The following is a 55,567-nucleotide window of genomic DNA, read 5'->3' as shown; positions in this document are numbered from 1 at the left end:
AGGACGGCGCGGTGACCATCCGGGTACTGCTGGCCGATGACCAGGCGCTGCTGGCCGGGACCTTCCGGCTGCTGATCGAGTCGAACGACGACATGGAGGTCGTCGGTGTCGCGGCGGACGGCCGGGAGGCGGTGGAGAAGGCCCGCGCCACCGCGCCGGACGTGGTCGTGATGGACATCCGCATGCCGGGCACGGACGGGCTGGCGGCCACCGAGGAGATCTGCCGCGACGAGGCGCTGCGGGCGACCCGCATCCTCATCCTCACCACGTTCGAGATCGACGAGTACGTGGCCCGAGCCCTGCGCGCGGGCGCGAGCGGCTTCCTCGGCAAGGACGTCGGCCCCGAGGAACTGCTGGACGCGATCCGGACAGTGGCCTCGGGTGACACGCTGCTGTCGCCCGCCGCCACCCGGGCCCTCATCACCCGCTACCTCGCCCGCCCGGAGGGCGGCGTCGCCGCGCCCGGGTGCCTGGACGTCCTGACCGCCCGCGAGCGCGAGGTCATGGCGCAGGCCGCCGAGGGCCTGTCGAACGACGAGATCGCCGGGCGGATGCACGTGAGCCCGCTGACCGTACGCACCCACGTCGGGCGGGCGATGACGAAGCTGGGCGCCCGGCACCGGGCGCAACTGGTTGCCATGGCCTACCAGTCGGGCCTGGTGCGGGTGGACCCGCCGCAGGACCGGGGCGCCTCCGGGCCCTCGTAGGCGTACCGAGCCGCGTAGTCCGGCGGCCACCCGGATGGCCCTCACCGGTGCCGCGCGCCCGTCCCGGCCCCGCCGTTTCCGACGCGCGGGGAGCCGGGCGGCTGGCTAGCGTGACAAACCGGACCACCCACCGAGTGCGAAGGAGTCAGGGTCATGGCTGTACAACCGGAGGGCACACCGTGCTGGGCCGACGCGATGTTCGCCGACCTGGAGGGCGCGAAGAGCTTCTACGGTGATGTGCTGGGCTGGACGTTCGGCGAGTCCGCGGCCGAGTTCGGCAACTACACGCAGGCGTACGCCGACGGCAAGGCGGTCGCCGCTGTGGTGCCCCCGATGCCCGGCATGGAGAGCCACTCGGCCTGGTGCCTCTACCTGGCCTCACCGGACGCCGAGGCCACCGCCGCGAAGATCCGCGACAACGGCGGCGAGACGCTGATGGACCCCATGCGGGTCGGCGAGTTCGGCACGATGCTGCTGGCCCGCGACCCCAGCGGCGTCGTCTTCGGCGTGTGGCAGGCCGGCACCCACGAGGGCTTCGAGGCACAGGCGGTGCCCGGTGCGTTCTGCTGGGCCGAGGTCTTCACCCGGGAGCCCGAGAAGTCCGACGCCTTCTTCCCCGCCGTCTTCCCGTACTCGATGGTGAAGATGGCGGACGAGCACGTCGACTTCAGGATGTTCAACCTCGGCGACAAGACCGTCATGGGGCGGATGAAGATGGGCGACGACTTCCCGCCCGAGGTTCCGCCGTTCCTGAACGTGTACTTCACCGTCGCCGACTGCGACGCGGCGGTGGCGAAGGCCACCGAGCGCGGCGGCGTCCTGCAGTTCGGCCCGATGACCATGCCGTTCGGCCGGTTCGCCGCGCTGACGGACCCGCAGGGTGCGGCGTTCTCCGTCATCGACGTGAACACGACCGAGGGCGAGATCCCCAAGACGACGCCCGTGTCCTGAGGCATCCTGAGGGCGTCGGCCGCTACAGCCGCTCCAGCAGTTCGGGAAGGTCGGCGAAGGAGTCGATCACCTGGTCCGGGGTGCCCGCGGCCGCCCGGTGCGTCTCGGGGAGGTACTTGCCGGTTCTGACGAGGACGCCGGTGAGCCCCGCGGACTGGGCCGCCAGCACATCGGACTCGATGTCGTCGCCCACCATCAGGGCCTCGGACGCGGTGACGCCGAGGTGGGCCAGGGCCGCGGCGAAGAACGATCCGGCCGGTTTGCCGGTGATCTCCGCCTCGACGCGGGCCGCCCGCTCCAGCCCCAGGAGGAAGGCCCCGGTGTCGAGATCGAGCCCGGTGGCCGTGCGCCAGTACAGGTTCCGGTGCATGGCGACGAGCCCGGCGCCGCGCTGCAGATGGTGGAAGGCGCGGTTCAGCTCCGCGTAGCCGAAGGCGTCCCCGGCCCCGCCGATGACGACGACGTCCGGCGCCTCGTCGTGGCCGGACTCCTCGTCCTCGTCGACCAGGGTCACGCCCGTCAGATCGTCCCGGATGTCCCCGGAGTTGATCAGCAGACAGCGGGCGCCGGGGTGGTGCTCGCGCAGGTGCGCCGCGGTGACGGCCGGGGCGGTGAGGATGTCCTCGGCCGTGACGGGAAAGCCCTGGCCCGCCAGTTCCGCGGCGATCGAGGCGCGGGTGCGGGAGGTGGTGTTGGTGACCAGGGCCAGCGGGACACCCGTCTCGCGCAGCCGCCGCATCGCCGCGACGGTGCCGGGCAGTGGTTTCCACGCCACCGTGAGCACTCCGTCGATATCGATCAGGACCGCTCCGATTCGTCCCATACAACAGACCTTGCCCGAGTTGCGGGGTCGCCGCACATGGGGTTGTTTCGAAGTAGGGAAGCCGGTGGGGCACGTACGCATGCGGCCCTGTCTCCTCTGGATGGGGGTGAACCACCGTGCTGTTCGCCGACCGTGTCGACGCGGGCCAACAGCTGGCCGAGGCGCTCCGCCACCTTGAGCGGGAGAACCCCGTCGTGCTGGGACTGCCCCGCGGCGGAGTCCCGGTGGCCTTCCAGGTGGCGCAGACACTCGGCGCCGAACTCGATGTGATCGTCGTTCGCAAGCTCGGTGTACCGCACCACGAGGAGGTGGCGTTCGGCGCCATCGGCGAGGGCGGGGTGCGGGTCCTCAACGACGACGTCGTCGGCCGGCTGTGGGCCGGCAAGCAGGATCTCGCGGCGGTCGAACGGGTCGAGGAGGCGGAGCTCGTACGACGGGCGCAGGCGTACCGCGCCGGCCGGGCGCGGACCCCGCTCGGCGGCCGGACGGTGATCGTCGTGGACGACGGCATCGCGACCGGCGCCACGGCCGAGGCGGCCTGCCTGGTGGTACGGGCACAGCAGCCGGCCCGGGTGGTGGCGGCCGTGCCGGTGGCTCCGCCGGAGGCGGTCGTGCGACTGCGCCGGAGCGCGGACGAGGTGGTGTGCCTGTCGGTGCCGCGCCTGTTCTACGCGGTCGGCGAGTGGTACCGGGACTTCGGGCAGACGTCCGACGAGGAGGTCGTCTCCCTGCTGGCACAGGCCAGGAACAGCGGACATGTGACGCCGGGCTGCGACTGAGCGGGGCGCTCGCTCAGCCGCAGCGATGTCGCGATCAGTCCGCGCAGTACGCGTCGCGCCCCGGCCGCGTCCCCGTCGTCAGGAAGTCGGAGACCGCGCGGTCGCCGCAGGCGTTCCCGTTGCCCAGGTAGACACCTGGGACAACGCTTCAGCCTGAACCCGGAGTTGATGAGCGTCAACCGCACGATGGCGCCGACGAGGAGCCCCACCGCGCGGTGCGCGATGGGCACTTCCGGATCGCATGCGCTGGACGGAGCGGTCAGACGGAGCCGAACTCTCTCCAGCCTTGACGCCCGCCACGAAGGAGGCGAACGAGACGGCGGGAACGTCCAGCACCGGGCCGCACCACGGAGTTGCTCTCCCGTTTCGAGCCGACCTCGCTGCGCAGACTCGGCGTAGGACACCAGGGAGCGGTTCTGCATGGTCAGGACGGACAGCGGCACCGGAGTTCCCCGAGTTCAACCCGCTGCGCCGGCCACCGTGCGAGCGCGCGCGATGCCGCTCCCGCGAGGGCGACGGCAACAGCGACGGCAACAGCGACAGCGACAGCGACAGCGACTCCACGCTGATACGGCAGCTCCGGGCCAGGGTCACGAGGAGAACGGGCTGTGCAGCGCCCTCCGGCGGACACGGTGAGGCACCTGGCCGCCGCCCTTGTCACATTTCCCCTCCGCCGTCCGTCAGTGCAGTGAGGTTGCGGCGAGAACGCAGCCGCGGCCGCGACGGACATCGAAGGAGAAACATCATGCAGGCACGAATCGAGAACCCGGCCGAGATCATTCCCGAGGCCCTGCCCCCCGTACTGGGCCTGGTCAAGGCCATCAGCAAGGGCGGACTGCCGGAGACCACACTCGAATTGGTCGGGCTGCGGGTCAGCCAGATCAACGGCTGCACCTTCTGCGTCGACGGGCACGTACGCAATGCCAGGAAGGCCGGTGAGACCGACGAGCGGCTCTTCGCCGTGTCGGCCTGGAACGACGCGCCGTACTTCACCGACGCCGAGCGTGCCGCGCTGGCGCTCGCGGAGCACGCGACCCGGCTCAGCGACCGCTCCGACCCGGTGCCGGACGCCATCTGGGACGAGGCCGCCCGCCACTTCAGCGAGAAGCAGCTCTCGGCCCTGGTCCTCGCGATCGGTCTGACGAACCTCTTCAACCGCGTCAACGTCACCACCAGGCAGCCCCCGGGCAAGACCTGGTAGGTCGCGCACCGGTGCGGAGGTCGGCGGGCCCGCCGATGGTGCGGTGGGCCCGGCGCGGGGGGCGGCGATAGCCTGGTGCGTGCAGCAGGCAGGAGACATGTGCCCATGGGAGCCCCCAATCCCCAAGGTTCCGTCGTCGCGGTGATCGCGCTCGGCGGTGCGATCGGAGCGTCCGCCCGCTACGGAGCCGCGCTGATCTGGCCCACCGCCCCGGGCGGCTTCCCCTGGACGACACTGATCGTGAATGTCGTCGGATGTGCGGTGATCGGCGTGTTCATGGTGGTGATCAGCGAGGCCCGGTCGGCGCACCGGCTGGTGCGGCCGTTCTTCGGTACGGGGGTACTCGGCGGGTTCACCACGTTCTCGACGTACGCGGTGGACATCCAGCGCCTGATCGACGGCGGCCGGGCCCGCGCCGGTCTGGCATATCTGGGACTGACGCTGTTCGCGGCCCTCGCGGCGGTGTGGAGTGCGGTGTGGGCGACCCGCCGCGTGCTGGCCTGGAGGCATTCATGACGACGCCGGACACGGAACGGGGCCTTCGCCTGACGGTTCTCGTCGGCGAGTCCGACGGGTGGCACCACCGGCCGGTCTTCACGGAGATCGTGCACCGGGCGCACCGGGCCGGGCTGTCGGGCGCCAGCGTGTTCCGCGGCATCGAGGGTTTCGGCGCCTCGTCGATGATCCATACCCAGCGGCTGCTCTCGCTGAGCGAGGACCTGCCGGTGGCGGTCGTGATCGTGGACACCGAGGCGCGGATCAGGGCGTTCCTGCCGCTCATCGAGGAGTTGGTCGCGGACGGCGGTCTGGCCGTCCTGGACGAGTGCGAGATCGTCCGCTTCGGCGACGAACGGGAGCGGGGCCGGTGAACTGGCTCCTGGTGGTCGTCGGGGCGGCGGTCGGGGCGCCGCTGCGCTATCTGACCGACCGGGCGGTGCAGTCCCGGCACGACAGCGTCTTCCCGTGGGGGACCTTCGCGGTCAACGTGACGGGTTCACTGGTCCTGGGCCTGCTGACCGGCGCGGTGACGGCCGGTGCCGCCTCCTCGCATCTGCAACTGCTGCTCGGTACGGGACTGTGCGGGGCGCTCACCACGTACTCGACGTTCGGTTACGAGACGCTGCGGCTGGCCGAGGACGGCGCCAGGTCCTACGCGGTGGCCAATGCGGTGGCGAGCGTGGCGGCGGGGCTGGGCGCGGCGTTCGCCGGGGTCGCGCTGGCGCGGGCGCTCTGGTCGTAGCGGGAGGAGCGGTCGGCGCCCCCTGCCACCGCAATGCGAGGCGGAGGCAGGGGAACGCCGTTGAGGAGGAGCCGTCACCGAGCGCCGGGCAGTTCAGCCCGTTCCGCGCCGACAGCGGTCCGTCAGGCGCCGACGCTAGGCAACCGTCCGCGCCCCGCGCGGGGCACCACGCCGGTTCCCGGCCCGGCACCACCCCAACAGCAGGCGCCGCGGCGCGCCCCCGCCCCGGTGCCGTCACCCGGCCGGCGGGCCTTGATCCGCCGGTGCCCGCGGTGATTCGCTACATGATCCGCAGGTCTGCACGATCCGCATGATCTGCGCGGTCCGCGTGGACCGCGTGAACCGTGCGAACCGCCTGATCCACGTGATCTTCATCGTCCGAGAGCGAAGCGAGAGGCCTCCCGTGCCCGACAGCAGCATCACTCCGTCGTCGCGCCCCGTCACCGTCGTCACCGGCGGCAGCCGGGGAATCGGCGCCGCGACCTGTATCCGTCTGGCCTCGGACGGGCATGACCTGGCCCTGGGCTTCGTGAGCAACGCCGAGGCCGCAGAGCGGACCGCGGCGGCGGTACGGGCCACGGGGGCGCGCTGTGTCACGGTGCGGGTGGACACCGCCGAGGAGGCCGATGTGGAACGCCTCTTCGACACGGCGGCCGAGCAGCTCGGCCCCGTCACCGGGCTGGTCAACAACGCGGGGGTGACCGGCCCGCTCGGGCGGCTCGCCGACGCGTCCGCCGAGACGCTGCGCCGCGTCGTCGACGTGAACCTCCTCGGCTACCTGCTGTGCTGCCGCCGGGCCGCGCGGGACATGGCGGCCCACGGGGCGGGCGCGATCGTCAATGTCTCCTCGGCCGCCGCCACGCTCGGCAGCCCCGGGGACTTCGTCCACTACGCCGCGACGAAGGCGGCGACGGACGCGCTGACGCTCGGGCTCTCCAAGGAACTGGGGCCCGACGGCATCCGGGTCAACGCGGTCGCCCCCGGCATGATCGACACCGATATGCACGCCACGGCGGGCGACCCCGACCGCGCGAACGCGGCCGCCCCCGGCATCCCGCTCGGCCGCGTCGGGTCCGCCCCGGAGATCGCGGCAGCGATCGCCTGGCTGCTGTCGGGCGAGGCGTCCTACGTGACCGGGACGGTCCTGCGGGTCGCGGGCGGCCGGTGACCTGCTGGGCCGTGCCCGCGGACACGGCCTACCCGCCGCGGTTGGTGCGGCGCTGCTTCGCGGCGGCGCGGGCCTCCGCGGTGGGCAGGTCGGAACGGCGTGACCGGCCCGCCGTCGTGGGGCGGCTGCCCAGGCCCCGGAAGGCCGAGCCGCCGCTCCCGGCCCGCTCCGGCACCGGTGCGGCGCCGTCGACCGGCACCCCCGAGGGCTTCCGGGCGCCGGTGATCCGGCTCAGTTCGGCCTCGCCGGAACGGACCTGGGCGATCTTCGGGGTGATCCCGGCGTCGGCCATCAGCCGGGTCATCTCCCGGCGCTGTCCCGGCAGCACCAGCGTGACGACGCTGCCGGACTCACCGGCACGGGCGGTACGGCCGCCGCGGTGCAGGTAGTCCTTGTGGTCGCTCGGCGGATCGACGTTGACGACCAGGTCCAGGTTGTCGATGTGGATCCCGCGCGCCGCGACGTTCGTGGCGACCAGCACCGTGACCTGCCCGGTCCGGAACCGGTCCAGGGTGCGGGTGCGCTGCGGCTGGGACTTGCCACCGTGCAGCGCGGCGGCCCGCACCCCGCTGCCGAGCAGATGGCCGGTGAGCTTGTCCACGGCGTGCTTGGTGTCCAGGAACATGAGCACCCGGCCGTCGCGGGCCGCGATCTCGGTCGTGGTGGCGTACTTGTCCGCGCCCTGCACATACAGCAGGTGATGCTCCATCGTCGTCACCGCACCGGCCGCGGGGTCGACCGAGTGGACCACCGGGTCGTGCAGATAGCGGCGGACCAGCAGGTCGACGTCACGGTCCAGGGTCGCCGAGAACAACAGCCGCTGGCCCTGCGGCCGCACCTGGTCGAGCAGTTCGGTGACCTGCGGCAGGAACCCCATGTCGGCCATCTGGTCGGCCTCGTCGAGGACGGTGACGGCGACCCGGTCCAGGTGGCAGTCGCGGCGCTCGACGAGGTCCGTCAGCCGGCCCGGGGTGGCGACGACGACCTCCGCGCCGCCCCGCAGCGCGGCGGCCTGCCTGCCGATCGACATGCCGCCGACGACGGTGGCCAGACGTACCTTGAGCGCGCGGGCGTACGGGGTGAGCGCGTCGGTGACCTGCTGGGCCAGTTCCCGGGTGGGAACGAGGATCAGGGCCAGCGGCCGGCGGGCGTCGGCCCGGCCGCCCGCGGTACGGGCCAGCACGGCCAGGCCGAAGGCGAGCGTCTTGCCGGAGCCGGTCCGGCCGCGGCCCAGCACGTCGCGCCCCGCGAGGGAGTTCGGCAGGGTGGCCGCCTGGATCGGGAAGGGCGTGCTGACGCCCTCGGCGGTGAGCGCCGACAGCAGCGGCTCGGGCAGGTCCAGCTCCGCGAAGGCCGATACGGCGGGCAGCGCCGGGGTGATGGTGTCCGGCAGCGCGAGTTCACCCTGCGCGGCGGTGGGCCTGCGGCCAAAAGCACCGGAACGCCGGGCGGGGGTGCCGGAGCGGGTGCGGGAATACCGGTCGTTCGAGCGTGCTGTGCGGTCGCGGTCCATACGGAACCCTTCCTCGATATGGCGCGTATCGAGGAATTCGCTGCGGCGGCGGGCGGCGCAGGAATCGCAGGAACGGGCCGTTGACAAGCCTGGACGGAGCCCGGCTGCGAAAAATGAGTCGTGCCGGGGTGGCTCGGGCGGACCCCCGGAACAACAGCGAACCGGGGCCCGCACCCGAAGGTGCGGGCCCCGGTCGCACAAGTCGTCTCAGCGCGTCGGCGCCGGAGCGGTGGGATCAGGCCGGGGTGATGTTCTCCGCCTGCGGGCCCTTCTGGCCCTGCGTGACATCGAAGTTCACCCGCTGGCCCTCCTGGAGCTCACGGAAGCCGGTGGCAGCGATGTTCGAGTAGTGGGCGAAGACGTCTGGACCGCCGCCGTCCTGCTCGATGAAACCGAAGCCCTTTTCCGCGTTGAACCACTTGACGGTGCCAGTAGCCATATCCATCTCCTTCATGGGGGCAGTTCCCGGGGATTCGCACCGCGCGGATCCCACGTCGCCGCAATGATTACCCCATCCGGAAAGCACCGGAAAACAGTCTTCGGGAACCACAACTGCAGCAGCTTCCAGAATAGCACGGCGGAAGCAACCGGGCCGGGAAGTAATTTCACTCCACGGGTACGCAATTAATTCCCGCCGAACATCCCGCCGGACACTGCGTGAAATTCGATTCCACTTGCACGTGAAATTCGGTTCCGCCACGTCGCATACCCGCTCGCGCACACCGAGCCTCCGGCGCAGACCCTCACCGACCCGCCCTCGCCGTGCCCCGCGGTCCAGCTCCCGTCACCCACCGGACCCGAGGCCAGTTGATGACGGCCTGACCAGCAGCCATAATGCACGAGTAGCCCTTCACGCATCCCCCGTCGTGAAGGGCTGCACCCATGCCCGCATGGCCTGTATGCGCGTCATGAACCTTTTGTCCGCAGTGAATTCGTGCGGACCGCGTCACTTTCACGGGCAGGGGACTCCCCTCGTGATCCCCTGCCCGTGTTTTTTCGAGTTAACAGTGACGTTACGTGTTTACGCAAGTCCGTTCCCGTACCGCCTACCGCACCGAGGGACGCCACGTCAGGGTTCGTTACAGTACGAGCCCGTTGACCGAATCGACGACCGTGAACGCCGACCAGGCGGAAGCGGATACGTGGGGGGCCGGATGGACCGCGTCGAGGAACGCACACCGGAGCTGCGGACGTTGCAGCAGAAGGTCGAGTACATGGTGGAGAAGACGTTCCCCGGCCAGAAGATCTCCGGGCGCGTCTTCGCCGATCTGGTCAAGGAACGCGGCGGATCGCTCTCGCACAGTTACTTCTCCAACATCCTTGCCGGAAAGGTCACTCAGCCGTCCGAGGACATCCTCAAGGCGCTCGGCCTGGGCTTCGGCGTGGACTGGCGGTTCTTCAAGGAAGAGTCAGTGGTCGTCGACGATGTCGTCGCCGGACTGCAGTTCCTCGCGAAGCGGCGTACGGGGGACATCGTCGGCGTAGCCGGGCGCGGCCTCGACGAGGACCGTCTCCCGCCGGAGCTGCTGCAGTTCGCGCTCTCCCTGCTGGAGGACGCCAGGGGCGGGCAGGGGCCGGTCGGCGAAAACGGCACCACAGTGCATGGCGAGCCGGAGAAATAGGCCCCGCCCCTGCGCGAACTACGCGAGGAGCGCGAGGCCGGGCCGGTCGGCCTACCCATCGCCGCCCACACACTCGACCGACATCACACATTCAAATTTAGCAGCAGCCATACAATTAGCATTCAATGAGCCAGGAAAAGCAATGGAACCAATCTGCATTATTCCAGCATATAGAGTTGCCGACACGGAAATAAAAAGCACGTTCGCGCAACTGGAAGATATATTTTCGGGTTTTGTTGTAGTTCTGAACGATGAAACGCTCGACCTCGACAGAGCAGAGGCCGTGAAAGAACTCACGGGGTCTGCGGTATGGGTTGCAAGCATCAAGGGCCCAGTCGGCAAAGGGGAAGCAGTCAGGGCCGGCCTTCGCATCGCACTCGGCGAATCCGACTCAAGGATCTTCGTTCAGATGGACGGGCATTTGAAGCAGCCTCCGGCGCAAGTCGCAAGACTCGTCGAGAGGGTATCGAGCAATCCGCAGGTCGGAATGGTCGTAGCCAATCGTTACGGAAACCGATTTGACTCTCTGGACTCCCACCGGGGGGCGGTTACAGATGGGCTCAGTTCACTCATCACACGGGTTACCGGATACCAAATAGCTGACACTGCATCTGGTATGCGGGCGTACACCAGGGAGCTTGCTTCAATATTCACAGAAAAGAGCTACTGCTTTGGGTACGGCCTTGAACTGGAGCAGCTGTTCATTGCCGCACAGTACGGCTTCAGCGTAGTCCAGGAGTCTGTTGACTCAAATATGCAGGCCCGAAGCACCGCAGCAGAGAAAATCGAAGACAACCTGGCAGCGCTGATCGGCTATGCAGCAAAGGACCTCGAACCCAGCGAGCGCGCCACCCTGCACCGCGTGATGGCCGGAATAAAGATGCGGGACTCGTTCGAGGTCGATGGAGGCGTCTTCGGGATACCGGGTATTTGCTGCTACAACTACATTGGACGGGCCGAAGACGACGAGGAATCGTACTCATTTTCGGTGAAGATGTGACACACAATTGCACGTACCAAGATGCGCCTATGGCTTGGACGCTTGAGGAATCCGGCCGAACGGAACGGGAATTTCGTGGCACAGACTCTTAACCGCACCGCCGAAGCCCCCCGGCATGTTGCCCTCATTGCCGACGGAAACCGGCGCTGGGCGAAAGGCCATCACGTACCCGTCGTCGAGGGATTCCGGGAAGGCGCTAGGCGAGTACATGACGCCCTCGCCTGGTGCGACGAACTGGGTGCGGAAATCGTAACGATTTTCCTTCTGTCGGAAAGAAATCTCCAGCGACCTTCGGATGAACTTCTCCCCTTGCTGGATGTAATCCGGGAGCTGGTCGTCTCACTCCAGGAGAATAGTGACTGGAACACCCGAGCCATCGGGGAAATCGATACACTGCCGACCGAACTCGCCAATGTCCTGATTCCCGCCTCCGGACCCCTCCCAGGAGAAGCCAGAAAAGTAGTGAACCTGGCCATCGCCTACAACGGTCACAAGGAGATAATCCGGGCGGTCGGGAATGCGTTGAGGGAATCCAGCAATCCAACGTACAGCGCAGCAGAGATAGGCGCAGAAGAGGTCTCCCGACATCTCTCCAGTACGGAAGCCCCTCCGCCGGATCTGATCATTCGGACTTCTGGGGAACGGCGACTCTCGGGATTTCTCCTGTGGCAGGCATCTGACACACATCTGCACTTTCGGGAAACCCTGTGGCCTGATTTTCAGCGGTCGGATCTACTGGCGGCTTTCGCTGAATACCAGTCGCAGAACCGGACGTTGGGGCTCTAGCAGCGAAAACCACCCACCGCCGTCGCGCTGCTCGTCAACCACCCGCTATGGACCGGGTGGTGACGGAGAACCACCGTTGAAACGGTCGCCTGCCGGGTACAGGTGCCCCGTGCCGAACTTCGAGATCACCACCGCAAGCGCCGACGACCTCACGATGCTGGCCGATTGGGCCCACGAGGAAAGCTGGAACCCCGGGCTGACCGACCGTCACGCCTTCTTCGCCACCGACCCGCGCGGCTTCCTGATCGGCCGGCTCGACGGCGAACCGGCCTCCTGCGTCTCCGTGGTCCGTTACGGCTCCGGCTTCGGGTTCCTCGGCTTCTACCTCACCCGCCCGCACCTGCGCGGCCAGGGGTACGGCAGCCGGCTCTGGCGGGCCGGGATGGCACGGCTGGACGGGCGCAACACCGGCCTCGACGGGGTGGTGGCCCAGCAGCCCAACTACCGTAAGTCCGGCTTCCGTTCGGTGTGGACGAACATGCGCTACGAGGGCCTGCCGCCCACCGGTCCGTCCGCCCCGGCCGGCACGGAGCTCGTCGACGGCCGCTCGGTGCCCTTCGACCGGCTCGCCGCCTACGACCGGCGCTTCTTCCCGGCCGACCGGGACAGCTTCCTCGCGCCGTGGATCGCCCACCCCACCCGCACCTCGCTCGCCGCCGTCCGCGACGGGGAACTGTGCGGCCTGGCCGTGCTGCGCCCCTGCCGCACCTCGTCCCGGATCGGCCCCGTGTACGCGGAATCACCCGAGGTGGCGGGCGCCCTGGTCGGCGCGCTGGCGGCGACCGATCCCGGCGTCCCGGTCGCGATCGACGTGCCCGACGTCAACCCGGCGGCCGTGCGGCTCGCCGAACAGCTGGGCCTCACCCCGTCGTTCGAGACCGCCCGGATGTACACGGGACCGGCACCGGACATCGACCGCACCGGCCTGTTCGGCATCACCAGCCTGGAACTGGGCTGACCCGCCGCCCGTACGCGGATCAGTGAGCGGCGGGAGGCCGGGTGCGGGAGGCCAGCACGGCTATGTCGTCCTCGGCGCCCGGACCGAACCGTTCGAGAACGTCGTTCAACAGGTCGTCGAGGCTGCCGCCGGCCGGCATGGCCAGTTCTTTGAGACGGCCGACCGAGACGTCGATGTCCTCGTCGCGCCGCTCGACCAGACCGTCGGTGTACAGGAACAGCACCGTGCCCGGATCGAACTCCAGCAGCGTCGTGCGGTAACCGCCGAACCCGGTGCCGAGCGGCGGTCCCACCGCCACCTCGTCGCACACCCTGGCGCCCGTCAGCGGATCGATCAGCACCGGCGGCAGATGCCCGGCGCTCGCCACCTCGCACGCCCCGCCGAACCGGTCGACGACGGCCAGCAGACAGGTCGCCGCCCGGTCCAGTCCGGACCGCTCGACCATCCGGTCCAGCTGTTCCAGGATGCGGTGCGGCGGCAGCTCGTCGTCGGCGAGCATCCGCAGCAGGGAGCGGTAGTGGCTCATGGCGACCGCGGCCTCCATCCCGTGCCCCATCACATCGCCCATCGCCTTGAGGTGCCGCCCGTCCCGCAGCGGGATGACGTCGAACCAGTCGCCGCCGACCATCACGCTCCGGTCGGCCGGCAGATAGCGGGTGGCGATCTCGATGTGCGGGTGCGGCGGGCGCGGCTCGGACAGCAGGGAGCGCTGGAGCTCCAGGGCGATGGTGTGCTCGTGGGCGTACCGGCGGGCGTGGTCGAGGTCGACGGCGGCCCGGCCGGCGAGTTCCCGGGCGATCACCACGTCCTCGTCCGTGAAGACCGGTGAGTCGCCCGCCCGGATCAGGCCGAGGATGCCGAGCGGGCCGCTGCGCACGGTGAGCGGCACGATGACCGCCGAGTGCATCCCGAGGGCCCGGTAGGCGGCGAGCCGTTCGGGGCCGGGGGCGGAGCGGGCGAGCTGTTCGTCGGTGGTGAGGTTCTCCACGACGGGCTGGTTGGCCGCCAGGCAGCGCGGTACGGCCGCGCCCTCCTGGTAGTCGATGTAGTCGCCGGTCAGCCCGAACCCCCGCAACTCGTCGCGCAGTCCGGGCACGGCCCGCAGCGCGGCCCGGCGCAGCCGCAGCACGCCGGGTGGTGCGGGCCGGACCGGTGGGGCGACGTCCGGCGGGAACACCTCGACCGTCGCGATGTCCGCCAGCCCCGGCACGACGAGGTCGACGAGTTCGGCACAGGTGGTGTCCATGTCCAGGGTGGTGCCGATCCGGGCGGCCGCGGTGTCGAGCAGGGTCAGATGCCGCCGGGCCTGCTCCAGCTCGCGCTGCCCCCGGTCCGAGGCCATGACCTCCAGCACGATCCCGGCCAGCCCCACGATTCGCCCGTCGATCTCCAGCCGGTGGTACGCCCCGTGCCAGTACCGCCGGACCGTGGCGGCCGCGGCGGTGAATCCGCTGGATGTGATCTCGCGGGGCTTCCCGTCGGCGAGCACCGCCCGCATCATGTCCTCGCGCGCGTCGACCCCGGGGAGGAGCTCGGAGACCGTGCGTCCGAGGTGTTCGGCGGCCGGGATGCCGTTGAGCCGTTCGAGAGCGGGGTTGACGTACAGATAGCGCAGCCCGGTGTCGAGCACGCCCACCCCTGCCATCGTTCCGTCGACCAGGGCCGCCAGGGCACGGGGGTCGAACGGCACGTGGCTGTCGGCGTACGCATCGGCCTGCACGTCAACCTCCTGGGGAGGGCGCGGACCACCCGCTGCCCGGCACTCAATCGTCGGCTGCCCGTCCCCGCCGCGCATCCGCAGCCCGGGGCCGGCGCTCGTCGTGCGGGCCGGCCCCGGGACATGTACCGTCCTCGGCCCCCGCGTCAGGTGAGCGGGTGCGAGGTCCGGCCGGACGCCTCGTCGATCTCGTCGTGCGCCTTCGTCAGCATCTTCATCGCCAGTTCGTTGAGTGCTCTGGCTCCCGCGATCTCCTCTCCCACCCTCGGCTGGTCCTTGTCGGAGGGGTGGCGGCTCGCATACCCATGGGCCCGCATCTCGGTCCCGTCCGGGAGCCGCACCAGGGCGGCCGCGCGGGTGCGATGGGTATCTTCTTCGAATTCCAGTTCGACATGCCATCCGACAGTAGTCATCGCCATGACGATCACCTCCCTACCAGGGTGCGCCCGTTCCCCCGCCCCTGCACCACGGCGCCGCCCTCTGACCCGTCAGGCTTCCAGCAGATCCAGGTCGAGGGTGCCGTCCACCGCCGGAGCGTCCGGCGGGAGCCCGAGGGCCGTCACGACCGGCGCGGGGAGCGGGCCCAGGTCCAGCAGGCCGGTGACGATCCGAGTGGTCAGCGCGTGCCACTCCCCGGCGCGACGCACCATCGCATGGTCGCTGCGCCGGATCGCGACCAGACAGGAGCGGGCACCGGCCAGCCGGGCCCGGGCGGTGAGGTGCTGGGACGCGCGGGGGCTCGTGATCCGGTCCCGGGTGCTGTGCAGCAGGACGACGTCGCGGCCCGCCAGCTGGTCGACCGGGTCGCCGGCCGGGCACCACGGGGCGAGGCCGACCACCCCGCGCACCAGCGGGTGACCGGCGGCACGGAGCGCGGCACGGGCGCCCATCGAGTGGCCGACCAGGACCACCGGGATCTCCCCGGCCTCACGGCGCAGGGCGTCCAGGGCGCGCACGGTGTCGTGGAGCGGATCCTCGCGGAGGCCGTTCCAGCCGCGGTGGGCATAGCGGGCGGTGCGTACGAGAACGTCCTCGGCACCGCCGCCCGTCGCCCCGGCGATGGACCGGGCGAACGGACGCATCCGCACGCCGGGCAGGTTCAGCGGGCCGGGCAGCGGCGCGGCCAGGCCCGTCTCCGCGCCACCGTGCAGCAGGAGCACGGCCGCGGACGGGCGGGCGGCGGACGGCGGTTGTGCCATACGTACCTCCTGGTGCAAGGAGCCGGACCCGTAGAGAGCATGCTGTACGGAACACGCACGGAAGAAACCCGGCAGCACCGGACCACGGAGGAAACGACATGGGATCGTCACCACAACTCGGCGAGAGCGCACCGGACTTCACACTCCCGGGCGGCCTGCTCGGCGGCGAGGACTTCGAACGCCGCGACTACACCCTCACTGCGGCGCGCGGCCGTTCCGTGGTCCTGGCGTTCTACCCGGGCGACAACACGGCCGTGTGCACCAAGCAGCTCTGCTCGTACTCCTCGGGCCTGGAGGCCTTCGACGAACTCGACGCGGAGGTCTGGGGAATCAGTCCACAGGATGTGGACAGCCATGAGTCGTTCGCCCGCGCCCACGGCCTGCGGATGCCGCTGCTCGCGGACACCGACCGGGAGACCGCGCGGGCGTACGGCGTCGCGGCGCCCGGGATCGGGGTGCGCCGCGCGATCTTCCTCATCGGCCCCGACGGGGTGCTGCGCTGGAAGCATGTCGCGCTGCTCGGTGCCACGTACCAGTCGCTGGACACGCTCACCGAACAGCTCTCCGGCATCAAGAACGCGTAAAGACTGCCGGAACCCGGCAGTACCCGCTGCCGCGCGCGTGTGGGATCATCCAGCCAGTTCGACGGAAATGTTCGGGGGATTTCGGAGATCGGGGAGGGGGATCACGTGACCTTGTTTCTCGGTCTCGGCATTGCGGGAATCGTTCTGCTCGCCCTTTCCTTGATCTTCGACGGAATCCTCGAAGGGCTCTTCGGGGGTGTGCTGAGCGGCTTCTTCGACGGTCTCCTGTCCCTCCCGGTCATCGCCGGATTCCTCTCGATGCTCGGTTTCGGAGGCGCGATCGTGCTCGGCACCACCGGACTCGGCACGGTCGCCGCGATCGCCGCCGGAGTACTGGCCGGGCTCGTCGCGGCCTGGCTGACCTGGAAGTTCAGCAAGGTGCTGATGCGAGACCAGACCGACGCCACACCGCGCGGCGACGACCTCGTCGGTACGTCCGGCTCGGTCGTCACGGCCATCCCGGCCGACGGCTACGGCGAGGTCCTGCTGCGACTCGGGGGCCAGCCGGTGAAGCTCGCCGCGAAGAGTCCGGTGCCGGTCGAACGCGGCACCGAGATCTGGGTGGAGGCCGCACTGTCGACCACCTCGGTCGTGGTCCGCCCCGTCGAGCGCTGACCACCGCCCAACCGACACACCCGCGGTGCGCCGCACCGAACCGCGCCGTACCGCCCGACTCGAACTGCCGTCCCCTCAGGGAGGCAGGGGGGACATCTTCATGAGCCCAGTCGTGATCTCAGTCATCGGAGCCGTCGTACTCCTGGTACTCCTCGCGCTCGCCGTCATCACCCGCTACAAGGTCGCCGGGCCCAGCGAGGCGTTCATCATCACCGGACGCCGCGGCAAGAAGTCGACCGATCCGGTGACCGGCCGCACCAGCATCGACAACAGCGGCCAGAAGGTCGTCGTCGGCGGCGGGGTCTTCGTGGTCCCGTTCGTCCAGCAGAAGTTCACCCTGGACCTGTCCAGCCGGCAGATCCCGGTGGCCGTGCGCGGCGCCGTGACCCTGCGCGGCGTGAAGTCCAACCTCGAAGGCGTCGCGATCGTCAAGGTGGGCGGCAGCGAGGAGACGATCCGGGCCGCGGCCCAGCGCTTCCTCCAGCAGCAGGACGGCATCGTCCGCTTCACCCAGGAAGTGCTTTCCGGGGCGCTGCGCGCCATCGTCGGCCGGATGTCGGTCGAGGACATCATCCGCGACCGGGCGGCATTCGCCAGCCAGGTCGCCGAGGAGGCCGAGGCCAGCCTCTCCGGCCAGGGCCTGATCCTGGACGCCTTCCAGATCCAGGACATCACCACCGAGGGTTCCTACCTGGAGGACCTCGGCCGCCCGGAGGCCGCCCGCGCCAAGCAGGAGGCGGACATCGCCGAGGCGGTCGCCCGGCGTGCCGCCGAGCAGGCCCGGCTCAAGGCGGAGGAGGAGATCGCGATCGCGCAGCGGACCCTCCACTTGAAGCAGGCCGAGATCAAGGCGCAGACGGACGAGGCCGCCGCCCAGGCCAACGCGGCGGGCCCGCTGGCCGACGCCGCCCGCCAGCAGGACATCCTCGCCGAGCAGGAGAAGGTCGCCCAGCGCCAGGCCGCACTGACCGACCGCGAGCTCGACACCAAGGTCCGCAAGCCCGCCGACGCCGCCCGCTACCGGGCCGAGCAGGAGGCCGAGGCCCGCCGGATCGCCCAGGTCAAGGAGGCCGAGGCGGACGCCGAGCGCTCCCGGCTGACCGGTCAGGGCGAGAAGCTGCACCGCTCGGCGCTCGCCGACGCCGTGCGCATCGAGGGCGAGGCGGAGGCCGCGGCCATCGCGGCGAAGGGTGCCGCCGAGGCCGAGGCCATGCAGAAGAAGGCGGACGCGTTCGCGCAGTACGGCGACGCGGCCGTGCTCCAGATGCTGGTCGAGGTGCTGCCGCAGGTCGTCGCCAAGGCGTCCGAGCCGCTGAGCGCCGTCGACAAGATGACCGTGATCTCGACGGACGGCGCGAGCCAGCTGTCGCGTACGGTCACGGACAACGTCGCCCAGGGCATGGAACTCCTCAGCTCCACCACGGGAGTCGACATCGCCGCCCTGCTGAAGAACCTCAAGGGCGGCAAGGCGGAGGTCCCGGCCCAGCCGGAGCCCACCGCCCCGAACGGCGACCAGAACGGCAAGATCGAGATCACCGACTGATCCGACGCATCACCACCCGTACGTGCCCGGCCGGTTGCCCACCGTCCGGGCACGCTCATGTCCGGGTTCAGTCCGCGAGATCCACCCGCACGGTGAGCAGATCCGTGCCCAACGCCCGTACCACCGCGCTGTTGTAGCGCGGCAGGGTCCTGAGCCGGGCGCGGGCGTCGTCCCCGGGGAGCGGGTGCGCGGTGCCGGTGTGCCAGCGGCCCGCGATGCGGACCCGGACCCGGGGGTCGGCCCGGATGTTGCGGATGTACTGGGACTTCTCCCCGAACTCCGAGACCAGCCAGAACTCCTGGCCCACCCGCCGACCGCCGACCGGGGTACGGCGCGGCAGCCCGGAGGTCCGGCCCTTCGTCTCCAGCAGGATCTGCGACCCCGACCGTCTCGCGAGCGGGTTCACGACGTGCCGCTGGAACGACGTGACCGCCCTGAACCTCAGTTCCCGAAAGTCCGCCATCGCGTGCCCCTTCCGCCTGCCGCCGCCCATGGGCATCCCGGCCGGTCCCTGGCGACCGTGACCGCGAGCCTACGACCCCGTCGCCGCATCACGGAGGTTGCCGGATGCGCGCGTGGCGGCGAGAGCGGCAGACGGACCCGCTGCCGCCCCTCGCTCCCGCCCCTGCTCGCTCTCGATGATCGCCGCGACCCGCTCCCGCCACGGCAGTGGATCGGGTTCGATCGCCATCTCGGACCGCCGGGCAGCCCAGTACGCCCGGTTCGCCTCACGGGCACACGGCCCGCACAGGGTCTCGTCCCCGACAGGACGGAAGACGTGATCCTCGCCTTCCCCCTCACAGACGGCGAACTCCCGTACGGGCGACGGCGCGACGGGTGGGGACTGGGCGGCCACCGGCGCCGGAAGCTTCTGGACGAGCCGGTGGCGCAGGAACCCGACAGCGGACCGTACGCCGTCCTTGGGCAGCTCACTGGTCAACGCCCGCCGCAGATCCGCAGCACTCACGCCGCGCCGAATCCACTCGGCAGCGGCCTCGGCCCCCGCGCCTCCCGGACCCCGAGGTGCAGTTGCGGATTGGTGTGCCGCAGCGAGAGCAACACCCGTTCGTCCTCCCCGACTTCGGAAGCTCCGGCCTCTTCGGAGGGTGGGTGGGAGTAGTTCTCCCCAAGTTCTTCATCTACCGGTTCATAGCCACCGGCCGCAGCTCTCGGTTGGTCTTGCCGTTGGGGTCGATGAACTTCCGCCGGTTCAGACCGAGGGCGGCCAGGTGGCGGGTGACCTTGCGGCGCGAGATCACAATCCCGTCGACGGCGAGCTCGTGGGCGATGCGAGTGGCCGACCACTTGAGGGCACGCCGCATCTCCTCAATGCGTGTGACCACGTCGACTGGTGTCGCACTCGGCTGATGGTGCGGCGTCGGGCTTCGATCGACCAACCCGAGTTCGCCGTGTCGCCGGTGCCGGTTCACCCACTTCGACGCCGTTGCCCGGGAATCCCCATCTCTGCGGCGACATGCGCGATCGGACGGGTCTTGCAACGTTCGATCAATCGGCGGCGACCCTCCACGGACAAGGGTGCGTTCGCGTGGGTCATGGTGTCGTCGAGGCCGTACGGGACGCGTGGTGCCGGGCGCCGGTGACGATGAGTGAGACGTTCTGTCCGCCGAAGCCGAAGGAATTGCTGAGCACGGCCTCCTGGGGGACGTCTCGTCGCTCTGCGACGACATCGAGATCGATGTCGGGCCCGACGCCGGCCGCGGTGAGGTTGCGGGTCGGCGGGATGACGCCGTGCTCCACACTGAGGACGGCGATGAGCGCCTCGATCGCACCAGCCGCGCCAAAGAGATGACCGAGTGCCGCCTTGGGGGCTGTCACGGTGGCGCGGCCGAAGACCTCCCCGATCGCGTGTGCCTCGGCGACGTCGCCGACCGGAGTTCCGGTGGCGTGGGCGTTGATGTGGCTGATCTGCTCGGGAGCCAAACCGGCTTGCGCAAGGGCCTTCCGCATGGCGGAGACCTGACCGGAGCCGTCGGGAGCGGGTGCCGTGATGTGGTGAGCGTCGGCGGCGATGCCGGCTCCCGCGAGCACCGCGTGGACGCGCGCGCGCCGGCCGCTGGCGTGCTCGGCGCTTTCGAGCACCACGACAGCGGCGCCTTCACTGAGGACGAATCCGCTGCGGTCCGCGGCGAACGGCCGGGACGCCGAGGCGGGTTCGGCGGTGTACCGCGACAGTGCTTGTGCCTGGACGAAGCCGGCGACGGTGATCGGGGTGATCGCGGCCTCGGTCCCGCCCGCGATGACCACGTCCGCCTCGCCGGCACGGATGAGCCTGGCCCCCAGGGCGATCGCCTCGGCACCGGAAGAGCACGCCGAGACAGGCGTGTAGACCCCGGCCCGTGCGCCGTATTCGATACTGATCAGCGCCGCCGCCGCATTGGGCATGAGCATCGGTACCGTGCGTGGCGAGACGCGCCGCGTCCCGGCCGCCTCCAGTACGTCGTCTTCCTTCAGCAGCGTCCGTACGCCCCCGATGCCCGTGCCGATCGCTGATGCAAGCCGGTCCGGGTCCACCCGCGGGGCACCGGCATCGGCCCAGGCTTCGGCCGCCGCGGTGAAGGCTGCCTGCTGCGAGCGGTCGAGCCGCCTGGCCTGCACCGGCAGCAGCGACTCGGCGGGGTCGATCGCCATCGTCCCCGCGACGGTGTCGGGAAGGCCGGCATCCTCGTGGCCGCGCAGGACTCCGCCGCGGATGCCCGACTCGCCGGCAAGCAGGGCCTTCCAGGTGGACTCCACGTCTCCACCGAGTGGTGTGATCGCGCCGAGTCCGGTCACGACGACTTCAGTCCGGTGCATGCTTTGAACCTTTCTTGTATGCGATACAAACGACAGCACTTTTTGTATCACATACAATTTGGCTGTGGAGAAGAAGCGAACCCAAGCTCGATCAACGTCGGCTCGGTCGCGTGACTGCGGTCGCGCGACGAGGCGCCGGCTGATTGAGGCAACTGCACGGCTCTGCAAGGAGCGGCACGGCGCCGAGGTGAGCGTCGCGGAGATCGCGAACGCGGCAGGCGTCTTCCCCAATCAGGTCACCTACTACTTCGGCTCCAAGGACTCGCTGCTCGTGCACGCCGCCTTTCTCGGCTTGCTGCACGACGCCCGACGGATTGAGCGCATCGGTCGCCAAGCCCTCGATGCGGCGACATTTCGGCGCAACATCGCCCGCGCCGCACTGGCCATGCCCTCGCTCCCATCGGTCGCACGCGCACTCGCCGCCGGGATCTCCAAGCCAGAACTCGCCCCCGTGGTCGACCGGCACCTCCAGTTGCTATTCCGGCAATCCGAGCGCTTCGTGAGCCAGCTCATCGACGGTCGCGGCTGGAGGGCCCGCCGACCGCTCGACGTGGAGGTCAGGACGTTCTGGAGCACCGCGCTCGGCGCAGTGCTGCTCGTCCGGGCGGGGGCACACGGCACTGTCGCCGACCTCGACCTCGCCGGAGCATTGACCATCCACGACGAACCCGAGCACGGCCAGTAGGGTCGGGGCTGGCGCGGTGGCAGATGCTCCGTTTCCAGTCCCCGCCCCTACTAGCTCAGTCGAACGAGCCTGCGACGACGACGTGCGCGGTTCCCGCGCGACGGTGGCCTCGTCGCGGTCAGCATGTTCGCCGTCGCCGACGAACTCCACTGTTGTGGCTGGAGCAAGGCGTCAAGAACCTGCTTGCCGGCAACAACTAGGCGGCCATCAGTGGGGGAGCATTTCGACCGACGAGGTACTCCACCCACCTCCGGAACCCGGCCCGGCGACGGCCGCCGGGAACTGCTGGACCCCCGCTCTGCGCGTGCCGCTAAAGTGCGATGCTTGTTCGATTCGCCGCGGGGCGGAGGGGGAGGGGTTGTGAGCGCACAACTGAGGGCCACTGCCGGGGAGTTGGCGAAGCTATTGTGGCGGGAACACACCGTGTACCGGGAGCGGTCCGGTGGTGTGGTCATCCGGGGTGAGCATGTACGGCGGTGGATCAGCCTCGCTCCGACGGGTGGCCGGGACGAGACCCTCGTACGCGTCGGGCGCATCCTGGACGGCGGCACCACCGCTCCGGCGCGCCTGGAGGCCGTGGTGCCCCTCTCCGCCGGTACGGACGTGCTCGCCGCGACCTGCCGTCGCCTGCTCGCCGAGGCGGCGGCCGATGTGGCGCCGGGCGCGCCGGGACGGGCGGCGCCGGGGCGGTCCAAGCGGTCCGGGAAGGCCGCGCGACCCAAAGGCAGTGGGAAACACACCGGTTTCGGTTCATGGGTGATCCTCGCCTGCGTCGCCGGTGTGATCGCCCTGTACGCCCACAGCATCGCGATGCACGGCTGAGTAACGCTACGGGGATACATCAGCCTGCCATGCAGGAAGGGGCCAGGTCGCAACCAGATGTGTCCCTGCAGCCCCTGTAGCACTGGACGACAAACAAGGCCCTGGTCTCCGACCAGGGCCTTCGCCGTGGAGCGGGTGACGAGAATCGAACTCGCGCTCCGAGCCTGCCGGACGCGAACCCGGCAGCCCCGCACCCCCGAGGCGGCGGGACCCTCCGGATAAGGTAATGCGCAGATAAAGAGATCACCAAGTGCGTCAAAGAGCCGCCGCACCTCTCGGGAGGAAGTCATGGGAACCCACCGCACCACGCTGCCCGGAGTCGGTGTGCAGTACGACTACACGACCGAGTCGGGCCAGCACATCTCCGTCGTCGTCCACCACGACGGACGGCGGTTCATCGGCTTCTACGACCAGGACGACCCTGATTCCTGCCGGCTCTCGGTACCCCTGACACCTCAAGAGGCCACCGGCCTCGCGCACCTGATCGACTCCGCGCCCATCGACGCCGTGCGCACCGAGGGCATCGACCTGGTCACCGAGCACATCCCGCTCGGCACCCGTTCCCCGTACGGCGGACGGCTGCTCGGGGACACCAGGGCCCGGACCCGGACGGGGGCCTCGATCGTGGCGGTGCTGCGGACGCACAGTGCGCATCCGTCGCCCGGTCCGGACTTCCGGCTGGCCATCGGGGACACGCTCGTCGCCGTCGGCACACGTGAGGGCGTCGACACGCTCTCCGAGATCATTGCGGAGGGCTGACCGTGCACGACACGACCGCACTGCTGGTGGAGCTCGGCTCCGTCATTCTGGGCCTCGGACTCATCGGACGGTTCGCCGGACGCATCGGGCTCTCGCCGATTCCGCTCTACCTGCTGGCCGGGCTCGCGTTCGGCGAGGGCGGGCTGCTGCCGCTCGGGGCCAGTGAGGAATTCACCGCCGTCGGCGCCGAGATCGGCGTCATCCTGCTGCTGCTCCTGCTCGGCCTGGAGTACAGCGCGTCGGAACTGGTGACCAGCCTCAAGACCCAGTACCCGTCCGGGGCCGTCGACTTCGTGCTCAACGCGACCCCTGGCGCGGTGGCGGCGCTGCTGCTCGGCTGGGGGCCGGTGGGCGCGGTCGCCCTGGCCGGGGTCACCTGGATCTCCTCGTCCGGGGTCATCGCGAAGGTGCTCACCGACCTCGGACGGCTGGGCAACCGGGAGACACCCGTCATCCTCGGCGTGCTCGTCATCGAGGACCTGTCGATGGCCGTCTACCTGCCGCTGCTCACCGCGATGCTCGCGGGAGTGGGCCTCGCCGGGGGCAGCATCGCCCTCCTCATCGCGCTCGGCACCGTCGGGTTCGTGCTCTATCTGGCGCTGCGGCACGGCCGGCTGATCAGCCGGGCCGTGTCCTCGGACAACCCGGAGATGCTGCTCCTGGTCGTCCTCGGACTGACCGTCCTGGTGGCCGGTGTGGCCCAGGAGTTGCAGGTGTCCGCCGCCGTCGGTGCGTTCCTGGTCGGGATCGCGCTCTCCGGCGAGGTCGCCGAGGGCGCGCGCAAGCTGCTGACGCCGCTGCGGGACCTGTTCGCCGCCGTCTTCTTCGTGTTCTTCGGGCTCTCCACGAATCCGTCCGAGATCCCGCCGGTGCTGCTCCCCGCGGCGCTGCTGGCGATCGTCACCGTCCTCACCAAGATCGGCACCGGGTGGTACGCGGCCCGGCGGGCCGGAATCGGTTCGCGCGGACGGTGGCGGGCCGGTGGCACGCTCGTCGCACGCGGCGAGTTCTCCATCGTCATCGCCGGTCTGGCCGTGGCGACCGAGCCCCGGATCGGGCCCATCGCCACCGCCTACGTCCTCATCCTCGTCATCGTCGGACCGCTCACCGCCCGCTGGACCCAGCCGGCCGTGGCCCGGATCCAGGCGTGGCGCGGCCGGGACGGCAGCACCGGCAAGGAAAGCAGTGGTGGCAAGGGGAGCGGCGAGGTCCCGGCGGCGCGCCCGGCGCCCACCACCCAGGAGGAGTTCGCCTCCTCCGCCGACTGAGACCGGCCGTCGTGGCGGGCGGGGACGTCAGCCGTCGCGCCGGGCGGGGAGGTCGGAGGTCCAGCCCAGCGGGTACGCGTCCGAGCCGTCCCCCGGCACGGACGGCTCCCCGCCCGCCGCGGTGAACGCGGTCAGCGCGTCGACCAGGGCGGAGCGCTGCTCCGGGGCGAGCCGCTCGACGATGCCGGCGATCTCCCGGCGCCGGCCCGCCGTGACGTCCTCGACCAGCCGGCGGCCCGCGGGGGTGACCCGCAGCACCGTCTCCCGGCGGTTGGCGGGGTTCACCTGCCGCTCGGCCAGGCCTGCGGCGATCAGCCGGTCCAGCATGCGCATCGCGGTCGACGGGTTCACCCCGAGCCGTTCGGCGAGCGTCACGAGCTTGGCCTCGTCGTGCGTGGACAGCACTACAAGGAGCCGGAACTGGGGCAGCGTCACCCGGTCCTCCACCGCCGCCAGCGAGCGGGCGGAGACGGCGACGAGCAGCCTGGAGGCCGTCAGTACGGCACGGGTCACCTCATCGACGTCGTCCCCCCGGTCCGGGGATCGGTCCTCAGGTGCGTGTTCGTGCGCGGCCATGCCTCTTTGTACCGTGCCGGTGCGCAGTACTCGAATCGGTACCGGGACGCGGCACCGGGTGGTGGCACAAACCTTTGGACTGTGCAACTTTTGCATGGTGACACCTCACCGGCGGGCCGGTGGGTCCATCCCCTTCGTACGACTCATAGCGGGGTCGTCGCGCGCAGGATCCCCACCAGCGTCACGGCGGCGTTGAGCGACGACAGCGCCGAGGCCGCCGTGCCCACCGCCGCGACCAGCGCCGCGAGGGCGACGTGCGCGGACGACGGCGGCCACAGCCGGACCGGCGGGACCGGGGCGAGCAGCGCCTCCACCCGGCGCGGCACCGGGCCCGCCGCCGGGGCCGCGAAGGCCGCGAAGCCGGCCGAGACGTCCGGAGCACGGTGCGAGTACAGCGCCGCCTTGCCGACCGCGACCGCCACCACCCGCCGGTCGCCGACCGCGCACGCGGCGTCCTCGTCCGCCCACCGTTCGGTGCTGAACGACACCGCGGTACGCAGTGGCAGCAGGAACGGGTTGGCGCGCGCCGCGAGTTGGGCGGCCAGCAGATAGCGGTGGTGCCGGGCGGCCAGATGGGCCCGCTCATGGGCGATCAGGGCTTGCCGCTCACGGACGTCCAGGCACTCGGCCATCGCGGTCGAGACGACGACGCGGCCCGGACTCCCGGGCAGCGCGTAGGCATACGGCTGCGGATCCGGGAGCACCGCGACATCGCCCGAGACGACGGACGGCGCGGCGGCCAGCGCACGGCCCGCACGGATACGCAGCCGCACATGGCGGTACACCGTCCACCCGCACGCCCCGAGCACCGCCGCCAGCACCCCGATCGCGACGATGCCCGCCTTCACCTCGTACGGCACCGCGTCCCGCACCTCCGGGTCCGACCAGCTGTCCGGCAGTGGATTGCCCGGGAGTTGGGCGGTGCCCACCACCATCAGAAGGCCCAGGCAGAGCGTGCTGCACAGGGCGAGCAGCACGCCGACGACAGCGAGCAGCCGGGTCGCGCTGCGGGGGTGCAGATGCTGTTCGGCCAGGCGCGCGATCGGCAGCGCGGTCAGCGGCAGCACGAGCGGCAGACAGACGAAGACACCCATCGGTGGGCTACAGGCCTTCCGTGTCACGGGGGTTGTCCGGATCGTCCGGGGCGTCCGCCCGCGCCAGAAGTACGCGCAGGCGTTCCTCGTCACCGGGGGACAGGGCCGAGATGAAGCGGGCGAGCACGGCGTCCCGGTCCCGTTCGCCGTCCAGCACCCGGCGCATCCGCAGGGCGGCGAGACCGGCCTCGTCGGAGGCGGACGTCCAGGTGTAGGAGCGGCCCTCGCGGGACCGGGTCACGGCCTTCTTCGCGAAGAGGCGGGAGAGGATCGTGATGACGGTGGTGTACGCGAGGTCGCCTTCGAGGTGCTCCTGGACCCAGCCGGCCGTCGCGGGGCCGTCCGCCGAGTGCAGCACGGCGAGGACCTGCGCCTCCAGTTCGCCCTGCCCGCGCCTGCGCAGCCGCCGGCTTCCGGGATCTCCGGCGTCGGGGGGCACCGTGCCGGGGAACGGTGCGGCGGCGCCGGGCACTCCGTCGCGCAGTGGTTCGTTGTCCGGGTGGTGGCCGGGCCTGGCCGAGTCCATCGGGTCCGCCCTTCTGCGATGCCGCGTCGGCCGCGGCGTCGCAGCATCCTACTTACCGCCGTTTCCGGGACACAGCAGGCGCCCCTGCTGCTAACTTCTACACGTCTGTAGAGTTGGACTTCATTCCGGCAACGCAACGCAACGTATGGAGACGTCATGGCACTGTGGGATCGGATCAAGGAATCCGCCTCGTCGATGCAGTCGCAGCTGGAAGCGAAGAAGAACGACCTGAAGAGCGGGGCGTTCCGCGACGCGAGCATGGCCATGTGCGCCCTTGTCGCAGCGGCCGACGGTTCCATCGACCCGTCCGAGCGCCAGCGCGTCGCCTCGCTGATCGCGTCCAACGAGGTTCTGCAGAACTTCCCGGCGGACGATCTGCAGCGTCGCTTCAACGATTACGTGAACAAGCTCACCGCCGACTTCGCGTTCGGCAAGGTCAGCGTGCTCCAGGAGATCGGCAAGGCGAAGAAGAAGCCCGCCGAGGCGCGTGCCGTCATCCAGATCGGCATCGTGATCGGCGGCGCCGACGGCGACTTCGACAAGTCGGAGCAGGCCGTCGTGCGGGAGGCGTGCTTCGCGCTCGACCTCCCGCCGCACGAGTTCGACCTGTAGGTCTCCCGCTCGTCCGCCGGCCCGGCTGCCCGGTCCGGCCCCGAACCGCCGGAAGAAGCGCGGCCGACCGACCACCGGCCGGCGCCCGGCAGGCCGGGGGTGCGCGACTCCCCCCTGCACACCCCCGGCCACTTTCCTCCGGACCCCGCATCCACGGCGCGCGCGTCATTGCCGCGTCGACGGGTGCGGGGTTTCGCCCTCAACTACCCGGCGCCGTACGCGGGTTGCGGGACGAACCCGGGCGACCGGTGCGGGTTGCGGACCAAAAGCCCGGTCATAAGCGCGGGTTGCCGGCCAGAGGCCTGACACGGTGGCGGGGATTCGCGCTCATCTCCTCCCCCCGGCGGATCAGACCTCCTTGGTCGGCCAGTCCAGCAGCCGGGCGCCGATGACCGCCGTCTGCAGGGTGTAGCGGTGCGTCGGGTCGGACGGGTCGGAACCGGTCAGCTGATGGATCCGCTCCAGCCGGTAGGTCAGCGCCCGCACGCTCAGCGACAGCCGACGAGCCGTCTCGGCGGCCACACAGCCCGCGTCGAAGTAGACGTTGAGCGTCTTCAGAAGGGGCTCGGCACCGCCGCGGGCCTGCTGGAGCGGGCCCAGCTCACTGCGCACCAGATCGGCCATCGCCTGCCGGTCGCGGGTCAGCACCGGGTAGACCAGCAGATCGGCGGCGTACAGCACCGGATCGTCCAGATCCATCCGCCCCGCCAGATCCAGCGCGTCCAGCGCCTCGTCGTAGGAGTGGACCACGCCCCCGGGCCCGTGGTGCGGGCGGCCCACCGCGACCCGGCCGCCGTCCGTCGCCGCGTGCGACTGCTTGGCGAAGTACCGCAGGACGTCGGGCTGGCTGCCGGGGGCGATGCAGACCAGCCGCCCGTCCTTCGTCGTGATCAGGATCTTCCGGCCGCCGAAGCGGGCGAGCAGCGCCGCCTCGACCGTGCGCGGCACGGAGTCGGTCTCGGTGTACGCCTCGGGGCCCGTCGCCACCGCGACCGCGTGGGCGCGCGAGAGCCGCAGCCCGAACCGGGTGGCCCGCTCGGCGAGCCGGCCCAGATCGCTGCGCCCGTACAGCAGGTCGTCGATGAACTCGCGGCGCGCCGCCTCCTCGCGCCGGACGGTCATCCGCTGGGCCCGCTCGAAGCCCTCCGCGAAGGCGTCGACGGCCTGCTCGACCGCGGCCAGCACCGAATCCGTGGCCGCGCCGTCGCCGGGGGAGGTGAGCGGCCAGGCGGCGCGGGTCGCTGCGAGATGACGGACGACCAGGGCGCGCAGCTGGAATCCGGCCTCGGCGGCCTCCCGGCCCAGCAGGCGGCGATTCTCCAGCTCGTCCCGGGTGAGCCGGCGGCCGGTGGCGGCCACATCGGTCAGGATGCGGGCGTAGTCACCCAGAAGCTCATCGGGTATCTCCGGCTCCGGCACGCGTTCTCCTCCAGTCCTGACGCGACTTTGACACTGACTCAACGCATACCGGCTGGTGCCGGTGCCCGGCATCAAGGAAGGGCAAAGATTGCCGGACTCCGGCAGTGCGATGTCACGCCCCCCGATGACACGATCCGGTCAGCACCAACCGGGGGAACACGGGGGACACGGGGGACGACCCGGCTGCTGCGGCACCGCTTCGGGCGGTGCCGCAGCACCTGGGTCATCACCGGCCGCCCGGCAGGACAAGGGGGTCGACGGATGCAGGAGTTCCTGAGCGCGGCAACTGCCTTTCCCGCCGTACTGTTCGGCGCGGCGCTGGCTGTCGTCGTCGTCTTCTGGCTCCTCGTGCTGGCCGGTGCGGCCGACCACCACTGCTTCGACGGCGACCTCGATACCGACCTTGCCGGGATCGGCGGGGTGCCGGTCACCGTCTCGGTGTCCGTGATGGTCGTCGTCGGCTGGTTCACCGGCCTCACCGGTACGGTCCTGCTGCACCGCAGCGATGCCACCGGCCTCACCCGGGCCGCGCTCGCCTGTGCCGTGCTCGTCGGAGCGCTGCTGCTCGGCCGGGCCGTGCTGCGGCTGCTGGTGCGCTGCTTCCGCCGGCGCTTCCCCGACGAGCCCCCGCCGTCGCGGCAGGACTTCCTGGGCCGGGTCTGCACGATCCGTACCGGTTCCGTCAGCTCCGACTTCGGCCAGGCCGAGGTCACGGCGGACGACGGCTCCACCGCGATCGTCCAGGTCCGGCTGCTCGCTCCGGCGGACGGCACGGCCCTCGCCGCGGGCAGTGCGGGGCTGCTGTACGCCTACGACGACGAGGGCGAGTTCTTCTGGGTCTCGCCCTACGACAAGGCGCTGGACCCGGGACCGCCGACGCCCCGACCACGCACGGCGCCGCCGCGCACGGGTGCCCGCCGCTCCCCGCGCCGCACCGGCTGACCGCTCGGACCGCTCGGTCCGGCTGCACCGGCCGGGCCACCCGTCGCGTCGCCGTCGCCCGCCGTCGGGCCGCCGGGACCGCCGCACCCCCTTCCCTTCACCACCTTCCTCACCAGCCGCAAGGACTGTCATGGATGCCATCACCCTGGGCTTCGGTGTGCTCGTAGCCGTTGTCCTGCTCATCGCCGTCGCGCTGCTTCTCGTCATCAGCCGGCTCTTCCGCAAGGTCGAGCAGGGCAAGGCGCTGATCATCTCCAAGACCAAGAAGGTCGATGTCACCTTCACCGGGGCGGTCGTCCTGCCGGTCCTGCACAAGGCCGAGACCATGGACATCTCGGTGAAGACCATCGAGATCCGCCGCACCGGGCGCGAGGGCCTGATCTGCCAGGACAACATCCGCGCCGACATCCACATCAACTTCTTCGTGCGGGTCAACAAGACCGTCGAGGACGTCATCAAGGTCGCCCAGTCCATCGGTACGGAGCGGGCCAGCGACAAGGTGGGGATCCAGGAGTTCTTCGGCGCGAAGTTCGCCGAGGCGCTCAAGACCGTCGGCAAGCAGCTGGACTTCGTCGATCTGTACACCAAGCGCGAGGAGTTCCGGGACCGCATCATCCGGGTCATCGGCACGGACCTGAACGGCTACCACCTCGACGACGCCGCGATCGACTTCCTTGAGCAGACGCCGATGACGCAGCTCGACGGCGCCAACATCCTGGACGCGCAGGGCATCCGCAAGATCACCGAGCTGACCGCGATCGAGCACGTACGCACCAACGAGTTCCAGCGCACCGAACAGAAGGAGATCACCCGGCAGGACGTCGACGCCCGGGAGACCATCCTGGAGCTGGAGCGCCGCCAGGCCGAGGCCGAGATCAAGCAGCGCCGCGAGGTCGAGACGCTGCGGGCCCGCGAGGAGGCCGCCACCGCCAAGGTCCAGGAGGAGGAGCGGCTCGGCGCCCAGGCCGCGTTCATCCGTACCGAGGAGCAGCTCGGCATCCAGCGGGAGAACCAGGCCCGGGAGATCGCCGTCGCGCAGAAGAACCGCGAGCGGGTCATCGCGGTGGAGAACGAGCGCATCGAGAAGGACCGGCTGATCGAGGTCATCGGGCGCGAGCGGCAGACCGAGCTGAACCGGATCGCCGCGACGAAGGAGGTCGAGGCCGAGCGCCGCGAGGTCGCCGATGTGATCCGGGAGCGGATCGCGGTGGACCGTACGGTCGCCGAGCAGGAGGAGTCCATCAAGACGCTGCGGGCCGTCGAGGAGTCGGAGCGCACCCGCAGGTCGGTCATCATCGCCGCCGAGGCTGAGGCCCAGGAGAAGCTGGTCAAGGACATCAAGGCCGCCGAGGCGGCGGAGGCCGCGGCCACCCACCTGGCCGCCGAGCAGCTGACGCTCGCCGAGGCCCGGCTGAAGACCGCGGACCTGGACGCCCAGGCGAAGCTGCGGCTGGCCGAGGGCATCCAGGCGGAGTCCGCGGCAGCCGGCCTCGCGGAGGTCCAGGTGCAGGACGCGGAGGCCGACGTCATCGAGAAGAAGGGTCTCGCCGAGGCCGAGGCCGCGTCCGCCCGGCTCAGGGCCGAGGCCGAAGGGGCCAGGCTCAAGGCGCTCGCGACGGCCGAGGGCACCCAGGCCCAGGCGACGGCCGACGCGGCGATGATCGGTGAGAAGCTCAAGGCCGAGGCGGCGGGCCTCACCGAGAAGGCGGCCGCGATGGCGGCGCTGGACGACGCGTCGCGCGGGCACGAGGAGTACCGGCTGCGGCTCGCCGCGGAGAAGGAGATCCGGCTGGCCGGCCTCGATGTGCAGCGGCAGGTGGCCGAGGCACAGGCGACGGTGCTGGCCACGGGCCTGGAGAACGCCGACATCGACATCGTCGGCGGGGAGTCGGTCTTCTTCGACCGGCTGGTCTCGTCCATCTCGATGGGCAAGAGCTTCGACGGTTTCGTGGAGAACTCGGACACGGCGAAGGCCCTCGCGGGTCCGTGGCTGAACGGCACCTCGTCGTTCACCGACGACCTGACCCGGGTGCTCGGGTCGGTGTCCACGGGCGATGTGCGGAACCTGACGGTGTCCGCGCTGCTGATGCGGATGATGCGGGCGCCGGGAGCCGGGTCCGCGTCGGGCCAGGTGCAGCAACTCCTGGCGGCCGTGAAGGAGTTGGGTCTGGCCGATATGCCGGTCTCCGCACTGACCGGGGTGACGGACGGCTCCGTACCGACCGGCGCGGCGGACGGCTCCGCCGTACCCGTCTCGCGCAACGGGGCGACGCCGGTCGCGTAGCGCGAAGCCGGGCCCGTCCGGCGGCCGGCAACCGAGCGGCACCGGGGCGCACCCGCACCACACACCTCGCAACACCTCGCAGGGAGAGTCGTACGCATGGACACCGACACCACGACCGCAGCGCCCACCGGCGGCCCCGTGGACGCGGGGACGTACGACGTGCTGCGCCGCCGGCTCGGCGACCGGGCCGCCGAGCTGGCGCGCCGCGCCGAGGAGCTCAACGCCCGGCGCACCGAGGAGTTCGGGTCGACCGAGCTCCGGCTCACCGGCACCGAGCAGATCCGCACCGGGTACGCGGCCGTGCCCCGCGACCTGGTCGCCGTCGGCGGGCAGCTGCTGTTCGGCTTCGAGCGGGGCCCGGGGGCGGCGGACCCTGCCGAGGTGTCCGACGTACTCGCCCTGTACGGGCCGGAGTTGGGGTCGCCCGTCGCAAACGGGTGGCCGGCCGACGAGGGCTTCGTACGCGAGTTCACCGCGCTGCACCGCTACTACCGCGACGCCCGGCTGCTGCGGCTGCGCCGGGTGGACGGGAAGCTGCTCGCCGTCTTCCGTACCGGCGAGAGCGCGGACGGCATCCGGGTGCTGCGCTGGGCGCTCGCCCCGGACGGTTCGCCGGGCGCGTTCCTCGACGCGCGCGGCGACCGCGACCACGTCTTCCCGCCCTCGCACGACTTCACCTGGACCGTCGCGGGCCGCGAGTCGCACGTCCTCGGCCGGCACCCGCACATCGCGGTCGGCGGGGACGGCCCGGAGACCGCCCCGCTCTTCGTCGACACGCTGGGCGGCACCCTCACCGTCAAGACGGTGAACGACACCGATACCCCCGACGGGATCTACGAGGAGCCGGTCACCGAACCCCTCCAGTCGCTCGCCGACGCGGAGGTCGAGTACGCCACCATCGGACCGCTGGTCCTGCTCCGCGTCCGCCCCTACAACGAGGAGTCCTGGCGGTACCTGGTCTTCAACACGCTGCTCGGCACCGTGCTGCGCCTGGACGGCATCGGTCCGGCCTGCCACCGGCTCCCGGAGGACCAGGGGATCATCTTCCCCGGCGGCTACTACCTCACCGCCGGCACCGCCAAGACCTTCGACATCGCCGAGCCGCTCACCGACCCGGTCTTCGAGGGCGCCGTCCGCTCCCCGAACGGCGAGGACGTCCTCTACGCCTTCCGCTCCCCCGACGACGGCCGCGGCCTGCTGCTGCCCTACAATCTGATCCGGCAGGAGGTCGCCACCCCGCTCCAGGGCCGCGGCCACGCCCTGCTCGACGACGGCACCCTCGTCCTGCTGCGCACCACCGCCACGGGCGACGAACCGGCCCGGGTCCACCCCTTGCAGCGCTGGCGGACCCCGTACGTCTCCGACACCCACGCGGCCTCCCGCCCCGCCGGTACCGGCCCGCTGGCCCGGGTCGGCAACGCCGATCTGGTGCGCGGCATCTCCGACTGCCTGGCGCTGGCGCACAGCGCCGCCGAGACGACACCGACCGCCGCCGTGTACGCGCAGCTGGTCGCGGACTGCACCCGCGCCACCGACCGCTACCACTGGCTGGACGACTCCGAACTCGGCTCCCTCGCCGACCCGTTGGTGGATCTGAAGGCCACCGCCCAGCAGGTCGTCGTCGAGTTCGAGACCGTGCGGGAGCTGACCCGGCAGGCCGCCGACGCACTCACCGAGACGGCCGACCGGCTCACCGCGCTCGCCCGCCGCATCCGCGGCGAGGCCCCGCGCTCGGCCGCCGCCTGGGTGGCCCAGCTCACCGAACTGCGCCATGCCCACGGTCACTTGGCGACGCTCTCCGAGATGCGGTACGCGGACACCGAGCGCATCGCCGAACTCTCCGCCGCGACCGCCGCCGACCTCGAATCGGCCGGGCAGCGCGCCGTCGCGTTCCTCGGCCGGGACGACGCCTTCCGCGGCTACCACGAGGACATCGCCCGCCTCACCGCCGAGGCGTCCGCGTCGGCCACCGTCGCGGACACGGCGGCCCTCGGCGACCGGCTGAGCGGGATGACGGAGGGCCTGAGCACGGTCACGGATGTCGTCGCCGGTCTCGACATCGGGGACACCACGGTCCGTACGTCGATCCTGGAGCGGATCGCCGAGGTCCTCGGCGGGGTCAACCGGGCCCGCGCCACGCTCGAAGCCCGTCGCCGCGAACTCCTCGACCACGAGGGCCGCGCCGAGTTCGCCGCCGAGTTCGCCCTGCTCGGTCAGGCCGTCACGGGGGCGATCGCCGCCGCGGACACCCCGGACGCCTGTGACGAGCAACTGGCCCGGCTGCTGCTCCAGTTGGAGAACCTGGAGTCGCGGTTCGCGGAGTTCGACGACTTCCTCGCCGAGCTGGCCGAGCGACGGACGGAGGTGTACGAGGCGTTCTCGGCCCGCAAGCAGACCCTGCAGGACGCCCGCGCCCGGCGCGCCGAGCGGCTGGCGGATTCGGCGGCCCGGGTCCTGGAGACGGTCTCCCGGCGGCTGTCCGCCCTGCCCGACCTGGACGCCGTCCACACCTACTTCGCCTCCGACCCGATGGTCGCCAAGATCCGCCGCACCGCCGAGGAGCTGCGCGGGCTCGGCGATCCGGTCAGGGCCGAGGAGCTGGACGGGCAGTTGCTGGCCGCCCGCCAGGAGGCCGGGCGGGCGCTGCGCGACCGCAGTGAGCTGTACGCGGACGGCGGCGCCACGATCCGGCTGGGCCGGCACCGGTTCGCGGTGAACACCCAGCCCTTCGACCTGACGCTCGTCCCGCACGGGGACCGGCTGGCGTTCGCCCTCACCGGCACGGACTACCGGGCCCCGGTCACCGACCCGGAGTTCGAGGCGACCCGCCCGTACTGGGAGCAGACCCTCCCCTCCGAGTCCCCGCACGTCTACCGGGGCGAGCACCTGGCCGCCCGGCTTCTCGACGAGCGGGGCGCGGACACCCTCGCCGCCCTGGACCCGGCCGAACTCACCGCTCTTGTACGGGAGTCGGCCGCATCCGCGTACGACGAGGGCTATCAGCGCGGCGTTCACGACGAGGACGCCACCGCGATCCTCACCGCCCTGCTGCGGCTGCACGCCGGGGCCGGTCTGCTGCGCTGCCCGCCCGCCGTACGGGCGGCGGCACAGATCTTCTGGGCGTACGGCACGGACGAGGCCCGGCGCACCTCCTGGACCCGGCGGGCCCGCTCGCTGGCCCGCGCCCGGGAGACCTTCGGCCTCGCCCCGGCCGTCGACGCCCTCCAGGAGGAGTGGGCGGCCGTCATCCCGGGCGAGGACCCGTCCGCCGTCGCCGCGTACCTCTTCGAGGAGCTGACGAGCGGCCCGGCCGGATTCGTCACCAGCGCCGCCACCCGCACCTTCCTGGACAAGTTCCGCCGTACGACGGGTACTTCGGCCTACGACGAGGACCTGGCCGCGTTGTGCGACGACCTGCCGGCCCGCCGCCAGCTCGTCGAGGGCTGGCTCGGCTCGTACGACGCCGCGAGCGGCACCGGGATCGGCGCGGGCGATCTCGCGGAGGCCGTCGCCGTGGAGCTCTGCCCGGAGCCGGTGCTCGACCGGTACGACTGCGAGGCCCCGCTGACCGCCCGGGTGGACGGTCTGCTCGGCACCCATCCGCGCATCGACCGGGGCGCGCTGACCGTCCGGCTCGACGAACTCCTGGCCCGCACCGACGAGTTCCGCACCGTGGTGGTCCCCGGCTTCCGCGCCTACCAGCGGCAACGCACCGCGCTGGTGACCGCCGAGCGGTCCCGGCTGCGACTGGACGACCACCGGCCGCGCGTCATGTCGGCGTTCGTCCGCAACCGGCTGCTGGACGAGGTGTACCTGCCGCTGATCGGGGACAGCCTCGCCAAGCAGCTCGGCACCGCCGACGCCGACCGGCGCACCGACTCGCAGGGCCTGCTGCTGCTCGTGTCGCCGCCCGGCTACGGCAAGACGACGCTCATGGAGTACGTCGCCGACCGGCTCGGCCTGGTCCTCGTCAAGATCAGCGGCCCCAACCTCGGCCACGACGTGACCTCGCTCGATCCGGCGCAGGCCCGCACCGCGACCGCCCGCCAGGAGATCGAGAAGATCAACTTCGCGCTGGAGTCCGGCAACAACACCCTGCTCTACCTCGACGACATCCAGCACACCTCGCCCGAACTGCTCCAGAAGTTCATCCCGCTCTGCGACGCCACCCGCCGCGTCGAGGGCGTGCGGGACGGCGAGCCGCGCAGCCACGACCTGCGGGGCAAGCGGTTCGCGGTGTGCATGGCGGGCAATCCGTACACGGAGTCGGGCGAGCGGTTCCGGATCCCGGACATGCTCGCCAACCGGGCCGACGTCTGGAACCTCGGCGAGGTGCTGAGCGGCCGCGAGGATGTCTTCGCGCTGAGCTTCGTCGAGAACGCGCTGACCGCCAACCCCGTACTGGCCCCGCTCGCCGGCCGCTCCCGCGACGACCTCACCCGGTTCGTACGCCTCGCCTCCGGCGACAGCGCGGCGCGCGCGGACCGGCTGGACCACCCGTACACGCCCGCCGAGGTGGACCGGATCGTCGCGGTCCTGCGCCATCTGCTGACCGCCCGGGACACGGTGCTGGCCGTGAACGCCGCGTACATCGCCTCGGCGGCGCAGACGGACGCGACGCGCACCGAGCCCCCGTTCCGGCTCCAGGGCTCGTACCGCAACATGAACAAGATCGCCGAACGGATCGTGCCGGTGATGAACGACGCGGAGCTGTCCGCCGTCGTCGACGACCACTACGCGGGCGAGGCCCAGACGCTGACGACCGGCGCGGAGTCGAACCTGCTGAAGCTCGCCGCGCTGCGCGGCCGGCTCACCCCGGAACAGTCCGCGCGCTGGTCCGCGATCACCGCCTCCTACGTCCGTACGCAGGCACTGGGCGGCCCGGACGGCGACCCCATGACCCGGGCCGTCGCCGCGCTGGGGCTGCTCGCGGACCGGATCGCGGCGGTCGAGTCGGCGATCGTCCGGGTCGCGGATCCGCGCCATGTGCTCACCAACCCGCGGGCCCGGCACGCGGCTTCGCCACCCGCCGGACTCCCGCCCGCCGAACCGGCAGAAGATCACTGACCGCACGCCCGCGGAGGTGAGGAACAAGGCATGCTGGGTCACGTGCCCCCACTTCCCCAGCAGCCCCAACGTTCCCCGTTCAGCGGACACATGGTCGTCTGCGGCGACGACGCACTGGCCCGGCGGCTCGCCGTCGAACTGCGCTACGTGTACGGGGAACGGGTCGCCCTCGTCCTGCCGCCCGGACGCGACGCCCGCAGGCCGGAACTGCCGTTGGCCGGACGGGGGTTGGCAGCCGCACTGTTCGGCCGCATGTCATCGGCGATAAACCGCAACGGCGGCAACGGCGGGGGCGGGGCCGACGCACTCGGGGACGACACCAACGCCGGGGTCGACCCGGTCCAGATCCTGGAGGCGCCGGAGCCGTCCGACGAGGCGTTCGAGGAGGCGGGCGTCGCCTCGGCCGCCGCCCTGGCCCTGGTGTACGACGACGACGAGCGCAACATCCGCGCCGCGCTGACCGCCCGCCGCCTCAACCCCCGCCTCCGGCTGGTCATCCGGCTCTACAACCGCAAGCTGGGCCAGCACCTGGAGACGCTGCTCGACCAGGCCGCCGCCGTCGCCACACCCGGCCTGGACCGGGCCGCGCTGGACGCCTCCACCACCGTGCTCTCCGACGCCGACACCGCCGCCCCCGCCCTCGCGGCAACCGTCCTCACCGGCTCCAGCAAGGTCATCGAGGCGGAGGGCCTGCTGCTGCGCGCCGCCGAACGCACCCCGCCCGGAGGCGGCCAGATCGCCGACCCCGGCCTGTGCACCCTCGCGCTGCTCTCCTCCACCACCCATGACCCGGCGGGCACCGAGGGCTCCGACAGCAGCGGCGACGAAGGCCCCCGGCTCCTCCCGGACGAACGGCAGGTGGCGGCGGCGACGGGCCGGGGCACGATCGTCCTGGAAGCGGTCAGCCAGGCCGGCCCGCCCGGTCCGCCGCCCCGGATGGGCGGCCGGGGCGCACCGCTCGGCCAGGTCTTCTCGCGGCGGCTGCGCTGGTCGGCGCTGGGCGTCGGCCTGGCCGTCGTGGCCCTCGCCGTCGCCTCCACCCTCACCACCGGCGACGATCCGCTGCACGCCGCCTACCTCACCCTGCTCGACCTGTTCGCGATGGGCGACCCGGCGATCGGCGCCCAGACGGCCCGCCAGATCATCCAACTCCTGTCCGGCGTAGCCGGGTTGATGCTGCTTCCCCTCCTCGTCGCGGGCGTCCTGGAAGCCTTCGGATCGCTGCGCACGGCATCCTCCCTGCGCCGCCCGCCACGCGGCCTGTCCGGCCATGTGGTGCTGCTCGGCCTCGGCAAGATCGGTACGCGGGTCCTGGTCCGGCTGCGCGAACTCGGCATTCCGGTGGTGTGCGTGGAGGAGGACCCGAACGCGCGCGGCATCCCGGTCGCCCGGCGGCTGCACGTACCGGTGGTCCTCGGTGACGTCACGCAGGAGGGCGTGCTGGAGGCGGCGAAGATCCAGCGCTCCCGAGCCCTCCTCGCCCTGACCAGCGCCGACACCACCAACCTGGAGGCGGCCCTGTACGCCCGCTCGGTCAAGCCCGACCTGCGCGTGGCCCTGCGCCTCTACGACGACGAGTTCGCCACCGCCGTCTACCGCACCCTGCGCACCGCCCACCCCCAGGCCGTGACCCGCTCCCGCTCCGTCTCCCACCTGGCCGCCCCGGCCTTCGCGGGCGCCATGATGGGGCGCCAGATCCTGGGCGCGATCCCGGTCGAGCGGAAGGTGATGCTGTTCGCGGCGATCGAGGTGGCGGGGCATCCGCAGCTGGAGGGCCGCACGGTGGAGCAGGCGTTCCGGGCGGGCGCCTGGCGGGTCCTGGCCCTGGACGCCACCCCGCCCGAGGACCGCCGCCCGGACCTGACCAGCCACACCCCGGCCGCCCCGGACCGCCCGTCCGGCCTGCTCTGGGACCTGCACCCGGGGTACGTACTGCGCCCCGAGGACCGCGTGGTGATCGCCGCGACCCGCCGGGGCCTGGCCGAACTCCTGCGCAGGCGCCGCCCCGTGGCCCCGAGGCCATAGGGCGTGTCCGGTGGACGCCGAAAACCGGATGCCCGGCACGCGTCCCGCTCCTACCCTGCCCCCATGGACACGGCCCCCGAACTCCTGAATGTGATCGACATCGAGGCGACCTGCTGGGACGGGCAGCCGCCGCCCGGTGCGGTGAGCGAGATCATCGAGATCGGGCTGACGGTCGTCGACCTGCGCGCGGCCAATGGGGTCTCCCCTGCTCGAACGGAGTTGAGAGCTCGGGGAAGGGTGGCCCGCCACCGGATCCTGGTCCGGCCCGCCCGGTCCACGGTCAGCGCCTTCTGCACCGAACTGACCGGCCTCACCCAGGCCGAGGTGGACACGGGCGTGTCCTTCGCCGAGGCCTGCCGCCTGCTGGCGTCCGAGCACCGATCGGGCATCCGCCCCTGGGCCAGCTGGGGCGACTACGACCGCAACCAGTTCACCCGCCAGTGCCGGGCGACCGGCACCCCGTACCCCTTCGGCCACCGCCACACCAACGCCAAGCTCCCCTTCACCGCCGCCCACGGCCTGCGCAAGCGCCCCGGCATGGCCCAGGCCCTGAAGGTGGCGGGCCTCCCTCTGGAGGGCCGCCACCACAGCGGCGCGGACGACGCCTGGAACATCGCGGCGCTGATCCTGGAGACGGCGGCCCGGGGAGCCTGGCCGGAACCCACCCCTTCGACGGGCCAGATGTACTACTGAAGCCCGCCCCCCATCACCCCCCGCACCTCGTCCAGCGTCGCCACGGCGATCTCATTGGCGCGCTCGTTCCCGGCCCGGAGCACCGACCGCACGTACCCCATGTCCCGCGCGTACTCGGCCCGCCGGGCCCGGATGGGCGCCATCCGGCTGTTGACGGCGTCGGTCACCCTCCGCTTGAGGACAGCCGCCCCACCCCCACCGATCTCCTCGGCCACGGCGTGCGGGTCCCGGTCCAGACAGAGCGCCGCCAACAAGACGAGCGAGGACACCCCGGGCCGGCCCTCGGGGTCGTACGTGATGTACCGCTCGGCATCCGTCTTCGCCCCCTTGATCAGCCGGGCGGTCTCATCGGCATCGGCACCGAGCGCGATGGAGTTCCCCCGGCTCTTGCTCATCTTGGTGCCGTCGGTACCGAGCAGCAGCGGCGCGGCGGAGAGCAGCGCGTCCGGCTCCGGGAAGACCGCCCCGTACCGCTCGTTGAAGCGCCGGGCGACGGTCCGGGTCACTTCGAGGTGCGGCAGCTGGTCCTGCCCGACCGGCACCAGATTGCCCTTGCAGAACAGGATGTCGGCCGCCTGGTGCACGGGATACGTGAACATCAGCCCGCTGACGGCCGACTGCCGGGAGTGCGCGATCTCGTCCTTGACGGTGGGGTTGCGGTTCAGCTCGGCGACGGAGACCAGGCTCAGGAACGGCAGCAGCAACTGATTGAGCGCGGGCACGGCGCTGTGGTTGAAGACCGTCGAGCGTGCCGGGTCGATCCCGACGGCCAGATAGTCCAGCAGCATCGCCTCCATGTACTCGTCGAGCCGGTCGGCGACGTCCCGGTCGGTGAGCACCTGGTAGTCGGCGATGATCACGAAGACGTCCACCCCGAGCTCCTGCAGCCGGACGCGGTTGTGGAGGGTGCCGAAGTAGTGCCCGAGGTGCAACGGCCCGGTGGGCCGGTCCCCGGTCATCACCCGGAACCGGTCGGGCGCCTGCCGGATCCGCGCCTCCAGCTCGACGGTGCGCTGCTCGGGCGATGCGGTGACGATGCTGCTGCTCATGGGGTCTCTCTCTCCTCGCGATGCTGGTGCTGGTTGCGTGGAGGACGGCCCGCCGGGATCGGCATCCGTACCCGTACGAGGGCAGAGAAAAAGGGCCGTCCATTTCGAACGGCCCTGATTCCGTGCAGAGGGAGGCGGCCGCTCCTAGAAGGAGCGCCACCAGTTTCGGCACGGTACGGAGGTCATGGACCGAGCTTAACGGCCGCAAGCTCCGCCCACACGACTTTTCCCGGCCCGCACCGCGCCCCGTACCCCCACCGGTCGGCCAGCGCCTCCACCAGCACCAGCCCCCGACCGCCACATGCACCGGGCTCCGGCTCGCGCACCTCCGGCGGTACGTCCGAGGCATCGTGCACCTCGATCCGCACCCCGCCACGCATCGGCCGGAACCGGGTCTCGATCTCCCGCCCCGGCGTGACGCGGGCGTGCTGACCGGCATTGGTCAGCAGCTCGGAGAGCACGAGCACCGCCGCCTCCTCCAGCTCCGGGAACCCCCAGCCCGCAAGCGCGGTACGCAGTTCCGCCCGAGCCAGCGACACACAACGCGGATGCCGGCTCCAGCGCCGCACGACGGCACGGTCCGCCGTTCCGCTCACCGGCCCACCACCACACCGAGAACCGGGCTCGGCCCCGCCTCGATCCCCTGCCGATCCAGCCACCACACCCTCCGCCGTTCCCGCCGACACCGATTCCCGGCACGCTCCCAGCGGGCGAACTCGGCTTGCTGGAAGTTCAGTTGAAGCTTTGGACGGACGGGGAAGCATGGGCGTACGAGGCCGTCACCCCGCCGCGCCCTGCCTGGGAGTCGGCTTAAGAGACACCGGAGTGGTTCGAGCAAACGGCCGATAAGGTTCAACACGTTGACGCTCCTTGGTAAGCGTTGGCCATGCCCCCGGACCGGTGCCACGGTCGCGGGGGTCCTTGCTGAGACAGCAAGCCGCCGCAGCACCCGACTGTGATCGAAACTCCACAAAGGGTGACTACGCGTTCAGCATGCTCTTACTCACACAGGGAATGCAAGGATTGCGTACTACCGCCATGCGTTCGAGGTGATTTGAGGCGTCACGCGGTGACCATCCACACTCGCGGGTACCACCCAGGCAGCGAAGGGACGCAGCGTGCCGGAGAAGCGACAACGACCGCCCACCGTGAGGCTCCGCCGTCTGGCCGCCGAGCTACGCCGACTCCGAGCCGCAGCAGACCTGACACGCGAAGACGTGGCCAGGACGACGGGCATCAACGAGGCGACCCTCTACCGCGTCGAGAAGGCACGCGCCCGGCCGCAGAAGCGGACTCTGATCGCTCTTCTGGATCTCTACGCGGCGAACGAGGCGCAGCGTGCCGATCTCCTGGCGGTCCAGAACGGTTCCAACGACCAGGGCTGGCTACGTCCGTACCACTCGGAGTTGCCCGAGGAGTACACCGCCTACATCGGCTTCGAGAGCGAAGCCCGCACCATCCGCAACTACGAGTCCCTCTTCATCCCAGGACTTGCCCAGACGGAGTCCTACGCCCGTGCGGTGGTCAGAGGCGTGTTGCCGACCGCCAGCAGGAAGGAGGTGGAGCAGCGCGTCCAAGCTCGCGTGGAGCGGCAGGCATTGCTCACCAAGAAAGACCCGCTTCAGCTCTGGGCCATCGTGGACGAAGCCGCGGTGCGACGCCTCGTGGGCGGACGCGAAGTGATGCGAACACAGGCCAGGCACCTGCTTCAGCTGACGGAAGAGCCCAACGTCACCATCCAGGTGATCCCGTTCGAGAAAGGCGCTCACGCGGGCATGACGGGCAACTTCGTCCACATGGATTTCCCGGATCCCGCAGACCCGGAACTGGTCTACGTGGACACACCCGCCGGAGATCTCTTCCTGGAGTCCGAAGCGGAAATGCGACGCTACAAGTCGATGTTCGAACACCTTCAGGCGGTGGCCCTCGGGCCGAACGACAGTGCTGGTCTGCTGGCTAGAGTGGCAGAAGCAAGAGACTGAGAGCAGGTGTTGAGAGTGAAGCACGACCCCACACAGCTCACGTGGCGAAAGAGCAGCTACAGCAGCGGCAACGGACAGTGTCTTGAGGTGTGCGACGGTGTCCGGAACGTCACGCCCGTACGGGACAGCAAGAACGATCACGGACCCTTTCTCGTCTTCCGCGCCGGCAGCTGGTCAGCGTTCCTGACCGCAGTGAAGGCAGACACCTTCTCCCCCGGCGCCTGACGACCAGCGCCTGGGCAGTCGTAGCCCGACTGATTGGCCCTGTCATCTGGCGCCCGCGCCAGGGAAGGCATGTGGCCACCACGCGGCATTCGGCCGTGCACCTTGAGCTGCGCGATTCGTGGTCTGATCGAGGGCTGCCACGCTGACTGTCCAACACCGTGATCCGGCGACCGGACAGCGATTTTTTTCACAGCCGGTGCGCCGATGGCGAGGTCCTCGGGGCGTCCCGTCCCGGTCTCGTTGGCCTACCCCCGTCGTACGCTGAAGTCCCGCACGCGAGGGACAGGGGGCCGAGATGGCCGGGACGACGGTGGCGGCGGTGATGGCCGAGCTGGCCGAGCTCGACGACCCGAAGGCACGCGCCGTGAACGAGAAGCACGGTGACGATCACGGTGTGAACCTCGGCAAACTGCGCGCACTCGCGAAGCGGCTGAAGACGCAGCAGGAACTCGCGGGCGAGCTCTGGGAGACGGGTGACACCGCTGCGCGGCTGCTGGCGGTCCTGATCTGCCGCCCGAAGGCGTTCGGGCGTGCCGAGCTGGACGCCATGGTGCGCGAGGCGCGCGCGCCCAAGGTGCACGGCTGGCTCGTGAACTACGTGGTGAAGAAGAGCCCGCACTGCGAAGAACTGCGCCTGGCCTGGTCCACCGATCCGGATCCGGTGGTCGCGAGTGCGGGCTGGGAGCTGACCGCCGAACGCGTGGCGAAGAAGCCCGAGGGGCTCGACCTCGCGGGACTGCTCGACGCCATCGAGGCGGAGATGAAGGACGCCCCGGATCGCCTGCGGTGGGCGATGAACCACTGCCTGGCTCAGATCGGCATCGAGCACGCCGAGTACCGCGCCCGTGCGATCGAGATCGGTGAGCGCCTGGAGGTGCTCAAGGACTACCCGACTCCCCCGGGCTGCACGTCTCCGTTCGCGCCCGTCTGGATCGCCGAGATGGTCCGCCGCAAGCACGACAATTAGCGATCCGGCGCACCGGGAACAGAGGCTGCGGCACCGCGAGATCACGTGGCATACGGGTTGCTGATGGTGTGATGTCGACGCGCGGTGGCCAGCACCCGCTCCGGAAACCGCGGCCCGGCGACGTAGTGGCGGCCCTTCGTCCGGCCCACGGCCGTCAGCAGCTGCGCCTTGGTGAGTGCCTGCAGATCCCGCGTGGCCTGCTGCGTATTGATCGCTTCGGCCTTCTCGTAGCGGCTGCGCCGCACCCGGCCCATCATTGCCACCTCGTGCAGTGCGGTGACCTGCCGCTCCGTGACTCCGTGTGTACCTGTCTCCTCCATCAGCCCGCGCAGGCCCTCGTGGTCCAGCAGCCCGCCGAGGAACGGCGCGAAGCCGCGTCCTCGGACAGCCCATCGCGTCCACCAGCGGTTCCACCGCGCCGAGCTCCTCGGCGAGCCGGTGCAGCTCGGCCGCCGGAAGGCGCAGTCTCCGCTGCACCGCCGTGCCCAGCAGCTCCTTCGCGCCGTCGCCTTCGCTCTCGGCCAGCAGGCGCAGGAACACCGGGACGGCCGGTTCGCCGAGGGCCCCGAGCAGCCAGGTGAGGTGGCGCCGCTCGTCCTGCGCCGCCCGGCCGTAGCGGGCGCCGATCACGGCTGGCAGGCCGGCCGGGGCATCCTCGGCCAGGGCGAACAGGGCGATCCAGATGTCGTCCGCCGTGAGCGCCGCGTCCAGGCGCGCGCTTGTGGTGCCGTCCATGTCCCCCGCCCCGACCCCGCTCACTTCACTTCTTGGCGTGCTCGCCGACGTAGAACAGGATCCAGATGAAGCCCGCGAAGAGATGCGTGGCGAATACGTAGACGAAGACGCGCAGGGCCACGCCGCGCTCCTTCCAGCGCTCGCTCTCACCGCCGCTCCCGCTCACGGTCCCGCCTCCGTCAGGGCGCGGTCCGTGTCTGGTCCGCGCGTCCCGTCCAGGGTACGCACCGGTCCGGCACTCCCTCGGGGAGCGCGGAATAGGTCAGGGGGGCGCCCCGTTGTAGGGTGTGTTCACATAGTTCAACGTTCAACAACCCTAGCTTTCTGGAGGCGGGCGCCATGCAGTTCGGGATCTTCACCGTCGGGGACGTCACCACCGACCCGACGACCGGCAGGACGCCGAGCGAGAACGAGCGGATCAAGGCCACGCTCGCCATCGCGCAGAAGGCGGAGGAGGTCGGCCTGGACGTCTTCGCGACCGGCGAGCACCACAACCCGCCGTTCGTCCCGTCCTCGCCGACGACCACGCTCGGCTACATCGCCGCCCGCACCGAGAACCTGATCCTGTCCACGTCCACAACGCTGATCACCACCAACGACCCGGTGAAGATCGCCGAGGACTACGCCACGCTCCAGCACCTCGCGGACGGCCGCGTCGACCTGATGATGGGCCGGGGCAACACCGGTCCGGTCTACCCCTGGTTCGGCAAGGACATCCGTGAGGGCATCCCGCTCGCCATCGAGAACTACGCCCTGCTGCACAAGCTGTGGCGCGAGGACGTCGTGGACTGGGAGGGCAAGTTCCGTACGCCGCTGCAGTCCTTCACCGCGACCCCGCGCCCGCTGGACGGCGTCCCGCCGTTCGTCTGGCACGGCTCGATCCGCTCGCCGGAGATCGCCGAGCAGGCCGCGTACTACGGCGACGGCTTCTTCCACAACAACATCTTCTGGCCCATCGAGCACACCAAGAAGATGGTGAACCTGTACCGGCAGCGGTACGCGCACTACGGCCACGGCACCGCGGAGCAGGCCATCGTCGGCCTCGGCGGCCAGGTGTTCATGCGGAAGAACTCGCAGGACGCGGTACGGGAGTTCCGGCCGTACTTCGACAACGCGCCGGTCTACGGGCACGGGCCCTCGATGGAGGACTTCACCCGGCAGACCCCGCTGACCGTCGGCTCCCCGCAGGAGGTCATCGAGCGGACCCTGTCCTTCCGGGACGCCGTCGGTGACTACCAGCGCCAGCTGTTCCTGATGGACCACGCCGGACTGCCGCTGAAGACGGTCCTGGAGCAGCTCGACATCCTCGGCGAGGAGGTCGTCCCGGTGCTGCGCAAGGAGTTCGCCGCCCTGCGTCCGGCCGGGGTCCCGGACTCCGCCCCCGTCCACCCGGCCGTCGCCGCCCGCACCGCCACGAAGGAGGTCTGACCACCGTGTTCGCCACCGAACCGCTGAGGATCGTCGCCGTATCGGCCGGGCTGAGCAGCCCGTCCTCGACCCGGCTGCTGGCCGAGCGGCTGGCCGGTGCCGCCCGCGAGCGCCTGCTGGCCGAGCAGGACCGCACGGTCGAGGTGCACGTGATCGAACTGCGTGACCTGGCCGTCGACATCGCCAACCACCTGGTCACCGGGTTCCCGCCGGCCGCCCTGGACGGGGCGATCAAGGAGGTGGCGGAGGCGGACGGGCTGATCGCCGTCTCGCCCGTGTTCACCGCTTCGTACAGCGGACTGTTCAAGTCGTTCTTCGACCTGATCGACAACACGGCGCTGACCGGCAAGCCCGTCGTCATCGCGGCGACCGGCGGCACCGCCCGCCACTCGCTGGTCCTGGAACACGCCATGCGTCCGCTCTTCGCCTATCTCCGGGCCACCGTCGTACCGACCTCCGTGTACGCGGCGTCGGAGGACTGGGGCTCGTCCGGCGACGAGTACACCGACGGCCTGCCGTCCCGCATCCGGCGGGCGGGCGGCGAACTCGCGGCCATGATCACGGGCGGCCGGGCGGCCTCCGGGGCGCCGAGGACGCTCGGGCTGGACGACGAGGTGGTGCCGTTCGAGCAGCAGCTCGCCGACCTCCGCCTGGACTGAGGACCCGCCGCCCGAAGCCCCGCCCGGTTTGATTAGAGTTGGGGCGAAAGATGCGCCGTGCGGGATTTCCTCTACGCCGTGCGGGATTTCCTGTACGCCGTGCGGGGTCTCCTGCACGTACGGCGCATCCGCGCACTGAGCCGAACCGAGCTGGAGGCAGTGATGGGCAGGATCGTGGTGGGCGTGGACGGCTCCGAGTCGTCGGTCAAGGCACTGCACTGGGCCGTACGCCAGGCGGAGCTGACCGGTGACACGGTGGAGGCCGTCAACAGCTGGGAGTACCCCGCGACGAGCTGGGCGTCGATGATGCCCGGCATGCCGGAGGACTTCGACCCGCAGGCCCTGGCGACCGTGGCCCTCAACGAGACGCTGGAGGAGGCCCTGGGCGCCGAGGGTGCGGCGGCGGTCAGCAAGATCGTGGTGATCGGCAACCCGGCCCAGTCCCTGCTGGACCGTGCCAAGGGCGCGAACCTGCTCGTCGTGGGGGCGCGCGGCTACAGCGGGCTCAAGGCGACCCTGCTCGGCTCGGTCAGCCTCCATGTCACCCAGCACGCGCCGTGCCCGGTGACGGTCGTACGCGACCAGTGACGGACGGGGCGGGCCCGCACGAACGCGTGCGGGCCCGCCCTCGCGTCACAGGGACACGACGTCCGCGACCACGCAGGACACGTTGTCCGGGCAGCCCGCCGCACCGGCCAGGGCGAGCAGGTCCCGTACGGCCGTGCCGGGACCGTCCGCCGCTGCCAGCGCACGGGCCAGTTCCTCGCCGCCGACGACCGTGGTCAGACCGTCCGAGCAGAGCAGATAGCGGTCGCCGGGGCGGGCCTCCTGGAGGCGCACATCGGGTTTCGACACTTCCGCGCCGTCACCGTCGCCGGCCCCGCCCCCGTCCCCGCCCACCAGGGCTCTGAGCAGCAGCGCGCGCTGCGGGTGCGAGGACGCCTCGTCCTCGGTCAGCGAGCCGTCGTCGATCATCGACTGGACGACGCTGTGGTCGTGGGTGATCCGGAACAGTTCGCCGCGGCGCAGCAGATACGCCCGCGAGTCCCCGATGTGCACCAGCCCCAGCCGCGCGCCGTTCCACACCATCGCGGTCAGGGTCGTCCCCGACGCGTCCGGCGCACCGCCCCCGGCGACCGCGTCCCGTACCGCACGCGCGGCCTGTTCCGCCGCGTCCTCCAACGCGTTCAGGAGCCCCGCCGCACCCGCCGCGCCCCGCGACACCTCCCGCGCCACCGGCTTCAGCGCATCGATCGCCGCCGCGCTCGCCCCGGCGCCGCCCGCCCCGAACCCGTCGGCGACGGCCAGCAGCCGGGCTCCCGCGAACGCCGCGTCCTGGTTGTGTTCCCGAACCGCACCGGCGTCGGACCCCGCCGCGTACCGGATGCCGAGCGTCCCCACCGGCGCCACCGCCTCCTGCGCCGACAGATGGTCGACCAGGAAGGCCGCCAGGTCCCGCCGGGCCGCCGTCTCGGCCTCCACCTGCGCCCAGTACCCCCTGATCGACGCGGCGGCCGCACCGGCGTCCTCAAGGGCGGCCACCTCCTTGATCCGGTTCAGCGGCATGCCGATCCGGCGCAGCCAGGCCACCAGTCTGGCCGTCTCCACCTGCTCCTCGGCGTAGTACCGGTAGCCGTTCACCGGATCGACCAGGGCGGGCGGGAGCAGCCCCAGCTCGTCGTAGCGGCGCAGCACCTTGGCGGACAGCCGGCACAGCCGGGCGAACGCACCGATCGTCACCAGCGGGCCGCTCTCCTCGCGCTCCACCCCGTACCTCCTCCTGGCCCCGTGCCCCTGCCCCGTACCTTCTCGCGCCGAAGGGGAAGCTCCGGCATCGACGATGCTGGGGCTTCCCCCACGGGGAAGGTCAAGGATGCGCCGGGGAGCTCACGTCTTCTCGTGCGTGTAGAAGATGTAGAACGTGACGATGAACATGCCCAGTCCGACCGACAGTCCCAGCGCCGAGGACCGCAGCACGCTCGAATCGGTCAGCCCGACCAGCAGGCCGATCGCCGCCGCGGTCAGCGCGCCGTAGGCCGTGGCCCGCACCAGGGGCAGCATGGTGTGCTGGATCCGGCCCAGCGCGAAGCACAGGACGGCGAGCACCACCGCGGTGATCAGGCCGTACCAGAACTGCCGGCCGCCGCTCGCGCCGTGGTTGCGGAGGATGAACGAGGCGTAGAGGCCGTACGCCGCGCCCAGCGTGACGGGGATCGCCCAGGAGAGCGCGCTGTGCCCGCGTGCGTGTGCCCTCGGCCCGGACCGTCCGCGAGCCGGCATTGCTGCGTGTGTGGACATGGCGGAGTTCTCCTTCCATGGCTCCTTTTCCTTCCAGGGCACACCCGGCCGCACCGCCCGGCAACTCGGATGGCGTACGGCCCGGGGCGCGCCGCGCGTCCGCGGGATTCCCTGGGGATGTGCGGACCTATCTCTCGGCGGCTCTCTCGGCGGTACTGCTGGTGCTGCTCGCCGTCCTCGTCCCGGTCGGCGCGCTGTCCGCCTGGGTCGATCTGGAGATCGAGAACACGGACCGTTACGTCGACGCGGTGGCCCCGCTCGCCTCCGACCCCGATGTGCAGAGCACCGTCACCGACCTCATCACCGACGGGGCGATGAAGCAGATCGACGCCGGTCCGCTCCAGGACACCGTGCGGGACTTCCTGCGCCAGGCGGTGCTGTCCTTCACCACCACCGACGCTTTCCAGGACGCGTGGAACGCCGCCAACCGCACCGCCCACGAGGCCGTCACCGCCGCCCTGAACGGCGACACCGGCGAGGCCGTGACCATCGATCTGGCACCCGTGACCGAGCGGGTCAAACAGAATCTGGAGGAGAACGGGGTGCCGTTCGCCGACCGGATTCCGGTCCAGCACACCGACATCACGCTCATCTCCGCCGACCGCGCCGACCAGTTGCGCCAGACCTTCCGTCTGCTGCAGACCGGCAGCGTCTGGCCGGCCGTGGGCACGCTCGTGGTCGCCGTCCTCGGCGTGGTCGTGGCCTGGTTGCGCGGCGGCGGCCCGGGGCACCGGCGCTCCACGCCCGCCGCGCTGTCCGCCGTCGCCGTGGCCGGGCTCGGCTTCGCGCTCGGGGCGCTGCTGCTGCGCGCGGTGGTCGCGTTCGCCCGGAACCGGGTGCTGTCCGAGGTGCCGGACGGCGAGACGGCGGGGGCGGCGGCGGTGTACGACGCGCTGACGGGCTCGCTGCGCACTACGGCGTGGATCGTGTTCGCCGCGGGGCTGGTAATGGCGGTGTGCGCGGTGCTCGTACGGCTGCGGGCGACCCGGGGACGGCCCGGTCCGGGTACCGGATGACCCGGCGCACGGGCTCCGCGGGGCCTTTCGCACCCGCCGTACGGGGCCCTTCTCGCTCGACGTGCGGCGGCGGGCTGGCCGGGGAAGAGTGGTTCTCATGACTGCCGGATCGGGGGCGACTGAGAGGTCTTCCGCATGCGAGCCATAGCCGTCGGCGCATTCCGGGCCGACCCCGCGCTGGTGGAGATACCCAAGCCCGAACCGGAAGCCGGAGAGGTACGGGTGAGGATCGAGTACGCCGCGCTCAACCCGTCCGACTGGCAGGTCGCGCAGGGCTCCCCGGACGACGGACCGGCCCCGCGTGTGTTCCCGCTGGTCATCGGGGTGGACTTCGCGGGCCGGGTCGACATGATCGGCAGCGGCGAGAACCGTTTCCGGGTCGGCGACCAGGTCTTCGGCCGGGTCGCCCGGCCGAACGCGGCCGACAGCGGTACGTACTGCGACTACGTGTCCGTACCGCAGGACTCCGCCATCGCCGTCGTCCCGCCCGGCCTCCCGCTCCGGGCCGCGGCCGCGCTTCCCTCCGCCGGGATGACGGCCGCCCAGATCCTGGAGATCGCGGTGTTCCGCGGCCACGAGAGCCTGCTGGTCATCGGTGCGGCGGGCGGCGTCGGCAGCTATCTCACCCAGCTCGCCTCGGCCCGCGACGTACGCGTGATCGCCGCCGTGCGCGGCGACGAGCACCGGCGGATGACGGAACTGGGTGCCGCCGTCACGATCGACATCACCGACCGCCCCCTCGAAGCGGCGGTACGGGAGAGCTGCCCGGACGGCGTCGACGCACTCGTCGACCTGGTCTCCACCACCCCGGACTCCTTCGCCGACCGTGCCGCGCTGGTGCGCGGCGGCGGCATCGCCCTCACCACCCGGGGCGTCGCCGCCGGGGCCGCCCTGCCCCCGGGCGTGACCGGCATCGACTTCCGGCTCGAACCCACCCCGGTGCTGCTCGACGTGCTGGCCGCGGGCGCCGCCGAAGGCGTGCTGCGGGTGCCCGTCGACATCGAACTCCCGCTGGAGAAAGCCCCGCAGGCCCTCGACCGGAACCGGACGGGCGGCGCACGCGGCAAGACCGTCATCGTGCTCTGAGCCCCTGCCCGCCCTCCGCTGCCCCTCCCGGGCCGCCTGACAACTTACGGAGACGTCATGGACGACCGGGAACGCGACATCATCGACGACATCGGCGGACTCATCTCCGAGGAACGGAGCCTGCGCGACCGCTCCACCCGCGAGATGGGCCTCAGCGAGGACGAGAAATCACGGCTGCGTACCGTTGAGGTACGGCTCGATCAGTGCTGGGATCTGTTGCGCCGGCGCCGGGCGCTGAGCGAGTTCGGCAAGGATCCGTCCACGGCGAAGGTCCGGCCCGCCGAAGAGGTCGAGGGCTACCGGAGCTGAACGCACGACCCAGGGGGACGCGTTGACCGACACGGAGGCCGCACCCGGAAGGCGGCGCGCGACACCACCCCCCTGGCTGCTGAGCGGACTGCGTCCGCAGCCGTCCACGCCCATCGCCCGGGCGGCGGTCGTCCGCGCCTCCATATCCCTGGCCGCACCGCTCGCCGTCGGCTTCGCGCTGGACCGGCCGGCGTACGGCGCGCTCGTCTCCATGGGCGCGCTCTCCGGGGTCATCGGCGACACCGCCGACGCGTACCGGATGCGCATACTCAACATCGCCGTACCGCAGCTCTTCGGCGCGCTCGGCATCATGCTCGGCACGCTCGTGTACGGAACCGGCTGGGGGGCCGTCGCCGCGCTGACCCTGGTCGGCCTGGTCTCCGGGATGATGTCGACGATCGGCGCCGTCGCCTCCGTGTCCGGGCTGCTGCTCCTGCTCGACGCGGTGGTCGGCGCCGGGCTCCCGATGCCGCAGCCCTGGTGGGTGGCGCCGCTGCTGCTCACGGTCGGCGGCCTGTTCGTGCTCACCCTGACCCTGCTGGCCTGGCCGTTCCGGCGGAAGCTCCCGGAGCGGGTGGCGGTCGCGGGCACCTATCTCTCGGTCGCCGACCTGCTCGCCGCCGCGGGCACCGACGCGTACGAGGAGCAGCGCCAGGCCGTCACCCAGTCCCTCAACACGTCCTACGACCTGGTCCTGGCCCGCCGGGCGCGCTACCACGGCCGCAGCAACGCGATGGTACGGCTGCTCGCCCAGCTCAACGTCGTCATCCCGCTCGTCGAGGCGGCCCCCGCCGTCCATGTGCGCAGGTGCCCGCTCCCGGACGAGATCCCGGCCGCGGTACGCGAACTGGCCGCCGCCGTCGAGGAGAGCCGCACCGGGCACCCCGAACTCACCCTGCCCGCACCGGACTCACCCGCCACCCGGGCGGTGGACAGCGCCCTGCGGCACGCGGCGGTCGTGGTGCACAAGGCCGACCCCGACCCGTACAACGTCGACGACCGGCTCGGCCGCCCCGCCGTGCTCGGGGTACGGATCCGGCGGGCCACCCGCGACGTACTGCTCTCCGGGGCCTCGTGGCGGTACGGGCTGCGCCTGGCCCTCTGCATCGGTCTGGCCCAGGCACTGACCTCGCTGGTCCCGGTGCCGCGCTCCTACTGGGTCGCGCTGACCGTCACATTCGTCCTCAAGCCGGACTTCGGCTCGGTGTTCTCGCGGGCCGTGCTGCGCTCGGTGGGCACGGCGGCCGGTCTCGTGATCGCCGCACCGGTGCTCGCCGCGGTGCCGATCGGCTGGTGGGACGTGCCGGTGATGGTGGTGCTCGCCGCATTGATCCCGGCGCTCACCGCGAAGGGCTACGCCTTCCAGACCGCGGCCATCACCCCGGTCATCCTGCTCCTGTCCGACCTGCTGAACCACCAGGGCTTCCAACTGGTCTGGCCGCGCTTCCTGGACAGCCTGATCGGCTGCGCCATCGTGCTGGTGGCGGGCTATCTGCTGTGGCCGGAGAGCTGGCACGTACGGATCGGCCACCGGCTCGCGGACGCGGTGGCGGACGTCGCCGACTATGTGGCGTACGCGTTCGAGCCGGGCCGCTCCGGCGACCGGGCGGAACGAGTGCGGGCCCGGCGCCGGATCTACCGTGACCTGTCGGTCGTACGTTCCGAATTCCAGCGCGCCCTGACGGAGCCGCCCCCGGTCGGTACCCGGGCCGCGGCGTGGTGGCCGCTGGTCGTCGCGGTCGAACGCATCGTGGACGCGACGACGGCGGCCCGGGTCCGGGTCAACCACGGAGCACCGGAGCCGCCGCCGGCCGAGGTCGCGGAGGTCCAGCGGCAGCTGCGGGAGCTGGCCGACGGTATACGGGCGAGCGAGGTGCTGGTGGAGGTGCGCACCGAGCTTCCGGGCGACGAGGAGGGCGTACTGGCTCCGCTGCGCCAGGAGGTGGCGGCGGCACGGGCGATCGCGTCGCCCCAGCCGTAGCGGGGGCAGCCGTGGTGCGGGGCGGTCAGCCCGTGGGGCCGTCACCCCGTGGGATCGTCAGCCCGTGGGGTTGGGCCCCCGCAGCCGCTCCATCTCGCGCCGGTCCCGCTTCGTCGGCCGACCCGCGCCCCGGTCCCGTACCGGAACCTGGATCGCCGCCTCACGCGGCGGCGGGGGCGGGCTGTTGTCGACGAAGCACTCCGCCGCCACCGGAGGGCCGACCCGCTTCTTGACGATCTTCGACACGACCACGATCCGGTCGCGGCCGGCGTGCCGGAGCCGTACCTCGTCGCCGACGCGCAACGCCTGGGCGGGCTTGGCGCGCTCGCCGGCGACCTTCACATGACCCGCGCGGCAGGCGGCAGCGGCCTGCGAACGGGTCTTCGTCAGCCGGACCGACCAGATCCAGACGTCGACCCGAACGCTGCCCTCCGCCTGCGGCGCCTCACCGGAAACCATGTATCCGACTGTAGGGCCTGCCCGGCGGATCAGCCGAAGTCGCTGATCACTTCGGACATGTTGTAGCTGTACACCTCGCGCTTGCACGCCCCGCACTTGCTCGGCGCGTGCTCGCTCAGCGACCACAGCTGCGGCGCGAAACCGTCACCGCGCCCGTGCGCGAGGTAGAGGTCCTCGGGCCCGAACGACGACTCCAGCGTCTTCGTGTTGCCGACGAGCTGGGACGTTCCGTCGACCGTGCCGGGCGTGGCCTGGAGCAGCCGGCCGTTGTCGTAGCCGTTGCTGCGGTGGAAGTACCACTTGCCCTCGTACCGCGTGACGCCCTGGATCTTGTGCCACAGGGCCTCGCCGTTGAAGGTGGCACCGGTCGGCAGGCCGTAGGCCAGGTCGGCGTCGGCCGCCGTACCGCTCGCGCCCTCGACCGCGGCGGTCAGCGCGGTCATCGGATACGTGCCGACGCGGCCGGGGCTCGTGCCGCCGTTGTTGGTGTTGCAGTACTCACCGAGAACCATGTGGTCGGTGTCGGTGCGGTCCAGCGAGATGTACGAGGCCTTCGGGCGGCCGGTGGCGTAGCACTGGTTCCCGCTGGTGGTCCCGCCGTTCTTCGCCGCGGTGAACTTCAGCGTGGCGACCTGCGGCATGACATAGCGATAGCCGTAGCCGTACCAGACGTTGTTCTGCCGGCCGATCCGCCTCTTGTCCACGACATTGCTGACCAGACCGTCCGGCGTCGGGTCGTCGACATCGGCGTTGTTGTCCGGGTTGAGGTCCATGATCTTGCGCAGGTCGAAGACCCGCATGCCGTTGGCGGTGTCGGCGACGTACAGGTAGTTGCCGTACCAGACCATTCCACCGGCGTGGATGCCGTTCTGCGCGGCGCAGGAGGATGTCACCTCGGTGAGACACTTGCCCTCGCGCGCGTGCAGCGCGTCGAAGGAGATGTGGTCCTTGGAGTTCATGTACGGCCAGACCAGCAGCACATGGCGGTACATCTTGGTGGCCTGGTTGAAGAAGCTGACCCGGATGCCTTTTTCGTTGCAGGCGTCCGACGCCGGGCTCAGGCGGCAGTTGTCCTTGCCCGAGGCGTAGTCGCTGCGGCCCGGGTTCTCCGCGTCGTAACCGGCCACGGCGATCGGCTCGGCATTGGACGTGCCCCAGTCCTCGTCCTCCTGCGCGTCCGAGACACCGGTGATGGCCTGCGGCACCCACTCCGAGGAGATGGCGTCGTCGCTCTTCCAGCAGACGCGGTGGTTGACCGCCAGATCGGAGCCGTAGATACCGGCCGTTCCGCAGGCGCCCTCCCACTCGGCGGGCCGATTGGCCTGCTCCATCAGCTCGGTGAGGCCCTGCTTGGGCAGCGCGTCGTCCAGCTTGGTGACGA

56 protein-coding genes and 3 pseudogenes (1 of these 59 cut by a window edge) are annotated in these 55,567 nt (G+C 71.0%); 36 read left to right on the top strand and 23 right to left on the bottom strand.

All coding sequences use genetic code 11. The annotated features are described in order from the left end of the window. The 3 genes from ABZY11_RS10380 to ABZY11_RS10370 all read left to right on the top strand — a co-directional run. Window positions 1-15, top strand: the 3' portion of a protein-coding gene (locus ABZY11_RS10380; protein ID WP_356478737.1) for a sensor histidine kinase. 1,215 nt of this gene lie to the left of the window's left edge; 15 of the gene's 1,230 nt are visible here — the last part of the coding sequence; its start codon lies beyond the left edge, outside the window; the stop codon is at window positions 13-15. Then, entirely contained in the window at window positions 12-707 is a 696-nt protein-coding gene (locus tag ABZY11_RS10375; RefSeq protein ID WP_356478736.1) for a response regulator transcription factor, read from the top strand. The genes ABZY11_RS10380 and ABZY11_RS10375 overlap by 4 nt, the downstream gene beginning before the upstream one ends. 153 nt (window positions 708-860) lie before the next feature. Then, complete coding sequence (locus ABZY11_RS10370) at window positions 861-1,658, top strand: VOC family protein (protein ID WP_356478735.1); 798 nt, start codon at window positions 861-863, stop codon at window positions 1,656-1,658. 22 nt (window positions 1,659-1,680) lie between these two features. Here ABZY11_RS10370 and ABZY11_RS10365 read toward each other — a convergent pair whose 3' ends face one another. Beyond that, on the bottom strand, window positions 1,681-2,481 hold the full coding sequence (locus tag ABZY11_RS10365; protein WP_356478734.1) for an HAD-IIA family hydrolase: 801 nt from the start codon (window positions 2,479-2,481) through the stop codon (window positions 1,681-1,683). A gap of 116 nt (window positions 2,482-2,597) precedes the next feature. On the opposite strand from ABZY11_RS10365, the pseudogene ABZY11_RS10360 reads away from it, so the two are divergent. Then, window positions 2,598-3,224: pseudogene (locus tag ABZY11_RS10360) on the top strand (phosphoribosyltransferase family protein); the annotation flags it as partial. Between the two features lie 70 nt (window positions 3,225-3,294). Here the strand turns inward: ABZY11_RS10360 and ABZY11_RS10355 are convergent. Beyond that, window positions 3,295-3,396: pseudogene (locus ABZY11_RS10355) on the bottom strand (alpha/beta hydrolase); the annotation flags it as partial. A 609-nt stretch (window positions 3,397-4,005) separates the two neighbouring features. On the opposite strand from ABZY11_RS10355, the gene ABZY11_RS10350 reads away from it, so the two are divergent. The 5 genes from ABZY11_RS10350 to ABZY11_RS10330 all read left to right on the top strand — a co-directional run bounded on the left by ABZY11_RS10350 (window position 4,006) and on the right by ABZY11_RS10330 (window position 6,869). Then, entirely contained in the window at window positions 4,006-4,461 is a 456-nt protein-coding gene (locus ABZY11_RS10350; RefSeq protein WP_356478733.1) for a carboxymuconolactone decarboxylase family protein, read from the top strand. 105 nt (window positions 4,462-4,566) lie between these two features. Continuing rightward, window positions 4,567-4,977, top strand: coding sequence for a fluoride efflux transporter CrcB (gene crcB, locus ABZY11_RS10345; RefSeq protein ID WP_356478732.1), 411 nt, complete (start codon window positions 4,567-4,569; stop codon window positions 4,975-4,977). Further along, the gene (locus ABZY11_RS10340) at window positions 4,974-5,330 is read left to right on the top strand and encodes a DUF190 domain-containing protein (protein ID WP_356478731.1); all 357 of its coding nucleotides are present in this window, start codon (window positions 4,974-4,976) and stop codon (window positions 5,328-5,330) included. Before crcB (ABZY11_RS10345) ends, ABZY11_RS10340 begins: the two co-directional genes overlap by 4 nt. Beyond that, window positions 5,327-5,701 (top strand): fluoride efflux transporter CrcB, encoded by a 375-nt coding sequence (crcB, locus tag ABZY11_RS10335; protein WP_356478730.1) that lies wholly within the window; start codon window positions 5,327-5,329, stop codon window positions 5,699-5,701. The genes ABZY11_RS10340 and crcB (ABZY11_RS10335) overlap by 4 nt, the downstream gene beginning before the upstream one ends. 403 nt (window positions 5,702-6,104) lie before the next feature. After that, window positions 6,105-6,869: an SDR family oxidoreductase gene (locus tag ABZY11_RS10330; protein ID WP_356478729.1), complete on the top strand. Its 765-nt coding sequence runs from the start codon at window positions 6,105-6,107 to the stop codon at window positions 6,867-6,869. Between the two features lie 28 nt (window positions 6,870-6,897). Here the strand turns inward: ABZY11_RS10330 and ABZY11_RS10325 are convergent, their stop codons facing one another. After that, complete coding sequence (locus ABZY11_RS10325; protein WP_356478728.1) at window positions 6,898-8,382, bottom strand: DEAD/DEAH box helicase; 1,485 nt, start codon at window positions 8,380-8,382, stop codon at window positions 6,898-6,900. 235 nt (window positions 8,383-8,617) lie between these two features. Continuing rightward, entirely contained in the window at window positions 8,618-8,821 is a 204-nt protein-coding gene (locus ABZY11_RS10320) for a cold-shock protein (protein WP_093547863.1), read from the bottom strand. 715 nt (window positions 8,822-9,536) lie between these two features. On the opposite strand from ABZY11_RS10320, the gene ABZY11_RS10315 reads away from it, so the two are divergent. The 4 genes from ABZY11_RS10315 (at window position 9,537) to ABZY11_RS10300 (ending at window position 12,748) form a co-directional block, all read left to right on the top strand. Then, complete coding sequence (locus ABZY11_RS10315) at window positions 9,537-10,004, top strand: hypothetical protein (protein ID WP_356478727.1); 468 nt, start codon at window positions 9,537-9,539, stop codon at window positions 10,002-10,004. A 142-nt stretch (window positions 10,005-10,146) separates the two neighbouring features. Continuing rightward, window positions 10,147-11,004, top strand: a complete 858-nt coding sequence (locus ABZY11_RS10310) for a glycosyltransferase (RefSeq protein ID WP_356478726.1) — start codon at window positions 10,147-10,149, stop codon at window positions 11,002-11,004. 75 nt (window positions 11,005-11,079) lie between these two features. Continuing rightward, window positions 11,080-11,790 carry a polyprenyl diphosphate synthase gene (gene uppS / locus ABZY11_RS10305; protein WP_356478725.1) on the top strand — a complete coding sequence of 237 codons (711 nt, stop codon included), beginning with the start codon at window positions 11,080-11,082 and terminating at the stop codon, window positions 11,788-11,790. 109 nt (window positions 11,791-11,899) lie between these two features. Continuing rightward, window positions 11,900-12,748 (top strand): GNAT family N-acetyltransferase, encoded by an 849-nt coding sequence (locus ABZY11_RS10300; RefSeq protein WP_356478724.1) that lies wholly within the window; start codon window positions 11,900-11,902, stop codon window positions 12,746-12,748. A 19-nt stretch (window positions 12,749-12,767) separates the two neighbouring features. Here ABZY11_RS10300 and ABZY11_RS10295 read toward each other — a convergent pair whose 3' ends face one another. The 3 genes from ABZY11_RS10295 to ABZY11_RS10285 all read right to left on the bottom strand — a co-directional run bounded on the left by ABZY11_RS10295 (window position 12,768) and on the right by ABZY11_RS10285 (window position 15,664). After that, window positions 12,768-14,468: a SpoIIE family protein phosphatase gene (locus ABZY11_RS10295; RefSeq protein ID WP_356478723.1), complete on the bottom strand. Its 1,701-nt coding sequence runs from the start codon at window positions 14,466-14,468 to the stop codon at window positions 12,768-12,770. Window positions 14,469-14,611: 143 nt separating this feature from the next. Beyond that, window positions 14,612-14,884, bottom strand: a complete 273-nt coding sequence (locus tag ABZY11_RS10290) for a DUF1876 domain-containing protein (RefSeq protein WP_356478722.1) — start codon at window positions 14,882-14,884, stop codon at window positions 14,612-14,614. 69 nt (window positions 14,885-14,953) lie between these two features. Continuing rightward, a complete protein-coding gene (locus tag ABZY11_RS10285) occupies window positions 14,954-15,664 on the bottom strand; it encodes an alpha/beta hydrolase (protein WP_356478721.1) in 711 nt (236 codons plus the stop codon). A gap of 98 nt (window positions 15,665-15,762) precedes the next feature. Here ABZY11_RS10285 and ABZY11_RS10280 point away from each other — a divergent pair, with 98 nt between their 5' ends. The 3 genes from ABZY11_RS10280 (at window position 15,763) to ABZY11_RS10270 (ending at window position 18,406) form a co-directional block, all read left to right on the top strand. After that, window positions 15,763-16,248 (top strand): peroxiredoxin, encoded by a 486-nt coding sequence (locus ABZY11_RS10280; RefSeq protein WP_356478720.1) that lies wholly within the window; start codon window positions 15,763-15,765, stop codon window positions 16,246-16,248. Window positions 16,249-16,353: 105 nt separating this feature from the next. Next, the gene (locus ABZY11_RS10275) at window positions 16,354-16,863 is read left to right on the top strand and encodes a hypothetical protein (RefSeq protein WP_356478719.1); all 510 of its coding nucleotides are present in this window, start codon (window positions 16,354-16,356) and stop codon (window positions 16,861-16,863) included. A gap of 100 nt (window positions 16,864-16,963) precedes the next feature. Beyond that, window positions 16,964-18,406, top strand: a complete 1,443-nt coding sequence (locus ABZY11_RS10270; RefSeq protein ID WP_356478718.1) for an SPFH domain-containing protein — start codon at window positions 16,964-16,966, stop codon at window positions 18,404-18,406. A gap of 67 nt (window positions 18,407-18,473) precedes the next feature. Here ABZY11_RS10270 and ABZY11_RS10265 read toward each other — a convergent pair whose 3' ends face one another. The 4 genes and pseudogenes from ABZY11_RS10265 to ABZY11_RS10250 form a co-directional block, all read right to left on the bottom strand. Then, the gene (locus ABZY11_RS10265; RefSeq protein ID WP_356478717.1) at window positions 18,474-18,869 is read right to left on the bottom strand and encodes a nitroreductase/quinone reductase family protein; all 396 of its coding nucleotides are present in this window, start codon (window positions 18,867-18,869) and stop codon (window positions 18,474-18,476) included. Window positions 18,870-18,938: 69 nt separating this feature from the next. After that, window positions 18,939-19,373, bottom strand: coding sequence for a hypothetical protein (locus ABZY11_RS10260; protein WP_356478716.1), 435 nt, complete (start codon window positions 19,371-19,373; stop codon window positions 18,939-18,941). A gap of 187 nt (window positions 19,374-19,560) precedes the next feature. Beyond that, a pseudogene (locus tag ABZY11_RS10255) lies at window positions 19,561-19,961 on the bottom strand (leucine zipper domain-containing protein); the annotation flags it as partial. Further along, window positions 19,958-21,220, bottom strand: coding sequence for a beta-ketoacyl-[acyl-carrier-protein] synthase family protein (locus ABZY11_RS10250; protein WP_356478715.1), 1,263 nt, complete (start codon window positions 21,218-21,220; stop codon window positions 19,958-19,960). The pseudogene ABZY11_RS10255 and the gene ABZY11_RS10250, both read right to left, overlap by 4 nt. A gap of 64 nt (window positions 21,221-21,284) precedes the next feature. Between ABZY11_RS10250 and ABZY11_RS10245 the strand changes: the two genes are divergently transcribed. The 4 genes from ABZY11_RS10245 to ABZY11_RS10230 all read left to right on the top strand — a co-directional run bounded on the left by ABZY11_RS10245 (window position 21,285) and on the right by ABZY11_RS10230 (window position 24,754). Beyond that, window positions 21,285-21,905, top strand: coding sequence for a TetR/AcrR family transcriptional regulator C-terminal domain-containing protein (locus ABZY11_RS10245; RefSeq protein ID WP_356478714.1), 621 nt, complete (start codon window positions 21,285-21,287; stop codon window positions 21,903-21,905). A 360-nt stretch (window positions 21,906-22,265) separates the two neighbouring features. Then, complete coding sequence (locus ABZY11_RS10240; protein WP_356478713.1) at window positions 22,266-22,727, top strand: hypothetical protein; 462 nt, start codon at window positions 22,266-22,268, stop codon at window positions 22,725-22,727. A 288-nt stretch (window positions 22,728-23,015) separates the two neighbouring features. After that, window positions 23,016-23,486: a TrkA C-terminal domain-containing protein gene (locus tag ABZY11_RS10235; protein ID WP_356478712.1), complete on the top strand. Its 471-nt coding sequence runs from the start codon at window positions 23,016-23,018 to the stop codon at window positions 23,484-23,486. Between the two features lie 2 nt (window positions 23,487-23,488). Then, window positions 23,489-24,754: a cation:proton antiporter gene (locus ABZY11_RS10230; protein ID WP_356478711.1), complete on the top strand. Its 1,266-nt coding sequence runs from the start codon at window positions 23,489-23,491 to the stop codon at window positions 24,752-24,754. Window positions 24,755-24,781: 27 nt separating this feature from the next. Here ABZY11_RS10230 and ABZY11_RS10225 read toward each other — a convergent pair whose 3' ends face one another. From ABZY11_RS10225 to ABZY11_RS10215, 3 genes are all read right to left on the bottom strand, one after another. After that, window positions 24,782-25,330, bottom strand: a complete 549-nt coding sequence (locus ABZY11_RS10225) for a MarR family transcriptional regulator (RefSeq protein WP_356478710.1) — start codon at window positions 25,328-25,330, stop codon at window positions 24,782-24,784. Window positions 25,331-25,473: 143 nt separating this feature from the next. Next, window positions 25,474-26,424: a M56 family metallopeptidase gene (locus ABZY11_RS10220; protein WP_356478709.1), complete on the bottom strand. Its 951-nt coding sequence runs from the start codon at window positions 26,422-26,424 to the stop codon at window positions 25,474-25,476. Between the two features lie 7 nt (window positions 26,425-26,431). Continuing rightward, the gene (locus ABZY11_RS10215) at window positions 26,432-26,950 is read right to left on the bottom strand and encodes a BlaI/MecI/CopY family transcriptional regulator (RefSeq protein WP_356478708.1); all 519 of its coding nucleotides are present in this window, start codon (window positions 26,948-26,950) and stop codon (window positions 26,432-26,434) included. A gap of 156 nt (window positions 26,951-27,106) precedes the next feature. Between ABZY11_RS10215 and ABZY11_RS10210 the strand changes: the two genes are divergently transcribed. Continuing rightward, on the top strand, window positions 27,107-27,562 hold the full coding sequence (locus ABZY11_RS10210) for a TerB family tellurite resistance protein (protein WP_093899464.1): 456 nt from the start codon (window positions 27,107-27,109) through the stop codon (window positions 27,560-27,562). Between the two features lie 348 nt (window positions 27,563-27,910). On the opposite strand, the gene ABZY11_RS10205 is transcribed toward ABZY11_RS10210, so the two are convergent. Further along, a complete protein-coding gene (locus tag ABZY11_RS10205; RefSeq protein WP_356478707.1) occupies window positions 27,911-28,981 on the bottom strand; it encodes a helix-turn-helix domain-containing protein in 1,071 nt (356 codons plus the stop codon). A 261-nt stretch (window positions 28,982-29,242) separates the two neighbouring features. Between ABZY11_RS10205 and ABZY11_RS10200 the strand changes: the two genes are divergently transcribed. The 5 genes from ABZY11_RS10200 (at window position 29,243) to ABZY11_RS10180 (ending at window position 39,992) form a co-directional block, all read left to right on the top strand. After that, window positions 29,243-29,923 (top strand): hypothetical protein, encoded by a 681-nt coding sequence (locus tag ABZY11_RS10200; protein WP_356478706.1) that lies wholly within the window; start codon window positions 29,243-29,245, stop codon window positions 29,921-29,923. 130 nt (window positions 29,924-30,053) lie between these two features. Beyond that, window positions 30,054-32,207, top strand: a complete 2,154-nt coding sequence (locus tag ABZY11_RS10195; protein WP_356478705.1) for a flotillin family protein — start codon at window positions 30,054-30,056, stop codon at window positions 32,205-32,207. A 96-nt stretch (window positions 32,208-32,303) separates the two neighbouring features. Further along, window positions 32,304-37,274 (top strand): DNA repair ATPase, encoded by a 4,971-nt coding sequence (locus ABZY11_RS10190; protein ID WP_356478704.1) that lies wholly within the window; start codon window positions 32,304-32,306, stop codon window positions 37,272-37,274. A 30-nt stretch (window positions 37,275-37,304) separates the two neighbouring features. After that, window positions 37,305-39,299: an NAD-binding protein gene (locus ABZY11_RS10185; protein ID WP_356478703.1), complete on the top strand. Its 1,995-nt coding sequence runs from the start codon at window positions 37,305-37,307 to the stop codon at window positions 39,297-39,299. A 63-nt stretch (window positions 39,300-39,362) separates the two neighbouring features. Next, window positions 39,363-39,992: a 3'-5' exonuclease gene (locus ABZY11_RS10180; protein WP_356478702.1), complete on the top strand. Its 630-nt coding sequence runs from the start codon at window positions 39,363-39,365 to the stop codon at window positions 39,990-39,992. Here the strand turns inward: ABZY11_RS10180 and trpS are convergent. Together trpS and ABZY11_RS10170 are read right to left on the bottom strand one after the other, a co-directional pair. Beyond that, on the bottom strand, window positions 39,986-41,041 hold the full coding sequence (trpS, locus tag ABZY11_RS10175; RefSeq protein ID WP_356478701.1) for a tryptophan--tRNA ligase: 1,056 nt from the start codon (window positions 41,039-41,041) through the stop codon (window positions 39,986-39,988). The genes ABZY11_RS10180 and trpS overlap by 7 nt on opposite strands. A 182-nt stretch (window positions 41,042-41,223) precedes the next feature. Then, window positions 41,224-41,637 carry an ATP-binding protein gene (locus ABZY11_RS10170; protein ID WP_356478700.1) on the bottom strand — a complete coding sequence of 138 codons (414 nt, stop codon included), beginning with the start codon at window positions 41,635-41,637 and terminating at the stop codon, window positions 41,224-41,226. A 522-nt stretch (window positions 41,638-42,159) separates the two neighbouring features. On the opposite strand from ABZY11_RS10170, the gene ABZY11_RS10165 reads away from it, so the two are divergent. From ABZY11_RS10165 to ABZY11_RS10155, 3 genes are all read left to right on the top strand, one after another. Next, window positions 42,160-43,023 (top strand): helix-turn-helix transcriptional regulator, encoded by an 864-nt coding sequence (locus ABZY11_RS10165; protein ID WP_356478699.1) that lies wholly within the window; start codon window positions 42,160-42,162, stop codon window positions 43,021-43,023. Between the two features lie 15 nt (window positions 43,024-43,038). Then, window positions 43,039-43,248: a DUF397 domain-containing protein gene (locus tag ABZY11_RS10160; RefSeq protein WP_356478698.1), complete on the top strand. Its 210-nt coding sequence runs from the start codon at window positions 43,039-43,041 to the stop codon at window positions 43,246-43,248. Between the two features lie 295 nt (window positions 43,249-43,543). Further along, window positions 43,544-44,215, top strand: a complete 672-nt coding sequence (locus ABZY11_RS10155) for a DNA alkylation repair protein (protein ID WP_356478697.1) — start codon at window positions 43,544-43,546, stop codon at window positions 44,213-44,215. Window positions 44,216-44,256: 41 nt separating this feature from the next. On the opposite strand, the gene ABZY11_RS10150 is transcribed toward ABZY11_RS10155, so the two are convergent. Then, window positions 44,257-44,535: a hypothetical protein gene (locus tag ABZY11_RS10150; protein ID WP_356478696.1), complete on the bottom strand. Its 279-nt coding sequence runs from the start codon at window positions 44,533-44,535 to the stop codon at window positions 44,257-44,259. A gap of 440 nt (window positions 44,536-44,975) precedes the next feature. Further along, entirely contained in the window at window positions 44,976-45,116 is a 141-nt protein-coding gene (locus ABZY11_RS10145) for a DUF6126 family protein (protein ID WP_256260242.1), read from the bottom strand. A 173-nt stretch (window positions 45,117-45,289) separates the two neighbouring features. Here ABZY11_RS10145 and ABZY11_RS10140 point away from each other — a divergent pair, with 173 nt between their 5' ends. The 3 genes from ABZY11_RS10140 to ABZY11_RS10130 all read left to right on the top strand — a co-directional run bounded on the left by ABZY11_RS10140 (window position 45,290) and on the right by ABZY11_RS10130 (window position 47,625). Continuing rightward, the gene (locus ABZY11_RS10140; RefSeq protein WP_356478695.1) at window positions 45,290-46,378 is read left to right on the top strand and encodes an LLM class flavin-dependent oxidoreductase; all 1,089 of its coding nucleotides are present in this window, start codon (window positions 45,290-45,292) and stop codon (window positions 46,376-46,378) included. Between the two features lie 5 nt (window positions 46,379-46,383). Continuing rightward, on the top strand, window positions 46,384-47,037 hold the full coding sequence (locus ABZY11_RS10135) for an FMN reductase (protein WP_356478694.1): 654 nt from the start codon (window positions 46,384-46,386) through the stop codon (window positions 47,035-47,037). A 162-nt stretch (window positions 47,038-47,199) separates the two neighbouring features. Further along, window positions 47,200-47,625: a universal stress protein gene (locus tag ABZY11_RS10130; protein WP_356478747.1), complete on the top strand. Its 426-nt coding sequence runs from the start codon at window positions 47,200-47,202 to the stop codon at window positions 47,623-47,625. Window positions 47,626-47,670: 45 nt separating this feature from the next. Here the strand turns inward: ABZY11_RS10130 and ABZY11_RS10125 are convergent, their stop codons facing one another. After that, on the bottom strand, window positions 47,671-48,804 hold the full coding sequence (locus ABZY11_RS10125) for a MerR family transcriptional regulator (RefSeq protein ID WP_356478693.1): 1,134 nt from the start codon (window positions 48,802-48,804) through the stop codon (window positions 47,671-47,673). A 120-nt stretch (window positions 48,805-48,924) separates the two neighbouring features. Beyond that, on the bottom strand, window positions 48,925-49,335 hold the full coding sequence (locus ABZY11_RS10120) for a hypothetical protein (RefSeq protein ID WP_356478692.1): 411 nt from the start codon (window positions 49,333-49,335) through the stop codon (window positions 48,925-48,927). A 119-nt stretch (window positions 49,336-49,454) separates the two neighbouring features. Between ABZY11_RS10120 and ABZY11_RS10115 the strand changes: the two genes are divergently transcribed. From ABZY11_RS10115 to ABZY11_RS10100, 4 genes are all read left to right on the top strand, one after another. Then, window positions 49,455-50,351 (top strand): hypothetical protein, encoded by an 897-nt coding sequence (locus ABZY11_RS10115; protein ID WP_356478691.1) that lies wholly within the window; start codon window positions 49,455-49,457, stop codon window positions 50,349-50,351. Between the two features lie 135 nt (window positions 50,352-50,486). Then, a complete protein-coding gene (locus tag ABZY11_RS10110) occupies window positions 50,487-51,437 on the top strand; it encodes an NADP-dependent oxidoreductase (RefSeq protein WP_356478690.1) in 951 nt (316 codons plus the stop codon). Between the two features lie 57 nt (window positions 51,438-51,494). Next, window positions 51,495-51,746 carry a DUF2630 family protein gene (locus ABZY11_RS10105; RefSeq protein ID WP_356478689.1) on the top strand — a complete coding sequence of 84 codons (252 nt, stop codon included), beginning with the start codon at window positions 51,495-51,497 and terminating at the stop codon, window positions 51,744-51,746. 22 nt (window positions 51,747-51,768) lie between these two features. Further along, complete coding sequence (locus tag ABZY11_RS10100) at window positions 51,769-53,727, top strand: FUSC family protein (RefSeq protein WP_356478688.1); 1,959 nt, start codon at window positions 51,769-51,771, stop codon at window positions 53,725-53,727. A 57-nt stretch (window positions 53,728-53,784) separates the two neighbouring features. On the opposite strand, the gene ABZY11_RS10095 is transcribed toward ABZY11_RS10100, so the two are convergent. Further along, on the bottom strand, window positions 53,785-54,186 hold the full coding sequence (locus ABZY11_RS10095; protein WP_356478687.1) for an RNA-binding S4 domain-containing protein: 402 nt from the start codon (window positions 54,184-54,186) through the stop codon (window positions 53,785-53,787). A 29-nt stretch (window positions 54,187-54,215) separates the two neighbouring features. Continuing rightward, window positions 54,216-55,567 (bottom strand): hypothetical protein (locus ABZY11_RS10090; protein WP_356478686.1); only part of this gene is annotated, 1,352 nt, incomplete at its 5' end.

The organism is Streptomyces sp. NPDC006510, from assembly GCF_040611955.1.
GTDB lineage: Bacteria > Actinomycetota > Actinomycetes > Streptomycetales > Streptomycetaceae > Streptomyces.
The sequence above is the reverse complement of the archived record's forward strand: the minus strand, read 5'-3'. Positions and strand labels throughout refer to the sequence as shown.

What these genes read in the sequence shown, in the direction of transcription:
- ABZY11_RS10370 (WP_356478735.1), top strand. Translation starts at nt 861, where the DNA reads ATGGCTGTACAACCGGAGGGCACACCGTGCTGGGCCGACGCGATGTTC.
- ABZY11_RS10365 (WP_356478734.1), bottom strand. Translation starts at nt 2,481, where the DNA reads ATGGGACGAATCGGAGCGGTCCTGATCGATATCGACGGAGTGCTCACG.
- ABZY11_RS10350 (WP_356478733.1), top strand. Translation starts at nt 4,006, where the DNA reads ATGCAGGCACGAATCGAGAACCCGGCCGAGATCATTCCCGAGGCCCTG.
- crcB (WP_356478732.1), top strand. Translation starts at nt 4,567, where the DNA reads ATGGGAGCCCCCAATCCCCAAGGTTCCGTCGTCGCGGTGATCGCGCTC.
- ABZY11_RS10340 (WP_356478731.1), top strand. Translation starts at nt 4,974, where the DNA reads ATGACGACGCCGGACACGGAACGGGGCCTTCGCCTGACGGTTCTCGTC.
- ABZY11_RS10325 (WP_356478728.1), bottom strand. Translation starts at nt 8,382, where the DNA reads ATGGACCGCGACCGCACAGCACGCTCGAACGACCGGTATTCCCGCACC.
- ABZY11_RS10320 (WP_093547863.1), bottom strand. Translation starts at nt 8,821, where the DNA reads ATGGCTACTGGCACCGTCAAGTGGTTCAACGCGGAAAAGGGCTTCGGT.
- ABZY11_RS10315 (WP_356478727.1), top strand. Translation starts at nt 9,537, where the DNA reads ATGGACCGCGTCGAGGAACGCACACCGGAGCTGCGGACGTTGCAGCAG.
- ABZY11_RS10310 (WP_356478726.1), top strand. Translation starts at nt 10,147, where the DNA reads ATGGAACCAATCTGCATTATTCCAGCATATAGAGTTGCCGACACGGAA.
- ABZY11_RS10290 (WP_356478722.1), bottom strand. Translation starts at nt 14,884, where the DNA reads ATGGCGATGACTACTGTCGGATGGCATGTCGAACTGGAATTCGAAGAA.
- ABZY11_RS10285 (WP_356478721.1), bottom strand. Translation starts at nt 15,664, where the DNA reads ATGGCACAACCGCCGTCCGCCGCCCGCCCGTCCGCGGCCGTGCTCCTG.
- ABZY11_RS10280 (WP_356478720.1), top strand. Translation starts at nt 15,763, where the DNA reads ATGGGATCGTCACCACAACTCGGCGAGAGCGCACCGGACTTCACACTC.
- ABZY11_RS10270 (WP_356478718.1), top strand. Translation starts at nt 16,964, where the DNA reads ATGAGCCCAGTCGTGATCTCAGTCATCGGAGCCGTCGTACTCCTGGTA.
- ABZY11_RS10265 (WP_356478717.1), bottom strand. Translation starts at nt 18,869, where the DNA reads ATGGCGGACTTTCGGGAACTGAGGTTCAGGGCGGTCACGTCGTTCCAG.
- ABZY11_RS10250 (WP_356478715.1), bottom strand. Translation starts at nt 21,220, where the DNA reads ATGCACCGGACTGAAGTCGTCGTGACCGGACTCGGCGCGATCACACCA.
- ABZY11_RS10235 (WP_356478712.1), top strand. Translation starts at nt 23,016, where the DNA reads ATGGGAACCCACCGCACCACGCTGCCCGGAGTCGGTGTGCAGTACGAC.
- ABZY11_RS10225 (WP_356478710.1), bottom strand. Translation starts at nt 25,330, where the DNA reads ATGGCCGCGCACGAACACGCACCTGAGGACCGATCCCCGGACCGGGGG.
- ABZY11_RS10220 (WP_356478709.1), bottom strand. Translation starts at nt 26,424, where the DNA reads ATGGGTGTCTTCGTCTGTCTGCCGCTCGTGCTGCCGCTGACCGCGCTG.
- ABZY11_RS10215 (WP_356478708.1), bottom strand. Translation starts at nt 26,950, where the DNA reads ATGGACTCGGCCAGGCCCGGCCACCACCCGGACAACGAACCACTGCGC.
- ABZY11_RS10210 (WP_093899464.1), top strand. Translation starts at nt 27,107, where the DNA reads ATGGCACTGTGGGATCGGATCAAGGAATCCGCCTCGTCGATGCAGTCG.
- ABZY11_RS10200 (WP_356478706.1), top strand. Translation starts at nt 29,243, where the DNA reads ATGCAGGAGTTCCTGAGCGCGGCAACTGCCTTTCCCGCCGTACTGTTC.
- ABZY11_RS10195 (WP_356478705.1), top strand. Translation starts at nt 30,054, where the DNA reads ATGGATGCCATCACCCTGGGCTTCGGTGTGCTCGTAGCCGTTGTCCTG.
- ABZY11_RS10190 (WP_356478704.1), top strand. Translation starts at nt 32,304, where the DNA reads ATGGACACCGACACCACGACCGCAGCGCCCACCGGCGGCCCCGTGGAC.
- ABZY11_RS10185 (WP_356478703.1), top strand. Translation starts at nt 37,305, where the DNA reads ATGCTGGGTCACGTGCCCCCACTTCCCCAGCAGCCCCAACGTTCCCCG.
- ABZY11_RS10180 (WP_356478702.1), top strand. Translation starts at nt 39,363, where the DNA reads ATGGACACGGCCCCCGAACTCCTGAATGTGATCGACATCGAGGCGACC.
- trpS (WP_356478701.1), bottom strand. Translation starts at nt 41,041, where the DNA reads ATGAGCAGCAGCATCGTCACCGCATCGCCCGAGCAGCGCACCGTCGAG.
- ABZY11_RS10155 (WP_356478697.1), top strand. Translation starts at nt 43,544, where the DNA reads ATGGCCGGGACGACGGTGGCGGCGGTGATGGCCGAGCTGGCCGAGCTC.
- ABZY11_RS10150 (WP_356478696.1), bottom strand. Translation starts at nt 44,535, where the DNA reads ATGGAGGAGACAGGTACACACGGAGTCACGGAGCGGCAGGTCACCGCA.
- ABZY11_RS10140 (WP_356478695.1), top strand. Translation starts at nt 45,290, where the DNA reads ATGCAGTTCGGGATCTTCACCGTCGGGGACGTCACCACCGACCCGACG.
- ABZY11_RS10130 (WP_356478747.1), top strand. Translation starts at nt 47,200, where the DNA reads ATGGGCAGGATCGTGGTGGGCGTGGACGGCTCCGAGTCGTCGGTCAAG.
- ABZY11_RS10120 (WP_356478692.1), bottom strand. Translation starts at nt 49,335, where the DNA reads ATGTCCACACACGCAGCAATGCCGGCTCGCGGACGGTCCGGGCCGAGG.
- ABZY11_RS10110 (WP_356478690.1), top strand. Translation starts at nt 50,487, where the DNA reads ATGCGAGCCATAGCCGTCGGCGCATTCCGGGCCGACCCCGCGCTGGTG.
- ABZY11_RS10105 (WP_356478689.1), top strand. Translation starts at nt 51,495, where the DNA reads ATGGACGACCGGGAACGCGACATCATCGACGACATCGGCGGACTCATC.
- ABZY11_RS10095 (WP_356478687.1), bottom strand. Translation starts at nt 54,186, where the DNA reads ATGGTTTCCGGTGAGGCGCCGCAGGCGGAGGGCAGCGTTCGGGTCGAC.